We start from the raw sequence: 57671 nt of genomic DNA on the forward strand, positions 1-57671 counted from the left end.
CGTCGCGCGCCTGTGCGGCCGTCGCCCCGGCAGCACCGTCACCTACCGCGACACCGCCGTCCTCGCCCTGCTGACCGCCGACGGGGACCGCGCCCGCCGCTTCGCCGGCGACGTCCTCGGGGCGCTGGCCGACGACAGCGACGGCTCGCGCCGCTTGCTGGCCACGCTCGCGGTCTTCCAGGAGGAGCAGCTGAGCTTCGCCCGCACCGCGCGGCGGCTCGGCGTGCACCAGAACACGATCGCCTACCGGGTGCGCCGCTGCCTCGAGCTCTGCGGGGAGGAGGACGCGGGCTCCCTGCGCCTGCGCGCCGCCGTCGCCCTCGTCGCCACGCTGCGCGACCGCTGACCGTGCCGCGCGCCACGCCCGACCCGCCCGCCGACCTCGTCACGGTGCTCGCCCGCGCCGCGACCGGCGCGGCCGCGGCCACCGACGAGACCGAGGACCGGATCCTCGACGCGGCGCTCGCCGAGCTCGCGCAGCGCGGGACGCGCGCGACGACGATGGACCACGTCGCCGCACGCGCCGGCGTCGCGCGGATGACCGTGTTCCGCCGCTTCGGCTCGAAGGCCGCGCTGGTGGAGCGGCTGCTGGTCCGCGAGGTCACCCGCTTCCTCGCCACGGTGCAGCGGCGGCTCGCCGACCACGACGACCCGGTCGACCGCGTCGCGGAGGCGTTCGTGCTGTGCGTGCGCCTCGCGGCCGGGCATCCGCTCGTCGCGCGCCTGACCCGCGACGAGCCCGGCGGCCTGCTGGAGCAGCTCACCCACGGCGACCCCTCGCCGCTGGAGCTCGGCCGGTCGTTCGTCGCCGCCACGATCCGCGCCGACCACCCGAGCGCCCGCGTGCGCGACGACGCCGACGACGTCGCCGACGTCCTCGTGCGCCTCGCGCTCACCTACGTGCTCGTGCCGGGCGGCTCGGCCGCCGCGGACGACGACGAGGCCGTCCGCGCGTTCGCCCGCCGGGTCCTCGGGCCGCTCGTCACCTGAGCGGGCCGGGCCGGGCGCCGCTCAGGCGCCGGGGCGGGCGGCGGCGAGCGCCCGGACGGTGCCGAGCAGGTCGCCGCTGGGGATGCTGATCATCGTGTCGACGCCCGCATCCGCGTACGCCTGCAGCCGCGCCGGCAGCCCCTCCGGCGTCGTGGCGATCGCGACGCGCTCGAGCAGCTCGCGCGGCACCGCGGCGGACGCACCGGCCTGGTCGCCCTCGAGGTACTTGTCCTGCACCGCCGTGGCGGCGTCCCCGAAGCCGTAGCGGGCGGCGAGGTCGACGTAGAAGTTCTTGCCCTTCGCGCCCATCGCCCCGAGGTAGAACGCGATCCACGGGCGCACGACGTCGAGCGCCTCCTCGACGGTCGGCGCGATCGCGGTCGGCGTCAGCGCCAGCACCTCGAACACCTCGCGCGGCCGGCCGGCCGCCTCCACGGCGTCGAGCACCGGGCGGATCGTCGTCTCGGGCTGTGACGGGTCGACGAACACGCCGATCCAGCCGTCGGCGATCTCGCCGCACTGCTGCAGCCCCTTCGGCGCGGTCGCCCCGAGGTAGATGGGGATGCGCGCCTGCGCCGGCCGCGCGAGCAGTCGCAGCTCCTTGCCCAGACCAGTGCCCTCGACGCCCTCGGGCAGCTGCACGGGCATCCGCTCGCCCGCGAGCGCGGCGCGGATCGTCGCGACGTACGCGCGGGTCCGCGCGAGCGGCCTGGCGAACGGGTCGCCGTACCAGCCCTCCGCGACCTGCGGGCCGCTCGGCCCGAGGCCGAGCATCATCCGCCCGCCGCTGAGCACGTCGATCGAGGCGGCCGCCATCGCCGCCGCGGTCGCCTTGCGGGCCGGGATCTGCATGATCGCCGTGCCGAGCCGCACGTGCTCGGTGCGCGCGGCCAGCAGGCCGAGCATCGACACCGCGTCCTGGCCCCACGCCTCGCTGACCCAGACGGAGTGCAGGCCGAGCTCGTCGGCCAGCACCGCCATCTCGATCTGCTGCTCGGGGGTGAACCAGGGCCAGTAGACGGTCGAGATCCCGATGTTCATGTGCCCGACCCTACGGTCCGGGGACCCTCAGCGCTCTTCGGGCGTCCACTCCGCCGGGAGCGAGCGGATGCCGTTGATGAAGTTCGCGACGAGGAAGTCCGGGTCGGGCGCCTCGATGTCGGGGATGCGCGTGAAGATCTCGCTCATCAGCGACTTCAGCGTCGTGCGCGCGACCGCGGCCCCGAGGCAGTAGTGCGGGCCGCCGCCGCCGAAGCCCTGGTGGCGGTTGGGCGAGCGGAAGATGTCGAAGTCGAACGGGTTGCCCCAGTACTCCTCGTCGCGGTTGCTCGAGCAGTACCAGAGCACGACCTTGTCGCCGCGGCGGATCTGCTGGCCGCGGACCTCGAAGTCGCTGAGCGCGGTGCGGCGCATGTGGATCAGCGGCGAGACCCAGCGGATGACCTCCTCGACCGCGTCCTCGACGCGGCCGGGCACGTCCTCGCACAGCAGCCGGCGCTGGTCCTGGAACCGGGTGAAGGCGTAGAGCATCCCGGCGGACGCGTGACGGGTCGTGTCGTTGGCCGCCACCGCGAGCAGGACGAAGAACGCACCGATCTCGTCGTCGGTCATCTTCTCGCCCTCGAACTCGGCCTGCACGAGCCAGCTCATCAGGTCGTCGCCGGGGCTCTCCCGTCGCTCCTCGGCCAGCTCCGCGGCGGTCAGCCGCAGGGTCATGACGCAGTTGACGAAGTGCTCGAGCGGCTCGACGCCACCGGTGACGACCGGGTCGTTCCAGGACAGGAGGTCCTGCGCGGCACGGATGGTCGCCTCGTGCTGGTCGCCCTCGTGCAGGCCGAAGAAGCTGCCGAAGATCCGTCCGGGCATCGGCTCGGCGACGAGGTCCACGAAGTCCCCGGAGCCGAGGTGCGCCATCTCGTCGATGAGGTCGCGGGCGTGCTCGCGCACCCAGCCCTCGAGCTTGCGCATGTTGCCGGGCTTGAACGCGTCCATCGTGATGCCGCGCAGCTGCGTGTGGCGTGGCGCGTCCATCGCGATGAACGACTGGGCGATCTCGGTCATCTCGGGGGAGAAGTCCTCCATCGTGATGCCCATCGCCGAGGAGAAGACCTTCGGGTTGCGGCTGGCGGCCTGGATGTCCGCGTACTTCGTCAGCGACCAGAAGCCGTGGACGTTCTCCTCCGGGGGCAGCAGGTCGGACTCGGCGGGCCCGCTCCAGAAGACGGGACGCTCGGCGCGGATGCGGGCGAACGCCTCGTCGCGCGCGTCGGGGTGCTGGGCCCAGAACGCCTTGGCGGCGATGTCGTGCGGCTCGACGGTGGGGGTGCTCATGGGGTGGTCCTCTCCTCGGGTGCCGCGAGGCTCGCAGCCGCGTCGCGCTGCGCGCCATCGGGGTTCCGCAGACCGACGCCGCCGCCCTGGTGGAAACCACGAAGCGCGGCGGGTCAGAGGTCGAGCGGCGGGGCGTCGTGCAGCAGCGGCACGAGGTCGACGACCGCGCGCAGCGCCGACGCGTGCTCCGCTCCTGCGAGCTCGAACGCCCGCCGCACCCGGTAGGAGACCGTGTTCTCGTGCACGCCGAGGCGCCGCGCCGTGCGGGCGAAGCTCTCGCCCTCCTGCAGGTAGACGCGCAGCGTCGCCAGCAGCCGGCGGGTCGCGTCGTCGTCCGCCGCCAGCGGGCCGAGCGTCGCCCGCGCGACCCGGCGGGCCTGCGCGACGTCGCGCGTGAGCAGGTCGAGCACCGCGACGTCCGGGTAGCGCACCACCGGGCTGCCCTGGCGCACGAGTCGCGCGACCCGCCGGGCGCGCTGCGCCTCGTCGTGCGAGCTGCGGAAGCCCGCGACGCCGTCCCCGCTGCCCCCGAGCGCGACCCGCGCGCCGCGCGCGCGGGCCAGGACGGCGAGCGGCTCGAGCGCCACGGGCTGCGGTCGCGGCACCCAGGCGGTCAGCGTCCGCGCGTCCTCGCGCAGGAGCAGCGGCCGGCCGCCGTCCGCCGACAGCGCCTCCGCGAGCTCCCCGGCGAGCGCCTCGAGCCCGTCGCGCGCCGCGTCGGACGCCTGCGTCGGCGCCCACGCGACGAGCGCGACGTGCGGGCGCTCGAGGTCGTAGCCCAGCCGCGCGCCCGCGGTCGCGACGTCGAGCGCCTCCCCGGCGAGGAGCGCGGCGACGGTCTCGGCGCGGACGGCGTCGCTGCCGCCCAGGCGCCGCAGGCGCTCGTCCTCGTAGGCCTCCACCAGCGGGGCGCTGATCGCGTCGATCCACGTGAAGATGAACGCGGTGGTCGCGTTCAGCGCCTCCAGCACGACCGCGGCGGGGGCGCCGCTGGCGACGAGCTCCTCGTGCCAGAGCGCGTGGTAGCCGGACTGCCCGATCCGGTAGACACGCAGCAGCGCGTCGATCGGCAGGCCGCGTGCGACGAGCCCGCGCGCCCAGGTCAGCGCGTCCTGCGGCGCCGGGACGATGTGCGGGTCGGTCCACGAGCGGGCCATGACCGTCAGCAGCGCGACGCTCCCGCGGGCCGCGGCGAGCAGGTCCTCGCGCAGGTCCTCGTCCTCGCGCGGCAGGTCCATCTCGGCGACGACCCGGTCGATCAGCCGCTCGGCGATCTCCTCGACCCGCGGCTCCAGGCGCGTGGCGACCGCGGTGACGAGCTCCTCGCACGCCCGCGACCGTGGGGGCACCTCGCCGAGCTGCGGGATCCGCGCCATGCGCGCAGCCTGTCACATGCGGTTGGGGGAATTCACGGAGCAGACGTCGGGTGACCTGCGACGACCCCGAACACCGGCGGCCGTGCGCGCAGCATGCTCGGCCCATGGAGATCTACGACCACATCGTCGTCGGCGCCGGATCGGCCGGGTGCGCGGTCGCGGCCCGGCTCAGCGAGGACCCGGCGCGGCGTGTCCTGCTCGTCGAGGCGGGCGGCGGCGACCGCGTCCTCGCCTCGCGGGCACCGGCCGGGTTCTCCGAGCTGATCGACAGCGCTCGCGACTGGGGCTACATGACCGAGCCCGAGCCCGGACTCGACGGCCGCCGGATCCCCGAGCCGCGCGGCCGGCTGCTGGGTGGGTGCAGCGCGATGAACGCGATGCTGTGGATCCGCGGCAGCCACCTCGACTACGACGGCTGGGACCTGCCGGGCTGGAGCTGGGAGGAGGCGCTCCCGACGTTCCTGCGGATGGAGGACCACCTCCCTGCGCGACGACGCGCACGGCCACGGCGGCCCGATGCGCGTCCGGCGGCTGCGCGACCCGGACCCGGTGGCGCGCGCGTTCGTCGAGAGCGCCGCCGCTGCCGGCATCGCCCGCACCGAGGACCTGTCGGGCCCCGACCTCGACGGGGTCTCCCTCGCTCCCACCACCACCTCGGGCGGCCGGCGCTGGAGCACCGTCCGCGGGTACCTCGACGGCGCCCGACGCCGGCCGAACCTGACCGTGGTGACCGGGGCGCTGGTGCACCGGGTCGTCATCGAGGGCGGCCGCGCGGTCGGCGTGGAGCTCGAGCGCCGCGGCACCGTCCGGCGCGTGGGCGCCCGGCGCGAGGTGATCCTCAGCGCGGGGGCGTTCAACACGCCGCACCTGCTGCAGCTCTCCGGTGTCGGTGACGCCGAGCACCTGCGCGACATCGGGGTCGAGCCGCTGGTCGACAACCCGGCGGTCGGCGCGCACCTGCAGGAGCACCCGTTCACGTTCTGCAACTACGAGCTGCGCGAGCCCTGGCTGGGCCTGTCCGACGCGGCCAGGCCGCAGCACGTGCTGCGCTGGCTGCTCACGGGCCGCGGCAAGCTCGCGAGCAACGTCGCGGAGGCGCTCGCGCACGTCCGCACGCTGCCCGACCTGCCCGCACCCGACATGCAGCTCGTGCACGCTCCCGTGTTCTTCTGGGAGAACGGCAAGGCCGAGCATCCGCGCCCGGCGTTCGCGATCGCCCAGTCGTACTGGACGCCGGCGAGCCGCGGCACGGTGCGCGCGGTCTCCCGCGACCCGCGCCAACTGCCCGCCGTGCAGCTGAACCTCCTGACCGAGCGCGCCGACCTCGAGGCGATGGTCCGCGGGATCCGGCTGACGCGCGAGATCGTCGCCCAGGGACCGCTGGCGGACATGGTGTCCGTCGAGATCACCCCCGGACCGGACGTCCGTACCGGCGAGGAGCTCGAGCGCTGGGTCCGGCGCACCTGTCTGAACACGTACCACCCGGCCGGCACGGCCCGGATGGGCGAGCCCGGGGAGGGCGTGCTCGACGCCCGCCTGCGCGTGCACGGCGTCGCCGGTCTGCGGGTCGCCGACGCGAGCGCTCTGCCCCGGATCACGCGCGCCAACACGAACGCCCCCGCGATCCTCGTGGGCGAGCGCTGTGCCGACTTCGTCCGCGAGGACGAGCGGGCCGGAGCCGCCGTCCGCGCGCCGCAGCTCGTCGCCGGCGCCTGACCCGTCGGCCGCCCGCGCGACGGTGGAGCGTTGCCCCGATCCCGGCGGGCGGGGTAGGCTCGACGGGTCCCACGGGAGAGGAGACGTGATGGCGCAGGTGACGACGGCCGGGGCTTCGCCCGCGTGCCGCGAGGCGGTGCAGGAGATGGCGGAGGCGTTGATCCCCGAGCTCGACGGGGTCGCCGTCCTGCTCGCGGACGCGATCCACGACCAGATCGAGACGCTCGACCGCTCGCTGCACGACGAGACGATCCGCAGCTGCCGCGCGAACATCGGGCTGATCGCGGAGATGCTCCGCGACGACGTCGAGCCGTTCACCGCCACCGCCCCGGCGGAGGCCATGCACTACGCGCGCGAGTTCGTCCGCCACGGCCTGCCGATCGAGACGCTCATGCGCGCCTACCAGGTCGGTCACCAGGTGTACGTCGGCACGATGCTCGAGCGCCTCGCGGTGCGCGTCGCCGACCGCGACCTGCTCGCCGAGACCGTCAGCTACTGCAGCGCCTGGATGTTCCCGTACCTCGACGCGGTGCAGCTCGGCATCACCGAGGCGTTCATGGCCGAGCGTGAGCGCTGGGTGCGCAGCGCGGCGGCGCTGCGCGCCGACGAGGTCCGCGCGATCCTCGACGGCTCCACCGTGGACGAGCAGCGCGCCTCGCAGCGGCTGCGCTACGCGCTCGCCCGCACGCACGTCGCGATCGTCGTGTGGGGCGAGGAGGGCGAGGACGAGGACGGCACGATCGGCATCTTCGAGCGGATCGCGCACGACATCGAGCGGACGCTCGGCGGGACCGACGCGCTCTGCGTGCCGCTCGGGCGGCGTACGCTCGCAGCCTGGATCGGGCTGCGGACCACGCCGGACGTCGGGGTGCTGCGCGCGCTGCGCGACCAGGACGCGCTGGTCGTCGGGGCGCGCGTCGCGGTCGGCGACCCGCACGACGGCATCGACGGCTTCCGCCGCTCCCACGAGGAGGCGCTGCTCGCCCGCCGCGTCGTGCACCTCGGTCGCCGGGCGCCCGGCGCGGTGGCCCGCTACGGCGACGTCGCGCTCACCGGCCTGCTCACCCACGACGTCGGCGAGGCCCGCCGGTTCGCCGAGCGCGAGCTCGGGGCGCTCGGCGCGGAGACCGACGCGGCCCGCCGCATCGCCGCGACGCTCCGCGTCTTCCTCGAGGAGGGATCGAGCTTCGTCCGTGCCGCGCGCCGGCTCGGCGTCCACGAGAACACGGTCGCCTACCGCGTGCGCCGGGCGGGCGAGCTGCTCGGCCACCCGGTCGAGGAGCGCCAGCTCGAGCTGCGCGTCGCGCTGATGCTCGCGGACGTGCTGCGCCGCTCCGCGCCCGACGCGGCGTAGGGCTCCGCGCTACCGCACGACGACCCGCCGGCGCGCGCCGGGCCGGTCGTCGCCGTCCCCGGTGGCCCGCACGAGCACGGGGACCCGTCGGGTGGCGCGCAGCAGCCGCCGACCCTGCGCGGTCAACGGCACCGACACGACCCGCGCCGGTCCGGGACGCAGCACGAGGCGTCGCGCCGCGACGGTGCGGCGCGGACCGCCGCGACGGCCCGCCGCGCTGACGAGGATCCGGACCTCCATCCGGCGCCCGGTCACGCCGACCCGCAGCGCCAGCGCGCCCCGCCGCAGCGCCGCCGCCCGCGAGGCGACGGCGGTCCGGCCAAGGCGCACGGTCGCCGCCCGGCCTGGGGGTCCGGCCGGCGCCGTCGCGGGCGGGCAGGTGCCCAGACGCGCGGCGACCGCGCGGTACAGCGCGTTCCACTCCTCCGCCGCGAACTCGGTTCCGAAGCCGTAGGCGTCGGGGTCGGTCGGCGGCCCGTCGCCGGGCCGCGAGTCGAGGCCGAAGGCGTGCGAGAGCCGCACGCCGGTGAGGCAGTGGGCGGGGGAGACGGAGATCTTCTGGCCCTGGAAGCCCGACGCCTGGTAGCTGTCGGGCGTCGGCCCGGCCCACCACTGCAGCGCGTAGCGCCCGCGGGACAGGTCGGTCATGCGGGTCGAGGTGCGGGTCCACGACTCGGGGACGACCTGCCGGCCCTCCGGCGTGCGGCCGCCGCGGCGGAACAGCTCGCCGAACCGCGCGAGGTCGAACACCCGCGCGTACAGTCCCTGCGACGCGATCGCGTCCCCGGCCCGGTCGGTGAGGATCCGGGCGTCGCCCGCCATCCCCGCCGGACGCCAGAGCTTCTCGCCGAGAACCTCGTTGAACGGCTTGCCGTAGACCTCCTCGGTCATCCACGCGAGCACCTGGGTGTTGCCGCTGTTGTAGGAGAAGCGCGTGCCCTGCGGCGCCACGCGCGGCAGAGAGCGCAGGAACGCGTTGCGGCCCTGCCCGAGTCGCCCGTCGGTGACGAGGTCCAGCGCCGCCTGGATCCACTGCTGCACCTGCGTGTTCAGCGCGAGCACCGGGGTGTCCTCGTCCCAGTGGACGCCGGACTCCATCTGCAGGAGGTTCTCGATCGTCGTGCCCTCCCAGGCGCTCCCGCGCAGCTGCGGGACGTAGCGCTCGATCGGGTCGTCGAGGGACCGCACGCGGCCCTCGTCGAGGGCGATGCCGACGACCGCGCTGATCACCGACTTCGTCGCCGACCACGGCTGGTGGCGGACCTCGGCCGACCAGCCGTTGGCGTAGGCGTCGGTGACGATCCGTCCGCGGTGCACGAACGCGACGATGTCCGTCTCGGTCGTCCGCAGGAAGTCGCGCAGGGACTTGCGCCGACCGCGCCACTCGTAGCGCAGGTCGCCGAGATCGACGGTCTCGCGCGGGAGCGCCCACGGGGTCCCGGAGGCCGCCACGGGCGCGGTCGGCAGGAACGCCTCGGGGCGCACCGCGTCGACCGGGGTGGGGAGGATCAGCGACCCCGACTCCAGGAGGTTCGACACCGTCGCGACCCAGAAGGCCGGGTCGAGCATCACGTCGGCGCGACCGCGCAGGACGTCGGCCACGCCAGGGAGCGCGACGGTCGGGTCGATCGGCCCGCCCGCGGCGCGCAGCCGTGCGCCCGGGACCTGGGCGGCGACGGCGCGGGCCGCGTCAGCGGACGCGGCCGCGGACGCGGCCGCGGACGCGGACGCGGGCGTGGCCGTCGCCGTCCCCGGCCCGACCGCGAGCGCGCAGGCAACGGCGATCGTCACCCCGACCGTCCTGCTGCTCCTCGTCCCCGTCCTGCCGGTCATCCCGCGCCCCCCCCGCTCTGGTGAACGCGAACGTACAGCGGAGCGGCGCGGGTGGCAAGCGCTACGGCGTCGTGGCGAAGTGCTGCTCCTGCTCGTCGGCGACGGGCGGCAGCGCGTCGGGCAGGTCGCCCGCGGGCATCGACTGCCACTCGTGCTTGCCGCGCAGCCGCTTCTGCCAGTAGTCGAGGCGGCCGTGGTTGTTCATCACGTGCCAGGCGGCGATGTGGGTCGAGAGGCTCATCGCCGGGATCCAGAAGCGGTCGGCCAGCTCGTCCAGCGGCGCGACCGAGCCGGGGGTCACCTCGGCCGCGACGTGCCCGGCGCCCTGCGCCTCGGTGCGGCGCGCGAGCACGGTCCCGTCCGCGGCGCAGATCTGGGTCTCGCCGATGCACGTCGTGCGCCACGGCACCACCGGCGCGGCGGGGAACCGCGCCTCGACCGACCCGACGTGCGCGGCGTAGACGACCGGGGCGCCGACGAGCCGCGCGACCTGGGCGGGCAGCTCGCGGTTCTGCCGCACCCACAGCGCGTGCTCGCGCTCGACCCAGCGGTTGAGCGGCGGCACGGTCCAGTTCGCGGGGAACGACGGCCAGCACATGCCGCCGAGCACGAGGTCGACGCCACGCAGCCGCTTCGCGGTGCGGTGGCGTGCCCACTCCCATCCGGACGCGAGCCCGACGTCGAGCCCGAGCGCCCGGCAGTGCACGCGGCCGTCGTCGTCCCCGCCGCGGTAGTAGTGGTTCTCCCACGCCGACGGGATGTCCTTGTCGTGCAGGTGCGCGCCGCCGTCGGGCTCCGCGAGCACGTAGGTCCCGTAGGCGTCCCGGCCGCGCCGGGCGAGGAAGCCGCCGGTCACGACGACGTCGAGCTCGCGCGCCAGCCGCGTCAGCAGCTGGAACGGCGCGCCGTCGACCGGGCGGGTCACGCCGCGCAGCCGCTTGTTGAACACGTTCGGCGAGGTCATCGCCTCGGGCACGACGATGACGTCGGGCGCGTGCTCGCGGTGCGCGTCGCGGATCAGGTCCTCGATCGTCTCGAGGTTCCGCTCGACCGCGGCGAGCTCGAGGTCGGCCTGGACGGCGGCGACGGTGATCGGGCGGCGCGCGCTCATGCGACCACCGCCTCGCGGCCGGCGGGGACCGACGGCGGTGCCGGCACGGGTGCGGCGGCCGCGACGGGCGGGGCGCCGGTCTCCGGGACGGTGGCGGCGGGGCGCCGGGGCGGCGCGGGCCAGGTCCAGCCCGGGTGCTCGGAGCCGCGGATCAGCCGGGTGGAGCGGAACCGCTTCGCGCGCGCCTCCGCCCGCACGAGCAGGTCGGTGCGCAGGTCCTCGACCGCGCCGCGCAGCGTCGCGGGCAGCGCGGCGGGCCGGTGGCGCAGGTCGTGCGCGACCGCGAGCCCGAGCCCCTGCGCGAGCCGCCGCACCGGCAGCACGTCCTGCTGGGTGCGCACGCGCTGGAAGACGTCGCTGAGGTCCGGGTCCGGGTCCACGCGCCGGGCGGCCTTGCGGGCCAGGGCGATCAGCACCGGAGACTGCGGCTGGATCCGCGTCTCCCCGTTGGCGAAGTGGTAGGCCGACAGGCACTCCTCGTCGCGCGCCTGCTCGTAGCGGCGCAGCGTCGCGTCCAGCGCGCCCGGGTCGTCGAGCACGTCCGCCGCCATCGTGCCGAGCGTGTGGCCCATCCACATCGCGTCGCGCTGCCCGTTGCCGATCACGGGGTCCTTGAAGTGCCCGGCGTCCCCGGCCAGCGCCCAGCCCGGCCCGCTCGACGGCCGGAAGTACGCGGGCACGTCCGCGGTCGACCGCAGCTTGCTGAGGTTCGTCGCGCCCTCGATCCGCTTCGCCCAGCCGGGGTGGCGGCGCAGGAACTCCTCCCAGACGCCCTCGGGGTCCTTGCGGGCGCGCGCGACGTCCGAGGCGGGGCCCATCACCAGCGCGACGAGGCGCGGCTTCGGCGCGCTGGGGAACGTCATGCAGAAGCTGTCGCCGTCACGCCACTGGTGCAGGGTCGCGTTGTCGCGCGTGTCGACGCGCGGGTCGTCGAGGTAGCGGAAGACCAGGCCGCGCCCGTTCTTGGAGGCGCGGTAGGGCTGCCAGGCGCCGACGCGCGCGGCGATCGTGGAGCGGCGGCCGTCGGCGCCGACGACGAGCTTCGCGTGCAGCTCGTGGATCGCGCCCTCGGGGTCCTTGGCCCGCACGCCGCGCACGCGACCGCCGCGCCAGAGCACGTCGAGCACCTCCCAGCCCTCGCGCACGTCGGCGCCGTGCTCGCGCGCAGTCTCGACGAGCACGGCGTCCTGCAGCGGCCGCGGGATGCACCAGACGTAGTTGGAGGTCGAGCCGACCGGGCCGCCCCACGGCTCGCGGACGGTGACCTCCTCGTCGAAGCTCAGCTCGAGGTCCTGCATGTAGGAGGGGTCGCGGGCGGCGATCTTCTCGAACGCGCCGATGTCCTTGAGGACGTCGACGCCACCGCCGAACAGCACGTGGGTGGAGAGCTGGTCCGACGGGAAGCTCGACTTGTCGAGGACCACCACGTCCCGCCCGGCGCGGGCGAGGACGGCGGCGGCGACGGATCCGGCGCAGCGGGCGCCGACGACGACGACATCATGCTGGGACATGCGGGCGAGCCTACCCCCGTCCCGGCTATAGTTGCAACCCCATTCAGATATGAACCCGCCTCCAACTGAAATGCCGCTCGCGCCGACGCCGACCCCCGGACCCGCCCGTGGCGCCCGTCGCGCCGCCCGCACCCGCGCCGCCATCCTCGACGCCGCCGAGGCCGCCTTCCGCGTCGACGGCTACCGCGGCACCCGCATGGAGGACGTCGCCGCCGCGGCCGACGTCGCCGTCGGCTCGATCTACAACCACTTCGGCGACAAGGACGGCCTCTACCACGCGCTCGCCGAGCGCTCCGCCGACCTCTTCGGCCGCTACCTCGACGCCGCCTACGCCATCGGCGGCACCCCGCTGGAGCAGGTCATGGCCTGCGGTGACGCCTACCTGCGCTTCCACCTCGAGCACCCCGGCGCGTTCCGCTTCCTCGCCTTCGACGGCGTCGAGGCCGCGTCCTCCGGTGCCGTCGCCGACCCGGAGCTCGCGGCGCGCCTGACGGCGAAGCTCGCGGTCACCCTCGACGGCTTCCGCGCGAAGATCCAGGAGGCGATGGACACCGGCGAGGTCCGCGCCGACCTCGACGCCCACCGCCTCTCCCGCTTCCTCTGGGGTGCCTGGAACGGCGTCGTCGCGCTCGGCCTGCGCGACGACGAGCTCGCGCTCACCGACGCCGACATCGAGGCGACGATCCTCACCGGCCGGCGGCTCGTCGTCGAGGGCCTCGTCGCCCCCGCCGCCCGCGACGGGGGCGGGGACGCGCGCGCCCGCCTCGTCTCGATCGTCTCGCCCGACCAGACCTGACCGGGCCCCGATCCCCCGCGCGGTGGGGGCGATCCCTCTCGCGGGCGATGCGACGCCCCCGCCGGCGGGCGAGCATGCTCCCATGAGCACGCCCGCCGCCAGCCGCCCGACGATCGACTCGCCCGACGCCGACATCTCGGCCCGCGACTTCTGGGCCAAGCCCTACATGGACCGCGACCGCGAGGTCTTCGAGCGCTTCCGCCAGGAGGCGCCCGTCTCGTGGCACCGCCCCTACGAGTCGACGCTGATGCCGCCGGACGAGGACACGCCGGGCTTCTGGTCGCTGTGGAAGCACGAGGACATCCGCGCGGTGTCCCGCAACGCCAAGACCTTCATCTCCAGCCAGGGATTCCTCATGGAGGACTTCCCCGAGGCCGTCGCGACGATGTCGCAGTCGTTCCTCTTCATGGACGACCCCGAGCACCAGCAGATGCGCTCGCTCGTCTCGCAGGCGTTCACCCCGCGGCGCATGCGGCAGATCGAGGGCTGGGTCCACGAGGAGGTCGTGAAGCTCTGCGAGGAGGTCGGCCAGAAGGGCGACATCGACTTCGCCAACGAGTTCGCCAAGGAGCTGCCCGGCCGGATCTTCGCCGACTTCTTCGGCGTGCACGACGGCGAGGTCCGCGCGACGATCATGGACGCCGCCGAGAAGATGCTCGCCTGGGACGACCCGGAGGCCCAGCAGGGCCGCGACGCGCTCGAGACCTACGGCGAGGAGGCGATGCGCCTGCTCGACATCTGCTTCGAGCTCGTCGAGGAGCGGCGCGTGAACCCGGGCGAGGACCTGATCTCCTGGCTCGTCGCCGCCGAGGTCGACGGCCGCACGCTCGAGGACTGGGAGATCGGCGCGTTCTTCAGCCTGCTGGGCTCCGCCGCCAACGACACCACCCGCCACTCGCTCGCGCACGCCCTGAACCTCTTCACCGTGCACGAGGACCAGCGGGCGCTGCTCATGTCCGACTTCGACCGGCGCATCGACGGCGCCGTCGAGGAGGTCCTGCGCTACTCCACGCCGGTCATGCACTTCCGCCGCACCGCCACCCACGACACCGAGATCCGCGGCGTCAAGATCGCCGAGGGCGAGAAGGTCGTCATGTGGTACGTCAGCGGCAACCACGACGAGGAGGCGTTCGCGGACCACACGCGGTTCGACATCACCCGCGAGACCCGCAACGCGCACCTCGGCTTCGGCGGCGGCGGCCCGCACTACTGCATGGGCGCCGCGCTCGGCCGGCAGATGGTCAAGTACGGCCTCACCGAGGTGTTCCGCCGCTTCCCGGACATCGAGGCGCACGAGCCGCACTTCCAGACGAACAACTTCATCAACGGCGTGCACTCGATGCGCACGACGTGGACCGTCCCGTCTGCATGAGCACCGTCGAGCGCACCGGTCCCGCGCGCACCCAGGACCGCACCTGGAACGACGTCTTCCTCCCGGACGACGTCGCCCACGTCCGCGAGCTGGCCCGCGACTCCGTCGCGCGGCACCTCGCGCCCGTCGCCCGGCAGATCGCGCAGACCCCGGAGTCCCGGGACAGCTTCCCGTGGGAGGCGTTCCGCGGCCTGGCCTCCGACGGCTGCTTCGCCGTGCCGTTCCCGGCGCCGCACGGCGCGGGCCTCGACCACCCGATCCTCGCGACGTGCATCGTCACCGAGGAGATCGCCTACGAGTCCTCCTCGATGGCGGGCGTCTACGACGGGCAGTGCATCCTCAACGCGCGCTGCCTGAGCTTCGCCCAGCCGGAGGTGCGCGACCGCGTGCTGCCGAAGCTCATCAGCGGCGAGAGCGCGTTCAGCTTCGCGACGACCGAGCCCGACGCGTCCTCGGACCTCAGCCCGTCGACGCTGAAGACCGTCGCCCGGCGCACCGACTCGGGCTTCGTGCTCAACGGCCGCAAGTGCTGGATCACCAACAGCGTCGTCGCCGACTGGCTGTGCGTGCTGTGCCGCGACGGGGACGAGCAGGCGATGACGATGCTGCTCGTGGACATGCACTCGCCCGGCGTCACCGTCGGCGAGCCCGACCTGAAGATGGGTCACCACGGCCAGATCACCGCAGACATCGTCTTCGAGGACGTCGAGGTCCCCGCCGAGAACGTGCTGGGCGAGCCCGGGCGCGGGCTCGGCGTCGCGCTCGCGTCGCTGGCCGCCGGCCGGGTCGGGATCGGCGCCGCGGGCGTCGGCGTCGCGCAGGCGGCGATGGACCTCGCGGTGGAGCGCCTGGGCACCCGCCAGCTGTTCGGCAAGAAGCTCGGCGAGATGCAGCACTGGCAGTACCGCCTGGCCGAGCACGCCACCCACCTGGAGGCGGCCCGCTCGATGTACCAGAAGGCCGCGGTGCGGCTCGACCGCGGCGACCGCTCCGGCGAGCCCGAGGCGTCGATGGCCAAGTCGTTCGGCACGAAGCTCGCCAACGACCTGGCGCGCGACGCGCTGCAGGTCTACGGCGGCTACGGCTTCGCGAAGCAGATCGCCGCGACCGGGAGAGACGTTCCGCCTCGAGGAGATCTACCGCGACGCGAAGATCCTCGAGATCTTCGAGGGCGCCAACGAGGTGCTCCTGTGGGTCATCGCGCGGGCGCTGATCGGTCGCGACCTCACCGGGTAGGACGGCCGGCATGACCCCGGTCCCCGCCTTCCCCAGCACCGTCGGCCAGATCCTCTCCCGCAGCGCGCGCCGCGTCCCGGCGCGCGTCGCGCTGCGCGTCGGTGCGCGCGAGTGGACCTACGCGCAGCTCGACGCCGCGGTCGGCCGCGTCGCCGCGCAGCTGCTCGCCGACGGCGCGCGACCCGGCGACCGGATCGCCGCCTACGGCAAAAACTCCGACGCGTACCTGGCGCTGTACCTCGCGTGCGCCCGCGCCGGCCTCGTGCACGTGCCGGTGAACTTCAACGCCACCGGCGACGAGCTCGCCTACCTGCTCACCCAGTCCGGGGCCGCGGCCGTGTTCGTCGACCCCGCGCTGGCGGCGAACGTCGACGCGATCGCCGATCGCCTGGACGCCGGCGTGCGGCGCGGCACGCTGCGCGACGGCGCCGGTCCGGCCCGCGACGTGCTCGCGTGGATGGCCGATCCCGCCGCCCCGGTGCACGAGGAGGACGGCGTCGGCGACGACGACCTCGTCCAGCTGCTCTACACGTCGGGCACGACGTCGCTGCCGAAGGGCGCGATGATGACCCACCGGGCGTTCGTGCACGAGTACGTCAGCTGCATCGTCGGGCTCGGCCTGCACGAGGACGACGCGCCGCTGCACGCGCTGCCGCTCTACCACTCCGCGCAGATGCACGTGTTCCTGCTGCCCTACCTCGCGGTCGGGGCGACGAACACGCTCGTCGAGGCGCCCGACCCCGCGGACATCCTGCGGCGCGTCGAGGAGGACGGCATCGACTCCGTGTTCGTGCCGCCGACCGTGTGGGTCGCGATCGCCGGGCACCCGGACCTCGCGACGCGCGACCTCGCCGGGCTGCGCAAGGCGTTCTACGGCGCGTCGATCATGCCGGTGCCGGTGCTCGAGAAGCTGATCGAGCGGCTGCCGGACGTCGCCTTCTACAACTGCTTCGGCCAGTCGGAGATCGGGCCGCTCGCCACGATCCTGCAGCCGCACGAGCACGCCGCTCGCCCCGACTCGGTCGGCCGGGCGGCGCTGTTCGTCGAGACCCGCGTCGTCGACGACGCCATGAACGACGTGCAGCCCGGCGAGCTCGGCGAGGTCGTCTACCGCTCCCCGCAGCTCTGCCGGGGCTACTGGGAGAAGCCGCAGGAGACCGCGGAGGCGTTCGCGGGCGGCTGGTTCCACTCCGGGGACCTCGTCCGGGTCGACGAGGAGGGGTACCTGTTCGTCGTCGACCGGATCAAGGACGTCATCAACACCGGCGGCGTGCTCGTCGCCAGCCGCGAGGTGGAGGACGCGCTCTTCCGCCACGACGCGGTCGCCGAGGTCGCGGTCATCGGCCTGCCGCACGAGCGCTGGATCGAGGCGATCGCGGCGGTCGTCGTGCTCGCCGACGGCGCGACCGTCACCGAGGACGAGCTGATCGCCCACGCGCGCGGCGGTCTCGCCGCGCACAAGGTCCCGAAGTCCGTGCACGTCGTGCCGGAGATCCCCAAGAACGCCTCGGGGAAGATCCTCAAGCGCGAGCTGCGCGAGCAGCTCGGCGGCGCCGGCAGCGCGATCGGGCGCTGACGCGCACCCGAAGGTTCAGCGCTTGAGGGTGACGGTCGCCCGGGCCCCGCCGGTGCTCACGCTGAGCCGGACGCTCCGTCGCCCGCCGAGCTGCCGGCGGGCGGTGGCGGTGAACCGCAGCGTGCCGCTCCCCTTCCCGCTGCTCGCGACGGTCAGGCGGCCGGTCGCCACCGTCGTCCGGCCGACCGTCGCCCTCACGGTGACCTTGCCCGGGATCAGGCCGGTCAGCGTGACCGGGAGTCCGCGACGCAGGGCGGTCCGCAGACCGATCCTCCGAACGGCGAGCTTCGGCTTCGTCACCGTGCTGCCGGAGGGCCGCTCCTCGACCCCGGGTCCCGGGGTGATGCCGGGCACCGGGCCGGGAGCGGGCGACGGCCCGGGGGCGTTGCCCGGCTGCTTCACCGGCGGGTTCGGACGGGCGGGCGGGACGTCGGCCGGTCCCCAGTCGGGGTGCTGGGCGCCGGGGATCACGAGCCTCGCGGCCTCGGTCGGGGTGCCGCAGTCCTTGCTCATGTCCGGGATCGGAAGGACGTGGATGCCCTGGTCGTCGGCGAACGCCAGGCGGGTCGAGTCCGGGGACCAGCTGGGCTGCTGATAGCGCCCGACGTCGCCGGTCAGTGCGTAGCACGGCTCGGGCAGCGTCGGATACCCGCCCTTGGCCCGGTAGAAGTTGATCTGCTCGTTCTGCGCGCCGGACACCGCGGCGAGCTTCTGGGTGTCACGGCTCTGCTCGACGTCGCGCAGGCCGTTGGCGGAGTTGTCGGAGAACCAGCGGCCGATGCCGCCGGAGCTGCCGTCGCCGTTGCCGGGGGTGTGGACGACGACCTGCTCGTTGCCGACCTGCGCGGGGTCGGAGATGATCGTGCCCCCGTCGGTGGTCCAGGACGGGCCGACCCAGCCGCTCTGGCTGCGGTATCCGTCCTCGTCGAACGCGGTGATGCGGTCGGGGTGGGTGTAGCCGGTGCCCTGACGTCCGTACACCGTCTGGCACCCCGTGGAGGGGTTGCAGCTCGGAGAGGACGACACCTCGGTGTAGTACCAGGTGTAGGCGATCGAGACCCCGTTCGGGCTGACCACGGGGTCGAACGGACCGCGGAACTGCGTTCCGGGGAAGCTCGAGGAGGCGGGCGTGCGGATGTCGTACCGCACGGTGCCCTGCTGGTCGAGGGTGTGGATGCGGTCGCCGTGGAGCGCGACGAGGTTCCCGCCGTCGCTCTGGGACACCGTGGAGTACCCGCCGGTCGTGGTGACGCGGTACTGCCGGGCGCCGTCGGGGGTGGAGAGCCAGAGGTCGCCGTCCTTCACGTAGGCGATCGAGTCGGCGAGGGCGGGCGCGGCGGGCATCGCGGCGAAAGCGGCGAGCGTGATGGCGGCGGCGGCGAGGCGGCGCGGTCTGGGGGAGGACATGGACGGCAGCCTGGCCGTCGGCCGACGCGACGGCAGCGGAGACCCACCCTGCTCCTGACCCTGGACCTCGGGTGCCCGGCCCCGGGGCAGGGTGGTCCCTGGGGTGGCCCCCGTCGCGCGTCCGCACGGGGACGTCGATCCTGCGGTCATGCTCGACGGGAACGGATCGGCGCCGGTGCAGCGCTGGGCGACCTTCACCCAGGACCCGGCCACCGGCCGACACGTCGGCGTCGTCCTGGACGCCGAGGGCGCGACCGACGCGCGACGGCGCGCCACGGCGGCGGACGCCGCGGTCGACGCGGTCGTGTTCCTCGGGCCGCTCCGCCGGGGCCGGGTCGCCGTCCGCTGCTTCGACGGCGACGGCGAGGTGGCGTTCTCCAGCCCGCTCGTCGTGGGTGCCGGGGCCGCCTGGGGAGCGGTCCACGGGTCCGGTCCGGTCACGTTCGCCTCCCAGGGCGAGCCGGTCGCGGTCGGGGTGGACTCGGGCGTCGCCCTCTCCGTGTCCCTGCGCAGCGCGCCGGTGCGGTGCGCCGTCCCAGCCGCGCACGACCTCGCCGAGGCGCTGCAGGCCCTGGGCTGGCAGGACCGCGAGTTGGACCCGCGCGTCCCGCCGGGCCTGGCGTGGGCCGGCGCCTGGCACCTGGTCCTCGCCACCGGGTCCCCCTCGCGCCTGGGCCATCTGGACCACGACGCCGCGCGCCTGCGCCGGTTGCTGCTCGCGCGGACCTGGGAGTCGGTCCAGCTGGTCCACCGCGCCGGCCCGCGGCGCGTCGAGGGGCGGGCGCCGGCCACGTCCGCCGGCGGTGTCGAGCAGCCGCCTGCGGGCGAGGCGGCGGCCGCCGTGGCCGGGTACCTGCGGGAGCTCGGGGCGGTCGAGCCGGGAGGCCGGGTGCAGCTGCGCCACCGGGCGGGGCAGGTCGACCTCGGCCTCCCCGACGGCGACCCCGAGCGCGTCACGATCGTCGGCGGCGCGGTTCGCGCGACGGCCTCGGCGCCATCCCCTCGCGCGGCCGCCGAGACCCCCGTGCTCGGCGCCTCCTAGCTGTCATCATCGCCGTGATGCCGACGACCCTTCTCGGCCGCGAGGGCGAGCTGGACGTCCTCACGGGGTATCTGGACGAGCTGCAGGCCGGGCGGGGGTCGGTGCTGCTCGTCGAGGGCCCCGCCGGGATCGGCAAGACCGCGCTGGCGGATGCGGCCCGCCGGCGTCTGGAGGGCTCCGAGGTCCTCGTGCTCCGCGCCCGGGCCAGCGAGCTGGACCGCGAGTTCGCGCACGGGGTGGTCAACCAGCTGCTCGTCCCGCCGCTGATGGCCGCGGGACCCGACGATCGCGCGCAACTCCTCGCCGGTGCCGCCGCCGGTGCCGCGTTCCTGGTCGCCGGTGCCACGACGGCGCCGGTCGAGCCGTTCGCGGTGCTGCACGGCCTGCACTGGCTGGTCCTGAACCTCGCGGTCGAGCGCCCGGTGCTGCTCGTCGTGGACGACCTGCACTGGGCCGACCGACCCTCGCTGCGGTTCCTGGAGCATCTCGGCCGACGGCTCGAGGACACGCAGGTCGGCATTCTCGCGACGATGCGACGCGACGAGCCCGGGGCGGTGCAGGCACTGCTCGACGAGCTCGCCGAGGGGCCGGTCGCCCGGACGATGCGACCGGCGCCGCTCACCGACGAGCAGGTCGGTGCGGTCGTGGCCCGCGCGCTGGGCCAGGACCCGGACGAGGCGTTCGTCCGGACCGCGCTGGAGGCGACGGGCGGCAACCCGCTGCTGACCACGGTCCTCGCCCGCGAGGCCGTGGCCGACGGACTCCGGGGACGCGCTGACGAGGCGGAACGGCTGCGGGCTTCCGGGGCCCGGGGCGTCGCCCCGGCGGTCCGACGGCGGCTGCGCACCCTGGGCGCGCCCGCAGAGCGACTCGCGCGGGCGGCAGCCGTGGCGGGCCCGCGGTCGACGCCGACCGAGCTGGCCGCCCTCGCCGGGCTCTCCTCGCACGACGCCCTCCAGGCGCGCGCCCAGCTACAGCGGACCGAGGTGCTGGACGCCGAGGACGTCTTCGTCCACCCGCTCGTCCGCGACGCGGTGATCGACGAGTGCCCGGCCGATGAGCGGGCCCGCCTGCATGTCGAGGTCGCGCGGCAGCTCCGGGAGCGGGGCGCGCTGCCGCAGGTGATCGCCGTGCACCGGATGGCCGCGCCGCCCGCCGGGGACGCCGACGCGGTCCGCGACCTGCGCGCGGCGGCGGACGCCGCGGCCGCCGAGGGCGCTTCCGAGGTCGCGGCGGACCTCCTCGCCCGGGCGCTCGTCGAGCCGCCGCCGGCGGACGCGCGGGACGACATCGCGCTCGAGCTCGCGGAGGCCGAGGTCCGTGCGGGCCAGGCGGCCGGTCCCGCGCGGCTGCGCGCGCTGCTGGCCGACGGCCTCGCCGGGGATCGTGCGGCGCGGGCCCACGCGGCGCTCGCCAACCATCTCGTCCACCTCGAGCCGGACGCCGCGGTGGCGGAGCTCGAGGCGGCGCTGGCCGATGCGCAGGACCCCCGGCTGGCGCACCCGCTGGAGGCCCACCTCCTCGAGGCGCTTCTCTACACCGACGCGGCGATGCCGGCCTTCGCGGCCCGGATGGACGCCGCCGCGGCCGATCCGCAGGCGTCGCCCGCCGCGCTGGCCCACCTGGCGGTGGACCGCGCGTGTCGGGGTGCGACCGGTCCGGAGATCGTCGAGCTCGCCCGGCGCGCCGAGGCGGGCGGGCGCCTGACGGTCGAGGTCGGCCCGGCGTCCTCGACGTGGAACCTGCTGACCCATGCGCTGCGGTTCGCCGAACGGGCGGGCGAGGCGCAGGCGGTGCTCGTCGAGGGGGAGCGCCTCGCGCAGGCACGGGGGCTGCGGCAGGCCACGCTGTTCGTCGAGCACGCGTGGGGCTACTGGCACCGCGACTTCGGTTCGGTGGCAACGGGCGCCGCCCGTGCCGAGCTCGGCCTGCAGGTCATCCGCGAGATGGGGCTCGCGCTGACCGTCCCGGCGCTGGCCGCGATCCTCGCCGAGGACCTCGTCCACCTCGATCGGCTCGACGAGGCGCTCACCCACATCGACGTCCCGCTGACCGAGGTCGAGGGCACCTACGTCGAGCCGTTCGCCCTCAGCTCGCGCGCGCTCGTGCGGCTGGTCGCGCGCCGCTGGGACGAGGCCGAGCGCGACCTGCGGCGGCTGGTCGATCTCGCCGACGCGCGGGGCTGGCGCGCGCCGCTCGCGGTCCGTGGACGGCTGCGCCTGACGAGCCTGCTCGCGCAGTCCGATCGCAAGGACGAGGCACTGGCCGTCAGCGACGTGGACCTCGCCGCCGCGGACGCGACCGGGCTGGCGGGGGCCCGTGGCTCGGTGCTGCGCGTCCGCGCCCAGGCTCTGCCCGCGGACGACGGGATCGAGGTGCTCCGGCAGGCCGTCGCGCTGCTGCAGACCACGGAGATGCGGCTCGAGCTGGGCTGGGCACTGCACGACCTCGGCGCCCGGCTGCGCATCCGCGGGGACCGCCGCGACGCCCGGGAGCCGCTACGCCTCGCCCACGAGCTCTCGCGCAAGACCGGCTCCGTCCGGCTCGCCCGACACGTGGTCGCCGAGCTGGAGTCCACGGGCGCCCGCCCACAGCGGGAGCCGGTCGACGGTGTCGACGGTCTCACCCCGGCGGAGCGACGCGTCGCCGACCTGGCCGCCGAGGGCCTCACGAACCGCGAGATCGCCCAGACCCTCTGGGTCTCCCAGAAGACCGTCGAGATGCACCTCGGTCGTAGCTTCTCGAAGCTCGGCATCCGCTCCCGGCGCGCGCTCGGCGAGGCGCTCGGGCTCGCGGACGCCGACGCCTGAGGGACGGACCCGGGTCAGACCCAGGGTCTCTCCCGCTGCCGTCCGGGACCCGCAGGCGCAGCATGGAGGCATGACCTCCACCCGTCCCTCCCGCCGGCCGTCGCCGGCCACCCTCATGTCCTGCGCCGCGCTGTTCGTCGCGCTCGGCGGCACGAGCTACGCCGCCGTGGCGCTGCCCGCCCGGAGCGTGGGCGCCAAGCAGCTGAAGACCGCGGCCGTCACCTCCGCGAAGGTCAAGGACGGCACCCTGCTCGCCCGGGACTTCCGCCGCGGGCAGCTGCCCGCGGGCAGGCCCGGCGCCACCGGCTCGCAGGGCCCCGTCGGCCCACAGGGGGGCCCCGGGGCGCCTGGCGCCCAGGGCCCCGCCGGCCCCCGGGGGAGGCCGGTCCCCAGGGCCCCGCCGGCACGCCTGACGGCTACACGCGCACGGAGGCCGACGGACGCTTCGAGGCCCGCCGGACGTTCGGCTACGGCATGACGTCCGACCCGCCGAGCACGTCGCTGAAGGTCGGTACGCTCGAGGTCATCTGGCGCTGCCAGGACGACAGCATCGCGGTGGGCTTCGAGAATGGCCTGGACGCCACCGACGACGCCGTCATCACGAGCCGCAGCGTCATCGACGAGCGGAACGGCGCGGGCGCCAGGACCTTCGCGTCCTCGATCACCTACGGGCCGGGCAGCGGCTCCAGCGGAACCTTCCGGGGCGTGGGGACCTACGACGTCGAGATCGCCGTCGGCGACCGCACCGCACGGCTGCAGCTGACGGCCGTCGCCCGGCGGGGCGACGAGCCGTGCCGCCTGGCGGCGCGCGGGACGAACGACGCGCCGTGAGCGCCTAGGAGCCGCCGAAGGTGGGCCGCTCCTTGCGGCCCACCGCCTGGATCGCGTTCCACGCGTCGTCGGTGCGCCCCGCCCGGACCATCGCGCGGGCCTCCTGCTCGAGCTGCGCCTCCAGCGGCGTGTCCCAGGTCGCGCGCAGGAGGTTCTTCACCTCGCCGAACGCGCGCGTCGGGCCGGCGGCCAGCTCGGCCGCGAGGGCGTGCGCGGCGTCCGCGAGCTCCCCGTCGGGAACGACCTCGGTGACCAGGCCGTACGCGTGCGCCTGCTCGGCGGTCCAGGTCTCGTTGCGCAGGTAGAACGACAGCGCGCGTGCCGCGCCGACCTTCCGCGGCACGCTGTGGCTGCCTCCGCCGTCGATCGCCAGGCCGATCCCCTGGTAGGCGGCGTAGAACCGCGCGCTCGCCGCGGCGAGCACGAAGTCCGCCCCGGCGGCGAGCGACACGCCGCCGCCGGCGGCGAGCGCGTGGACCGCGCAGACGACCGGGGCGTCCATCCGCGCGAACCGCGACATCGCCGAGTGGAACCCGGTGGTCGCGTTCTGCACGAACCGCGGCAGCTCCTCGTGCGAGGCGCCGAGCGCGCCGAGGTCGCCGCCGACGCTGAAGAACCGGCCCTCGGCCCGGATCAGGACCGCGCGGACGGCCGGGTCCTCCGCGCACTCGGTGGCGACGAGCGCGAGCTCGGCGCACAGCGTCGCGTCGAACGGATTGCCACGGTCGCCCTGCGCGAGTGTGACCGTCGCGACGCCGTCGGCGACCGCGAGGGTGAGCGAGCTGAGGTCGTCGGGCACGCGGACAGCCTCGCGGCTCCGCGTGCCCGGCGCATCATCCGGGCGGATGGTCCCTGCCCGTCGGCAGGGTCACGGCAGGAGCCGGTTGAGCCGCTCGCCCCGGGTGCGGGTCGGGAGGTGTCCGGTGAACTCGACGACGAGCTGTCCGGTCCTGACGGTGACGCCCTGCGGCATCCGCTGCTGAAGGGACCAGCGCCCGTCGACGATCGGGGCGCGGTAGTTCAGGACGTACGGCGTGCCGGCCGGCGTCGTGTACGTCAGGCTGATCCGCACGACGCCACGGGCGCGGGTGGCCACGGTGCCGGCGACGGTGAGGACGTCGCCGACGAGCGTGCTGGTGGTCGCGGCCAGGCGCGCCGGGCCTGCGGCGGCGCGCAGGCGTGCGGCGTCGGGAGCCACGACCCCTGAGCCGGCGTAGGCGATGTCGATGATGGCGGTGCGCGCGCGGCGCATCGTCGTCGGCAGGGCGCGGTCGAGGCGCAGGATCCCGGTCCGGGGGACGTCCACGCTGAAGCGATACGTCCTCCCGAGAGCCGTGACGGTGAACCGGACGGAACCGGTGGCCTCGCGGGTGATGTCGGCCAGGAGGTCCAGGCGGCCGTCGCGGACGGCGGCGCGCCGGACGTTGAGCTTCGCCGGGAGCAGACCGGCCAGCTCGGGCTGGGCGACCGGGGCGGGAGCGGTCGTCGGCGCGGGGCCCGTCGTCGGGGCGGGCGGTGCCTGGCCGGTGCTGGGGGACGTCCCCGTCCCCCCGGTGCCGGTGTCGCCGCCGCCACCGCCGGGGCTGGGGCGGGGTCCGTCGACGGTGATCGTGGCGGTCGCCGCCGCGCTGTCGGCGGCGCCGTCGTTCGCGACGAACGTCACGCTGTCCGATCCGGTGTAGCCCGCGTCGGGGGTGTAGCGGACCCGGGAGCCGTCGACGACCGCCGTGCCGTGCGTCGGCGCCGCGGTGATCCTGAGGTCCAGGGTGTCGCCGGGATCGGCGTCCGAGCAGGACCCGACCTCGACCCCGGTCGCGTCGCGCGCGACGGTCGCCGCGCCGGCGGTGCAGACCGGGACCGTGTTCACCGGGGTCGGCGAGATGGCCGAGCGGACGGCGACGTACGCCGCGTTGGTCTTGCCGTCGCCACGCTGCCCGGCCTCGCCGCCGCCCCAGCACGCCGCGGTGCCGTCGTCGAGCGTCGCGCATGTGTGGACGGCACCGGCGGAGAGGGTGGTCGCACGCCGGCCGGCGGCGAGCCGGACGGCGACGGGGGTCGGAGACGTGGTGGTGGTGCCGTCTCCGAGCGCGCCGACGAAGTTCGCGCCCCAGCAGGTGGCGGTGTCGTCGTCGAGCGTCGCGCACGTGTGATATAGCCCGGCGGTGATGGCGGTGGCGGTCCGGCCGGCGGGCAGCAGGACGGAGACCGGGGTCGTCGCGCCGGGTTCGAAGAACTCGCCGGTGGTGCCGTTGCCGAGCTGGCCGTAGGGGTTCTCCCCCCAGCACGCGGCGGAGCCGTCGTCGAGGATCGCGCACGACCAGTACTCACCGGCGGTGATGGCGGTGGCGGTGCGCCCGGCCGGGAGCTGCACGGCGACGGGGACGGTGGAGAAGGTCGTGCCGCCGTTGCCCAGCTGACCGTAGTCGCCGTCGCCCCAGCAGGCCGCGCTGCCGTCGTCGAGGACCGCGCAGGTGTGGTAGCCGCCGGCGGCGATGGATGTGGCCCTGCGGCCGGCGGGAAGCTGGACCGCGACCGGGCCCGGCGTCTGGGTCTCCCCGGTGGTGCCGTTCCCGAGCGCACCTCGGGTGTTGTAGCCCCAGCACGCGGCCGAGCCGTCGTCAAGCACCGCGCAGGCGTGGTAGGCCCCGGCCGAGATGGCGGTCGCGGTGCGACCGGTGCCCAGGGGGACGGCGATGGGCGTGCTCGCCGCCGTCCGGGTGCCGCTCCCGAGCTGTCCGTACTGGTTGTCGCCCCAGCACCGGGCCGCGCCGTCGTCGAGGATCGCGCAGGAGAAGCCGCGGTTCGCGGTGAGCGCGGTGACGGTGCGGCCGGTCGGGAGCCGGACGTCGACCGGGACCGCGGAGTTGCGCGTGGTGCCGTCGCCCAGCTCGCCGGAGAGGTTCCGACCCCAGCAGCGGGCGGTGCCGTCGGCGAGCGCGGCGCACGAGTGGCCGGCACCGGCGGCCACGGACTCGGCGGAGCGTCCGACGGGCAGCAGGACGCCGACCGGGACCGGGGCCGGGCGGGCGTTGGGGATCCCGAGCTGCCCGCTGGCGTTGTTGCCCCAGCACGCGGTGCCGTCGTCGTCCAGCTGCGCGCACGTGTGGGACCCACCGGCCGTGAGGGCGGTCGCGGTCCGCCCGGACGGCAGCTCGGCAAGGACGGGCGTCGACGTGCGTTCCGTGGATCCGGCGCCGAGCTGGCCGAAGGACCCGAGGCCCCAGCAGGTCACGGTCCGGTCGTCGAGGACGGCGCACGAGTGGTTCGCGCCGTTGGCGATCGCCGTGGCAGACCGTCCGGCCGGCAGTTGGACGGCGACGGGGGTCGACTTGGCGATCGTCGTGCCATCGCCGAGCTCCCCGAAGGAGCTGCTGCCCCAGCAGACCACACGGTCGTCGTCGAGGATCGCGCACGAGTGGCTGTTCCCGACAGAGATGGCGGTGGCGGTGCGGCCCGCCGGGAGCGCCACCGGGACCGGGACCGGGACGGGGGACCGGCTCGTGGTCCCGTTGCCCAGCTGTCCGACGACGTTGGCCCCCCAGCAGACGGCCCCGCCGTCGTCGAGGATGGCGCACGAGTGGGAGAACCCCGCGGTGATGGCGGTGGCGGTGCGCCCGGCCGGCAGCTGGACGGTGACGGGGACGGACGAGCTGTTCGTGGTTCCGTTGCCCAGGCGTCCGGATTCGCCTTCGCCCCAGCAGACGGCAGCGCCGTCGTCGAGGATCGCGCACGTGTGCTCGGCGCCCGCAGCGACGGCACGGGCGGTACGCCCGGCGGGAAGCTGGACGGCCACGGAGGTCGGGGAGCCGCTGCGGGCGCCGGCGCCGAGCTGCCCGGAACCGCCCGCCCCCCAGCATCGCGCGGAGCCGTCGTCGAGGATCGCGCAGGAGTGCTGGCCGCCGGCGCTGACCGCGGTGGCGGTGCGGCCGGCCGGCAGCCTGACGCTCACCGGCTCCGAGGAGCTGGTGAGCGACCCGTCTCCGAGCTGCCCGGCGTCGTTCGCCCCCAGGCAGACCACGCCTCCGTCGCGGACGGCGCAGGTGTGACTCGCGCCCGCGTCGAGCTGCGCGGCGCTCGCGATCGGGACGTAGGCGGCGACGACGAGCAGCGACGCGACGGACGCGAGGGCAACACGGGCTCGGGACATGGGGCTCCTGAGGGACGAAGCGAGACTGGACCTGGAGACCGCTCCGCGTCGAGGAGCACTCGCGCGGCGCGACCCGCGGTGGCCCGGTTGCGCCGCCACCGCGAGTCGCGCAGCTTAGGGCACCGCAACGGCGCCCCGTCGAATTTGGCGCTGCGGTGCTCAGACCGCGGCGGACGCGCCGACTTCGGCGTACACGGTGCCCTCGAACGCCAGTGCCCCCATGACGATCTTCTCGTCGAAGAACGGCAGGGCCTGGGTGAGCACGGCACCGCAGAGCCCGGCGGCTCGGTCGACCCAGAAGTAGCAGTTGGTCAGGCCCGCCCAGTCGCCGGTCCCGGCGTGCCGCATGCCCGGCAGGTCGGCGAGCATCAGGTGCAGGCCCAGGCCCCAGTCCTGCGGCAGCGGCGCCGAGGGCACGTCGTTGCAGAGCAGCGGGTCGGAGCTCCTGATGACGTCGGGGAGCGCGATGTCGCCCAGCGACGGGGTGAACATCAGCTCGACGCTCTCCGCCGAGAGGATCCGCGTGCCGTCGAGCTCGCCGCCGCCGAGCAGCATGCGCATGAAGCGCCCGTAGTCGCCGACGGTGGAGTACGACCCGCCGCCACCGCTGTGGATCTCCGGCGGGGTGGGCAGCTCGATCCCGTTGGGCTGCAGCGTGCCGTCGGGCATCCGCGACTGCATCGGGATCAGCCGGTCCTCGGAGCCGGACGCGTCGAACGTCGTGCTCGTCATGCCGAGCGGACCCCAGACGTGCTCGCCGAGGTACTCGCCGAGCGTCTGGCCGCTGACGGCCTCGACGACCTGGCCGGCCCAGTCGGTGCTGATCCCGTACTCCCAGGTCGTGCCGGGGTCGTTCACCAGCGGCAGCGTGAGCATGCTCCGGTGGAAGGCCAGGACGCTCGGCGTCCCGGTGACCTCGTGGTACTTCACGAGCTTCTCGTTCAGGAACGCGTATCCGTGGCCGCTGGTGTGGTTGAGCAGCTGGCGGACGGTCGACTGCGTCTTCGGCGCGCGCAGGATCGGGGTGTCGCCGTCGAAGCCGTCGAGCACCTGCAGCTCGCCGTAGGCGGGGATGTACTCGCGGACCTCGGCGTCCAGCGACACCTTCCCGGCGTCGACGAGGTGCAGCACCGCGGCGGTCGTCATCGCCTTGGTCATCGAGGCGATCCGGAACAGGGTGTCCGCCGTCGCGGTCCCGAAGCCGCTCTCGTAGAGCACCCCGTCGGCGTTCGCGGCGATCGCCGCCCCGCCCACGTAGCTGCTCTGCTCCACCGCGCTTCCGAAGAGCGCGTCGATCTTCCCGCCGTCGATCTGGGTCATGCGACCGACCCTATCCGCGCGAGGCCACCCCGCAGGGTCGGACTTCGCCTGCCGAACGGGGGAGGCGCACCTCTCGCGCGGCCGCGAGCACATAGCCTTCGGACGTGCCGTCCGAAGGCCCAGCGCCATACCACCGGGGAGGGCAGGGCTCCCCGCTCGTCCTCCTGCACGGATTCACCGGGACGTGGCGCATGTGGCGGCCGGTCCTCGCGCCGCTCGAGAGCTGCCACGACGTCATCGCGCTGACGCTGCCGTGCCACCACGGCGGCCCGGACATCGCGCCCGGGGCGACGGTGGGGATCGCGGCGCTGGCCGATGCGTTGGAGCGCTCGCTCGACGACCTCGGCCTCGACACCGTGCACCTCAGCGGCAACTCGCTCGGCGGCTGGCTCTCGCTGGAGCTCGCCCGGCGTGGCCGCGCGCGGTCCGTCGTCGCCCTCTCGCCCGCCGGTGGCTGGGAGGAGATGCGCGACCTGCAGCGGACCGCGAGGATCATCGGCAGCAGCGTGCGCCTCGGCATCCGCGCCGCGCCGTTCCTGCGGGCCGAGCTGCTGCCGGGCCCGGTCCGCAAGTTCGCGCTGCGCGCGACGATGGAGCGCGGGGACCGCGTCCCGCCGGACGCCCTGCTGGAGATGCTGGAGGATCTCGGCGGCTGCACGATCCTCGACTCGTTCATGGAGGCGACGGTCCGCGACGGCCCGTTCTCGCAGGACATGTCGCACGTGACCTGCCCGATCCGGGTGGCGTGGTCGCAGAACGACCGCACGATCCCGGCCGACCGGCACGGCCGCCCGCTGCTGGAGCACCTGCCACAGGCCGAGTTCCTGGCGATGCACGGCGTCGGCCACGTGCCGATGTACGACGACCCGGCGCAGGTCGCGGCGACGATCCTCGAGGTCACGACCGCGGTGGACGAGGCGCTGGTCGGATGACCGCGGCCCCGGTGAACCCCTACGACCGCCTGCAGGTCCGCTGGGGTCAGGGCACGGAGATGAACGCGCTCGAGGCCGCGCTCTGGCGCGCGAGCGCGAACCCGGGCTTCCGCGCGGCGAGCGTCGTGGTCGAGGTGCTCGACACCGTGCCGGACTGGCAGCGGCTCGTCGACGGTCACCGCTTCGGCCTCGCGCGGATCCCGCGCCTCCGCCAGCGGGTGGTGGACGACCCGCTGCGGATCGGCCCGCCGGCCTGGTGCGACACGCGGGTCGACCTCGCCCACCACGTCCGGCGCGTCGCGCTGCGCCCGGGCTCCTCGGTGCAGGACGCCCTGGAGGTCGCGGCCGACCTCCACATGACCGTGTTCGATCCGGACCGGCCGCTGTGGCAGGGCGTGCTGGTCGAAGGCCTGGCGGACGGGAAGGCCGTCTACCTCCTCAAGGTCCACCACGCGCTCGCGGACGGCGCGGGGATCATCGAGCTGTTCGACCTCGTCCACAGCGACCGGCGCGAGCCGACCTCGGGCAAGCCGCTGCTCCCCGACACCGCGCACGACGACCGCTGGCCGCTCGGCCTCAGCGTGCAGCACGCCGCGCGCCTGGCCGCCCGCGCGCCGCTGGCCGCCGCGAAGCTCGCGTTCGGCGGCGCGACGGCGGTGAGCCGTCCGGCGCGCACCGTCGGCGGCGTGCGCACCACCGCGACCGCCGTCGACCGCCTGGTGTCCGGCGCGCCCGGCCGCCCCTCCACCCTCCTGCGCGGTCGCGGCGCCGCCCGGCAGTTCCGCTTCCTCGAGCTCGCGACCGCCGACCTGCGCGCGGCGGCGGACCGCCACGGCGCCTCGCTGGGGGACGTCTTCCTCGCGGGCGCGCTGGGCGGCGTCGCCCGCTACGCCGCCGACCGTGGCGAGCAGCTCGGGGACATCCCGGTCGCCGTGCCGACCGGCGTCCACCTCGCGGGCGCGACGATGAACCGCCTCGCCCGTGCCCGCATCGCGGGTCCCGCGGGCGTGCTCGACCCGACCGAGCGGATCCGGGTCGCGGGCCTCCGCGCGCGCGAGGTCTGGGAGGCGCCGCCGGTCGACCTCCTGCGCGCCACCGCCGCCGTCCTCAGCCGCGCGCCGACGCCGCTGCTCGAGCGCATCGCCGGCGGCTTCACGCGCGCGTGCGACCTGCAGTGCTTCACGTTCCGCGGGCTGGACCGCGAGGCGTACGTCGCGGGCGCGAAGGTCGAGTCGATGGCGGTCTTCGGCCCGACCGCGGGCGCGGCGGTCACGATGACGATCACCTCGCACGGCGAACGCTGCGGCATCGGCCTCACCTCGGACTCCGCGGCGGTGACGGATCCCGACGGGCTGCGCGATGCGACCGCCGACGCGTTCGACGAGCTGCTCACGGCCCACCGGTGAGGGAGGCGCAGTACCCCTCGGGGGGAGGACACGCCCCGACCGTCCTGATCTGCTGGCCCCATGGCCACAGCACGTGTCGAGCACGACATCTCCAGCTTCGGGTTCTGGCGGGACCTGACCTTCGACCAGCGCGAGGAGACCTTCGCGAAGCTCCGCGCCGAGTCGCCGATCTCCCGGCACCGTCCGCTGGAGTCGCACCTCCTGGAGCCGGAGGAGGGCGCCCGCGACTTCTGGGGCATCAACACCCACGAGCTGATCCAGAAGGCCTCGCGCGACACGAAGACGTTCAGCTCCGCGAGCGGCATCTTCATGGAGGACTTCCCCGACGTCGTCATCCAGGGGTCGCTGTCGTTCATCGTCACCGACGCGCCGCGCCACAAGGAGCTCCGCGGGATCGTCTGGTCGGCGTTCACCCCGGGCAACATGCGCAAGCTCGAGCACGACATCGCCGCGCAGGCGAAGCAGATCGTCGACGAGATCGCGCCCCTCGGCGAGGCGGACCTGGCGACGACGCTGTGCAAGCAGCTCCCCGGCCGCCTGTTCGCGAACCTGTTCGGCATCCCGCCCGGGGACCTGCGCGAGGAGGTCATGCAGTGCGCCGAGGACATGGCGTCCTGGTCCGACGAGGAGCTGCGCGACGGCAAGGAGGCGATCGAGCTGTTCGGCGACGCCGCGTTCCGCCTCAACGACATCGCGCTCGACGCGATCGCCGCGCGGCGCGAGAACCCGCAGGACGACCTGCTCACCTGGGTCTGCCAGGCGCAGACCGAGGACGGCACGCTCGAGGACTGGGAGGTCGGCTCGTTCTTCGCGCTGCTCTCCGCGGCGGCGAACGACACGACCCGCCACACGATCGCCCACACGATCTGGAACTTCGAGCGGTTCCCGGAGCAGAAGAAGCTGTGGCAGGCGAACATCACCGACGCGACGCTCGGCGAGCAGCTCGCCGAGGAGGCGGTCCGCTACGCCACGCCGCTGCTGCACTTCCGCCGCACGGTCACGCAGGACGTCGAGTTCGGCGGCGTGGAGATGAAGGCCGGTGACAAGGTCGCGCTCTGGTACTGCTCGGGCAACCGCGACGAGCAGGTCTTCGACCGGCCGATGGAGTTCGACATCACCCGTGAGGTCAACCGCCACGTCGGCTTCGGCGGCGGCGGCCCGCACTACTGCATGGGCGCGGCGCTGGCCCGCCTGACGCTGCGCTCGATCTTCCGCGAGATCTACTCGCGGATGCCGGACATCCGCGTGGTGGGGACGCCGCGGTTCCTCGACGCGAACGTCGTGCACGGCGTCAAGGAGCTGCGCGCGGAGTGGACCCCGGAGCGCTGACGCGCCGGTCGCCGGGCGTCTGAGCGCGACGCCCGGCGGGTAGCCTGGGAGCGGTGAACGCCCCGTCCCTGCGCCTCGGTTCGCGCGCGCTGCCCTGGACCGACGTCGTGCCGGTGGTGGCCGCGATCGCGGCCGCCGTCACGTTCGGCAGCAAGCCGGGGACGCTCGTGCTCGTCCTCGCCGGCCTGCTGCTCGGCGCCGCGGTGCTCTCCGCCGTGCACCACGCGGAGGTCGTCGCGCACCGCGTCGGCGAGCCGTTCGGGTCGCTGGTCCTGGCCGTCGCGGTCACCGTCATCGAGGTCGCGCTGATCGTCACGCTGATGATCAGCGGCGGTGACGAGACGTCCACGCTCGCCCGCGACACCGTGTTCGCCGCGGCGATGATCACGATCAACGGGATCCTCGGCCTGTCCGTCCTCGTGGGGGCGCTGAAGCACCGCACCGCGGCGTTCAACGCGGAGGGGACGGCGACCGCGCTCGCCACCGTCGCGACGCTCGCGACGCTCTGCCTGGTGCTGCCGACCTTCACCGAGGCGGAGTCCGGGCCGGAGTTCTCGTCCTCGCAGCTGGCGTTCGCCGCGGTCGCGAGCCTGGCCGTCTACGGGCTGTTCGTGTTCGTGCAGACCGTGCGCCACCGCGACTACTTCCTGCCCGGGGACGGGGACGGCGTCGTCGCGGACGACGACGGCGACCACGCCGCCCCGCCGTCGGACCGCGAGGCGCTGCGCAGCCTGGGCCTGCTCGTCCTCGCCCTGGTGGCGGTCGTCGGACTCGCGAAGCTCGAGTCGTCGGCGATCGAGGACCTCGTGTCGAGCATCGGCGCGCCGCAGTCGGCGGTCGGCGTCGTGATCGCGCTCGTGGTGCTGCTGCCCGAGACGCTCGCCGCCTACCGCAACGCCGCGCGGGGTCGGGTGCAGACGTCGCTGAACCTCGCGCTCGGCTCGGCGATGGCGAGCATCGGCCTGACGATCCCGGCGATCGCGATCGCATCGATCTGGCTCGACGGGCCGCTGCTGCTCGGGCTCGGCTCGACCGAGATCGTGCTGCTGACGATCTCGGTCGTCGTCGGCGCCCTGACCGTGCTGCCCGGGCGCGCGACCGTGCAGGAGGGCGCCCTGCACCTCGTGCTGTTCAGCGTCTTCCTGTTCCTGGCCCTGGTGCCGTAGCGGGGGCGGCCCGCCGTCGGGCGCTGCGCCGGTCAGGCGACGCGGCCGGCCTGCGCCCACTCGGCGGCGCGGGACCGCGGCCGGCCGATCTGCGCGCGCTCGCCGTCGTCGAGGATCGGGCGCTGCAGCAGCGACGGGTGCTCCACGAGCGTGGCGACGACCTGCTCGACGTCCCAGCCGTCGGCCTCCAGGCCGAGCTTCTTGTAGGTCGCGTCGCGCCGGATCAGCGCGTCGACCGGGTCGCCGACGAGCCGCGTCGCGAGGGAGCGCAGCTCGTCCTCGTCCAGGCGCTCCTTGACGAGGAGGTACTTGCGGACGGTCACCTCGTGCCCGGCGTCCTCGAGCGCGTCGAGCGCGTGGACCGAGGTGGAGCAGTGCGGGTTGTGCAGGAGCGTCAGAGCCATGCCCCGCAGTCTTCCACGGGCCGCGTGGACGGGAGATCCTTCCGGGAGGGATCAGCGGTCCACACGACCGCCGTCGAGCACCTCGACGATCCCGTCCGTCCCGTGCACGCGGACCCGCGCGCCGTCGGGGATCCGCCGCGTCGCGCCGGCGACGCCGACGACCGCGGGCAGCCCGTACTCGCGCGCCACGACCGCGCCGTGGGTCATCGCGCCGCCGACCTCGGTGACGAGCCCGGCGATCCCGACGAACACCGGCGACCAGCTCGGATCGGTGTGCGCGGTGACGAGCACGTCGCCCGGCCCGAGCGCGATGCCGGTCGGGTCGAGCACCACGCGCGCCCGGCCCTCGACCGTGCCGCGCGAGACCGCCAGGCCCACGAGCGCCCCGGCGGGCACGCCGTCGCGGTGCAGCCGGCCGTGGAGCGCCTCGCCGGTGCTGAGGAGCACCCGCGGCGGTTCGAGCCGACGGTCGGCACGGTGCTGCCGCGCGCGCTCCTGCAGCAGCAGGTCGTCGACCGGTGCGCCGGTCCGCGCGGCGGTCTCGAGCTCGTCGAGCGTCAGCAGGGCGGCGTCGTCGGGCGCGCGCAGCACGCCGGCGTCCGTCAGCCGTGCCGCCTCGGCGAGCAGCAGCTCCCGGTAGCGGCCGAGCCGCCGGACGATCGCGTACTTCGGGTACTCGCGATACCCGGCGAACGTCCGCACCCGGTCGATCCGCAACGCGGTCTCGCGCGCGAGCCGCTCGCCGTCCGGTCGCTCGCGCAGCCGGGCGAGCACCTCGTCCCGGTAGGTGAGCGCGGTCAGCCGGCCCTCCTCGAAGCGGCGGTTGCCCGCCCCGTCCTCGGCGTGGCGCACGTGGGCCAGCAGCGTCGGCGCGAGGGTCCACGGCCGCTCGCGCACGCGGGTGCGCGTCACGTCGATCTCCCCGCTGCAGCGCATGCCGTAGCGGTCGAGCCACTCCTCCAGCGCCCGCCGGACCTCCGGCCCGCCCGGCACCGCGTCGAGCCGCCCCAGGAACGTCCGGTCGGTCGCGGCGTCGAGGACCGCGCACGCCGCCGGGGACCGGCGGGCGACGTCGGCGACGTCGAGCAGCGCGAGGCCCATCTCGGAGGAGACGTTGCCGGCCACGGACCGGTTGAGGACGTCCCCGGCACCCCGCTCGCCCAGCCACCGCGCGAGGTGCTCGTCCAGCCACGCGGTGGCGTCCATCCCGGTCATGATCGCCCGGTGGGAGCGGGGGTCGAACAGCGACGCCTTGAGCTGCGCGACGTCCTCGCGGATCGCGGCGACCACGGTCGGCCCGCCCGCCGCGCGCAGGCGCTCCGCGGACGCGGCCTCATCCGCGTCGATCGCGTCGATCAGCTCCTGCACGATCGCCGGGTCGGCGGGGAGCGGCTCCGCGGCGGCCGGCAGCGGGACGGCGTCCTCGGGGTCACCGGGGAGGTCGGGGACCAAGCCGCTCGCGAGCACGGTGTCGAGCGCGTCGCCGAGCAGCGGGTCGTGCTCGGCGAGCGTCCGGTGGACGGAGCGTCCGGCCGGTGAGGCGAGGAGCGGCGCGACGTCGACGAACAGGCGGCCGCCCGCCTCGTGCATCACCGGCCGGGCCACGAGGCGCCACAGCGACCGGCCGAGCGGCGCCATCGCGTCGGTCATCATCTGCTGGTGCCCGACGGACACGTAGACGTGCGGGTCGCCGTCGTCCGCACCGGCGGGCAGCGGGAACAGGGTCGTGATCGGCCGGGCCTGCACGAACGCGAACCCGTCCTCGTCCAGGCACCACTCGAGGTCCTGGGGGCGCCGAGCGCGGCCTCGACGCGACGACCGAGCGCGACGAGCTCCGCGACCTGCGTCGCGGGCAGGACGCCCTCGCCGCTGACGCTGCCGCCCCGCACCGTGTAGCCGTCCGGGGTGACCGTGCCGTCGACGAGCGCCTGGCCGAGCCCGGCGGTCGCCTCGACGCGCGCGACCCGCCGGTCACCGGTCACGGGGTCGGCGGTGAAGAGGACCCCGGAGACGCGCGCGTCGACCATGCGCTGCACGACGACGGCCATCGCGACCGGGGCGTCCGCGGCGACGTGTGCGGCGTACCTGGCCGCGTGGTCGTCGAGGCGGGACGCCCGCACGCGGTCGACGGCGGCGAGCACCGCGTCGACCCCGACCACCCCGAGGACCGAGGTGAACTGGCCGGCGAACGAGGCGTCCGGCGCGTCCTCGACGGTCGCGCTGGACCGCACCGCGTACGCGGCGTCCGGGTCGACCGCCGCGGCGATCGCCGCGACCGCGGCGGGCGGCAGCCCGTCGGTGCCGTGGGTCGCCGCGGTCGTCACCACGAACCCGTCCGGCACCCGCACGCCGGCGATCCGGGCGAGCGCGCCGAGCTGCGCCGCCTTCCCTCCCACGGTCGCCCGCAGCGCCCCGTCGACCTCGTCCAGTGCCATGACCATGTCGTCCACGGCGAGGCAGTATGGGACACACCCGGGGCCTTGAATCAAGGCCCCGGGGTGGCCATACTCTGGGTACGGAAGGGGTCCTGCGGGGCCCGTTCGTCGTTCAGGGCACGGTCAGGACGAGCTTGCCGACGTGCTCGCGGCGCGCCATCCGCTCGTGCATCGCGGCGATCTCGTCGAGCGGTGCGACCGCGTCGATCGCCGGGCGCCAGTCCGGAGCCTGCGCGACGAGGGCGAGCAGCCCGTCGGCGTCGCGCGGCGATCCCATCGTCGTGCCGAGGATCGTCTGCTGGGCGAAGTAGAGGCGGCGCACGTCGACGTGCGCGTCGGCGGAGCCCGTGGCGCCGAACGTCACCAGCCGCCCGCCGTCGGCGAGCGCGGTGAGCGCGTCCGGCCACGTGGAGCCGACCGAGTCGACGACGACGTCGACCCCGACCCCGCCGGCCATCTCGCGGACCGCGGCACCCCAGTGGGCCGACGTGTAGAGCACGCCGCCGTCGGCGCCCAGGCCGATCGCGCGCTCGAGCTTCTCCTCGGTCGAGGTCGTGACGAGCACGCGCGCCCCGGCCATCCGCGCGAGCGCGATCGCCATCGTCGCGACCCCGCCGCCGGCGCCGAGGACGAGGACGGTCTCGCCGGCGACGAGCCCGGCGCGCGCGAACAGGGCTCGGTACGCGGTCAGCCCGGCGAGCGGCAGGGCCGCCGCCTCGACGAACGACCAGCCGGCGGGCAGCGGGCGCACGTTCTCGGCGGGGAGCGCGACGAGCTCGGCGTGGGTGCCGTCGGTGCGGTCGCCGAGGATCTGGAACCCGGGTCCGGGGGCGCGCTCCGCCCCGCCCCAGAACAGGGACGGCAGGACGAGGACCTGCTCGCCGGTGTCGGCCCGCACGCCCGCGCCGTCGGAGCCGGGCACGCGCGGGAGCGGCACGTCGTAGACGCCCTGGCGCAGCAGCACGTCGTGCCAGTTCAGCGCGCAGGCGTGGAGCCGCACGAGCACCCAGCCGTCGGGGACGACCGGGTCCGGGACGCCGTCGTGGACCCGCAGGACCGCGGGCTCGCCGAACTCCTGCAGGACGACCGCGCGCACGGCCGGGAGCCTACGCGCGCGGCAGGCGCAGGACGCGCTCGGCGACGATGTTCTTCTGGATGAACGTCGTGCCGCCCGCGATCGCGGTGCCGCGCGCCTGGTAGGCGAGCTTCAGCCAGCGCGCGGCCTGCGCGTCGTCGGCGTCGTAGGGGTCGAGCTGCCCGGCGAGCCCGTGCCGCGCGGTGGCGAAGTCGGCCATGTCCTCCAGCAGCGGCCCGCTGAGCAGCTTGCCGAGCGAGGACGCGGGGCCGGGCGTGCCGGAGGCCATGGCGCTGAGCGCGCGCAGCCCGTTGAGGCGGTAGACCCGGGTGCGGACGTGCAGGTCGGCCATGGTGCGGCGCACGAACGGGTCGTCCCCGGTGCCGGAGGCGCGGATCTCGGCGACGAGGTCGTCGAACAGCCGCTGCATGTTCACGCGGCCGGTGGCGAGGATCACGCGCTCGTACCCGAGGGTCGCCATCGCGATCTTCCAGCCGCCGTCGACGGGGCCGAGGACGAGGTCGTCGGGGACGAACGCGTCGTCGAGGAACACCTCGTTGAACTCGGGCTCGCCGAGGATGTGGCGCAGGCCGCGGACGGTGACGCCGTCCTGACGCATGGGCAGCAGGAAGTAGGTGATGCCGCCGTGGCGGGACCCGGGCGGTCCGGTGCGCGCGAGCAGCATGCCGTGGTCGGCGATCTGGGCGCGGCTGGTCCACACCTTCTGGCCGCTGATCCGCCAGCCGCCGGCGGCCTCGTCGCGCACGGCGCGGGCCTCCAGCGCGGCGAGGTCGGAGCCGGCGCCGGGCTCGCTGAAGAGCTGGCACCAGACGGAGTCGCCGCGCAGGATCGGGCGCAGGAAGCGCTCGCGCTGCGCGTCGGTGCCGAAGTCGATGAGCGTCGGGCCGCAGAGGTTCTCGCCGAGGATGTTCAGCCGGTCGGGCGCGCCGGCGCGGTCGTACTCCTCGAGGAAGATCGCCTGCTGCACGAGCGTGGCCTCCTGGCCGCCGTGTGCCGCCGACCACGACAGGCCCGCGTAGCCGCCGTCGGCGAGCGTCCGCTGCCAGCCCTGCCAGTACGGGAGGCGCTCCTCCATCGTGGCCGGCTCGGGGCCGGGGAGGGCGGCGACGGCCTGCTCGAGGAACGCGCGGACGGTGGCGCGGTACGCGGCGTCCTGTGGGCTGTCGCGGAAGTCCATGGCCCGACCATAGCGGATCTCCCTAACGATCGTTAAGGCGCGAGAACGTGGCGTGTCAGCGTTCGTCGGCCGTGTCGATCGGGCAGGACGTCGATCGTCGTCCCGTGTAGAACGACCCCTTCCACCGAGAGGAACCACATGCCCCGCTACACGATGTTCATGATCCCCGGCCCCCACGCCTACAACCCCGACGTGCCGCTCGACCCGGCGCTCTTCGAGGAGATGGGCGCCTACAACGAGCAGCTCGAGAAGGCCGGCGTCCTGCTCTCCGGCGAGGGCCTCCACGGCCCCGACGAGGCGGTCCAGGTGAAGTTCGACGCCGACCGCAAGGGCACGATCTTCGACGGCCCGTTCGCGGAGGCCAAGGAGCTCGTCGGCGGCTTCTGGATGCTGGAGGTCAAGGACCACGCCGAGGCGCTCGAGTGGGCCAGCCGCGTCCCCGGCAGCCCCGGCGACATCGTCGAGCTGCGCCGCGTGCAGGAGATGGAGGACTTCCCGCAGGACGTCCAGGCGGTCCTGCGGGACGCCGACGCTTGACCCGCGCCCCCGGGACGACGGGCGACGCGCCGGCGGCCCCGCCGGCGGCGTCGCGGCCCGCGTCGAGGCGGTCTGGCGGATCGAGGCGGCCGGGATCATCGCCCGCGTCGCCCGCATCGTGCACGACGTCGCGCTCGCCGAGGACCTCGCGCAGGACGCCCTCGTGGCCGCGCTCACCGCGTGGCCGCAGAGCGGCGTGCCGGACAACCCGGCCGCCTGGCTGACGTCGACCGCGACGAACCGGGCGATCGACCAGCTGCGCCGCCGTCAGAACCTCGACCGCAAGCACGAGCTCGTCCGCACCGAGCTCGAGCGCGCCGACCCCCGGGGACCCACGACCTCGTGGCCGCCATGGACGACATCGACGACGACATCCTGCGCCTCGTCTTCACCTGCTGCCACCCGGTCCTCGGCCCGGAGGCGCAGGCGGCGCTGACCCTGCGGATGGTCGGCGGCCTCACGACCGCCGAGATCGCCCGCGCCTTCCTCACCAGCACCACCACCGTGCAGCAGCGGATCGTGCGGGCCAAGCGGACGCTCACCGAGCACGACGTCCGCTTCGAGCAGCCCGAGCCGCACGAGCGGCCCGCGCGCCTGGCCGCCGTCCTGCGCGTCATCTACCTCCTGTTCAACGAGGGCTACGCCGCCACCTCCGGCGCCGACTGGACGCGGCCCGCGCTGTGCGAGGACGCGCTGCGCCTGGCCCGCATCCTCGCCGGGCTCGCGCCCACGGAGCCCGAGGTGCACGGCCTCGCCGCCCTGCTGGAGCTGCAGGCCTCGCGGCTGGCCGCGCGGATCGGCCCGGGCGGGGAGCCGGTCCTGCTGCTCGACCAGGACCGCTCGCGCTGGGACCGCCTGCTGATCCGCCGCGGCCTCGACGCGCTCGCCCGCGCCGAGGAGCAGGGGACCCCGGCCGGCCCGTACGCGCTGCAGGCGGCGATCGCCGCGTGCCACGCGCGGGCGGCGCGTCCGCAGGACACCGACTGGGGGCGGATCGCCGCGCTCTACGACACGCTCGCCGAGCGCGCCCCGTCCCCGGTCGTCGAGCTGAACCGCGCGGTCGCGCTCGGCATGGCGCGGGGGCCGCAGGTCGGCCTCGCGCTCGTCGACCAGCTCGTCGCGATGGACGCGCTCCCCGGCTACCACCTGCTCCCCGCGGTCCGCGGCGACCTGCTCGAGCGGCTCGGACGCCACGACGAGGCACGCGCGGCGTTCGCGCAGGCGGCCGAGCTGACCGACAACGAGCGCGAGCGCGCGCTGCTGCGCCGGCGCGCCGCCGGCGCGGACGCCTGAGCGCGGGCCGCACCCGCGCGGGAGGTTCTCGTCCCCCGGGCGAGGGGTTTTCCCGGCACGCCCGCGGGCGGGTGACTAGCGTCGCGCCATGTCCGAGCACAAGATCTGGTGCGGGGTCTGCGAGGCCACGTGCGGCCTGGTGGCCACCGTCGAGGACGACCGCGTCGTGAAGGTCCGGCCCGACGACAGCCACCCCAACTCCGAGGGGTTCGCCTGCCCCAAGGGGATCCTCTACCCGAAGATCCTCGAGGACCCCGACCGGGTGCTCGCCCCGCAGCGCCGCCGCGCCGACGGCACGTTCGAGCCGGTCTCCTGGGACGAGGCGCTCGACGACGTCGGCCGCCGGCTGAACGCGGTCATCGCCGAGCACGGACGGGAGTCCGTCGGCGTCACGCTCGGCAACCCGACCGGCTGGAACTACGGCGCGTTCTTCCTGACGTTCGGCATGGCCGCCGCGCTCGGGACGAAGCACTTCTTCAGCGCGGGCTCGGTCGACATCAACAACTACTGGGTCGTCGGCCAGCTCCTCTACGGCCACAACCTCACGAACCCGGTCCCGGACTTCGACCGCACGGACTTCCTGCTCGTGCTCGGCGCCAACCCGGTGGTCTCGCACGGCTCGATGGTCACGGTCGGCAACGTCCGCCGGCGGATGAACGACATCGTCGGCCGCGGCGGTCGCATCGTCGTCGTCGACCCGCGGCGCACCGAGACCGCGGAGCTCTACGAGCACGTCCCGGTCCGCCCGGACTCCGACGCCTGGCTGCTGGCGGGCATGCTCCGCACGATCTTCGACGAGGGCCTCGAGCACCGGGCGATGCTCGCCCACCAGGCCACCGGCGTGGACGCGCTGCGCGCGATGGTCGCGGACCTCGACCTCGACCACGCGGCCGCCGAGACCGGCATCCCCCGCGCGACGATCGAGCAGCTCGCGCGCGACCTCGCCGCCGCGCCCTCGGCGTGCGTGTACGGCCGCTGCGGCGCGTCCCTGAGCCGCTTCTCGACGCTCACGAAGTACCTCATCGACGCGCTGAACATCGTCACCGGCAACCTCGACCGGCCCGGCGGCATGGTCTTCCCGATGCCGTTCCTGGACGCGGAGGCGTTCACGAAGCTCTTCCGGATCAACGGCTACGACCGCTGGCGCACGCGCGTCGACGGGATCCCCGAGGTGCTGGGCACCTCGCCGCTGGCGTGCCTGCCGCGCGAGGCCGAGACCCCCGGGCCCGGGCAGCTGCGCGCGATGATCGCGGTGTCGACGAACATGGCGACGACCTCGCCCGCGTCCAACGACATGGAGCGCGCGCTCGCCGGCCTCGACCTGTTCGTCTCGCTGGACCCGTACATCACCGAGACCAACCGGCACGCCGACTACGTGCTGCCGCCGAAGATGCTGCTCGAGCGCGAGGGCTTCCCGCTGTTCGGCCAGCTCCACTACACGATCCCCAACGCGTCGTGGACCGAGGCGATCGTCCCGCCGCGCGGCGACGTGCGCGACGACTGGTGGGTCATCGACCAGATCTGCAAGCGGATCGGGATCGTCCCGTCGCCCGCACCGGGCGCCCAGCTCCTCGGTCGCCTCGGGGTGCGCGTGCCGCCGTCGCTGGCCGTCGACCTGTTCATGCGGATCGGCCGCTACGGCGACCTGTTCGGGCTGCGCCGGCGCGGCCTCAGCCGCCGCAAGCTGCTGCGCCACGACGGGGCGATCAAGCTCGAGGACGGCCTCGAGACCGGGGTGCTGCGCCGCAAGCTCCACACGAAGGACAAGCGCGTGCACCTCGGCGATCCCCTCTTCGCGCGCGAGATGGAGCGGATGCGCACGACGCCGACCGCGGACGCCGAGCACCCCCTGCGGCTGTTCACGATCCGCGAGCTGCGCTCCCAGAACTCGTGGCTCCACAACGTCCCGAAGCTGATGGCGGGAGGCCGCGGCTGCCGCCTGCGGATCCATCCCGACGACGCCCGCGAGCGGGGGATCGAGGACGGCTCGACCGTCGCGGTCGCCTCGCGCTGGGGCCGGATCGAGGTCGAGGCCCGCGTCACCGACGAGGTGATGCCGGGGTCGGTCGGCCTCAACCAGCACTGGGGGCACAAGGGTGGCTGGCGGACCGCGGTCGCCGCCGGTGGCGCCCGCTACAACGACCTCGTGCCCGGGGACGCGGCGACGATCGACGTCGCCTCGGGCAACGCGTGGATGAACGGCATCGGGGTCGAGGTCGTGCCGGTCGCGGCACCCGCGCCCGCGGACGCTGCGGCCCTCACCGCCTGACGCGGCGCTCGCCGCGCGCGGCCCGCCTCGAGGCGGCCGTCGCGCGGGGGGCGTCGAGCATCGCCGACCACACCGGCGTCAGCACGGGTCGGCGGTCGCGGTCGCGGCGCAGGGCGGAGTCGACCGCCGTCGCGTTGTGCTGCTGCAGCGGCGTGCAGAGCAGCAGCGAGCAGCCGCTCGTGATCGTCCGGTTCGTCACGCCCGCCGCGTCCCAGGCGGCGTCGCAGCCGTCGCACAGCATCCCCTCCTGCTGGTTGCGCAGCGCGAACAGCGCTCCGGTCGGGGTGGTGCCGGGACCGCGCAGCCAGGAGGCGGGCGTCCTGTTCGCGGTGCGGTCACGCGGGCCGGAGAGCATCACCGCGCGTGCGACGGGCAGCCGTCGCGCGAGGAACAGCGCGTGTCCCGCGCCCTGCGAGTGCCCGGCGACGACGATGCGCCGCCAGTCCGGGCGGGCGCGTCGGGGCGCGCCGTACGGGGAGCCGGCGTCGGCGACGAGGTAGCGCTCCCAGCCCAGCCGGGTGAGCAGGCTCACGAGCCGTCCGCTGACCGCGTCGGCCGGCCGGACCCCGGCGGTCGCGGGCCAGCCCCGGCGGGGGCGCCGCCGACGGTGGTGCCGGTCCCGAAGAGGGTGCCGCCGCGGACGTCGGCCAGGCAGCGGTCCTGCGCGGCGAGCGCGGCGGTGCCGGCCGGTCGCGGGTCGGGGCAGCGTCGCGCGACGGGCGCGTTGGGGTAGCGCAGGTCGACGACGTCGTGCCCGAGGCGGGCGGCGAGCGCCCCGAACTCCTCGTAGACGCCGGGCAGGCTGTTCGAGCCGCCGAGGAACAGGACGAGCGTCCCGCGCGGCGTGCCCTGCGCCCGCCAGACGTGATGGGCAGCGAGCCCGGTGGCGCGGGCGAGCGTCGGGTCGGTGGTGCGCGGGTCGATCCGCTCGACGGCCGCCCCCGCGGTGGCGGGCATGGCCAGCAGCGCGACGAGCAGGCCGAGGACGCGGACGGGAAGGCGCATGCGGGCGAGCGTAGCGCGCCCGGCGGGCTCAGGCCAGGCCCAGCTGGCGCATCAGCCCGAGCGCGTCGTAGTACGCCCGGACGACGGTCGCGCGGCCGTCCTCGTCGACGGTGAAGACGTCGGTGCCGGTGACGTCGAACGGCTTGCCGGTGACGGGCAGCGGCGGGAACTCGCCGCTGTGCGTGCCGAGCATGCGCCACTCCTGCGCGACGCGGGCGGCGGCCTCGTCGACCAGCGGCTCGCCGATGAGCTCGAAGCGCAGGTCGGGGAACGCGCCCCAGCTGCCGGTGAAGAACCCGTGCGCGGCGTCGAGGTGCTCGAGCGGCGCGGGCAGCAGCGGGTCGGTCCAGTGGAAGGCGTCGGCGAGGATCGGGGCGACGGCGTCGAGGTCGCGGCCGTTCCAGGCGGCGAAGTAGCGGCCCGGGTAGGCGGCGAGCAGGGTGGTGGTCGTCATGTGGCCGACGCTCGCAGCGGCACGGGGCGGTGGCGACTCCCCGCCGGGACGCCCGGATCCCCCAGCGGGGTCACGCGCGGCTCCCAGGGAACGCCCAGGGTCGTCCGGTGCAATGGCCGCCATGAGCGACGAGCACGAGCACGACCTGGGCCTCTCCCACGACCTCCCGATCATGGTCAGCCGCCGCCGCGCGCTGGGGATCTTCGGCGCCGGGATCGGCGCCGTCCTCGCGGGCTGCGGCTCCTCCGACGAGGGGGCGTCCACGGGCACGACCACGAGCAGCTCCGCGACGAGCACGACGGCGACGACGACCGGGTCCGCCGCTTCCAGCACGTCGGCGGTGCCCGAGGAGACCGGCGGCCCGTTCCCCGGCGACGGGACCAACGGGCCGAACGTCCTGACCGAGTCCGGCGTCGTGCGCCAGGACATCCGCACGAGCATCGGCGACGCGTCGGGAACGGCGGCCGGCGCGGAGGCGACCGTCGCGCTGAAGCTCATCGACGTGCAGGGCGGCGGTGGCCCGCTGGCGGGTGCGGCGATCTACATCTGGCACTGCACGGCCGACGGCAAGTACTCCCTGTACGAGGACGACGTCGCGGGCGAGAACTTCCTGCGCGGCGTGCAGGAGTCCGACGCGGACGGCAACGTGACCTTCACGACGATCTACCCGGGCACCTACGCGGGCCGCTGGCCGCACATCCACTTCGAGGTCTACGAGTCGCTGGAGGCGGCGACGACCGCGAGCCAGAAGCTGCGCACCTCGCAGATCGCACTGCCGCAGGAGGCCTGCGAGAAGGTCTACGCGGCCGGCGGCTACGGCGACAGCGCCGCGAACCTCGCGCAGCTCTCGATCGACACGGACATGGTGTTCAGCGACGGCTACGGCACGCAGCTGGCGACGGTCACCGGCGCGCCCGGTGACGGCCTGACGATGCGCCTGAACATCGGCGTCTGAGCCGCTCGCGGTCGAGCGACCGCGAACTGGCCGGAATCGTCCGTGCGGTGGCCTTGCGGCCATCGCGAGCGGGCGGCAGCATGGGCCCATGCCGTCCGCCCGCCGCATCGTCGTCGTCGCCTTCGAGGGGGCGCAGGCGCTCGACTTCACCGGTCCGCACGAGGTGTTCGCGATCGCCGACCGCCTCGGCGGCGGCGGGCGGTACGCGCTGCGGCTCGTCTCGCCCGACGGCGCGCCGCTGCGGTGCAGCAGCGGACTGCGCGTCGTCCCCGACGGGGCGGCCCGCGACGTCCGCGGACCGCTCGACACGCTCGTCGTCGCGGGCGGCGACGGCACGCGCGCGGCGCTGCGCGACGGGCCCTTCGTCGCCACCCTGGGCCGCCTGTCGGCCCGGGCGCGACGGACCTGCTCGGTCTGCTCCGGCGCGTTCCTCCTGGCCGCCGCCGGACTGCTCGACGGCCGCCGGGCGGCGACGCACTGGAGCCGCGCCGGGGAGCTCCAGCGCCGCCACCCCGCGGTCCGCGTGGACCCGGACCCGCTCTACGTGCGCGACGGCGACGTCTGGACGAGCGCCGGGATCACGGCGGGGATGGACCTCGCGCTCGCGCTGGTCGAGGACGATCACGGCCGCGAGGCGGCGCTCGACGTCGCGCGCTGGCTGGTGCTCCACACGGCGCGCGCGGGCGGCCAGGCGCAGTTCTCGGTGCCGCTGGCCTTCCAGGCGGCCGAGCACGCGCCGGTGCGCGACGCGCAGGAGGCGGTCCGCGCGGACCCGGGCGCGCCGCACACGGTCGAGGCGCTGGCGGCGCGGGCGGGCATGCCGGCCCGGAGCTTCTCGCGGGCGTTCAAGCGCGAGACCGGCATGACGCCCGCCGCGTTCGTGGAGCAGGTCCGCGTCGAGCGCGCCCGCGAGCTGCTGCAGGCCGGCCGGGCGACGACCGAGGAGGTCGCGGCCGCCTGTGGCTTCGGCACCGTCGAGACCTTCCGGCGGGCCTTCCGCCGGCGCCTGGGCACGAGCCCCGGCGCGTACCGCGACCGCTTCCGCGCGACGCTGCGGTCGGCCGCCTGACCCCGAGGAGCAACGGCCATGGACGTCGTCATCCCGCTGTACGACCGCTTCACGATGCTCGACGCGGTCGGGCCCTACCAGGTGCTCGCCGCCGTGCCGGGCACGCGCATCCACTGGCTGGCCGAGCAGGCCGGGCCGGTCAAGGACGAGAGCGGCACCGCGGCGCTGGTCGCCGACGGGGCGTGGGAGGACGTCCCGCGCCCGGACGTGGTCGTCGTCCCCGGCGGGTTCGGGACCCGCGCGCTGCTGCGCGACGAGCGGGCCCTGTCGTGGCTGCGTGGCGTCCACGAGCACACGCGGTTCACGACGTCGGTGTGCACCGGCTCGCTGTGGCTGGCGGCCGCCGGGATCCTCGACGGGCTCGAGGCGACCGGGCACTGGGCGGCGATGGACCAGCTCGCCGAGCTCGGGGCGCGCCCGACCGGCCGGCGCGTGGTCGAGCAGGGGAAGGTCATCACCGCCGCGGGGGTCTCCTCGGGGATCGACATGGCCCTGACGCTCGTCGCGCGGCTCGTCGCGCCCGAGGCGGCGCAGGCGGTCCAGCTGGCGATCGAGTACGACCCGCAGCCGCCGTTCGACGCGGGCTCCCCGGAGAAGGCACCGCCGGAGATCGTCGCGCTCGTGCGCAGCGTGATGGACGCGCAGGGCTGACGCCGCCCGCGCCGCGGTCAGCGCGCGCCCGGGCCGCGGCGCGCCTCGTCGTCGACCCAGGTGAGCACGGCGGTCGTGAGGGCGCGCGGCGACGGGGCCGCCTCGCGCACGCGCGCGACGAGCTCCAGCGAGGCGGGGATCACGCGCCGGTCGGCGCGCAGCCCGGGTGCCAGCGCGGCGGCCTCACGGGCGCCGGGCGCGCGCCGGAGGGCGTGGAGCGCGCCGGCGGCGAGCCGGCGGACGCCGTCGGGGCCCGCGATCCCCTGCACCACCGCCGCCGAGGCGACGAGCAGCAGTGCGCGCACGGCGCGGCGGGCCGCGTCGTCGAACGGGACCGCCCCGAGGACGCCCGGACCCAGCGCGCCGAGCGCGAGCGCCACGCCGAGGCCGGCGCCCAGCCGCATCGACCGCCGACCCTCCCCGCCCGCGGCCGCGGTCCCGGCGGCGACCCCGGCGGCGACGGCGGCGAGGACCGGCCAGGTCGGCGCGGCCAGCATCACGCACCAGGCCACGACGACGACCCACACCAGCGCGACGAGCCGCCGCGCCGACCGCGCAGGGGTGGCGACCACCGACGGGATCCGCCCGGCCGCGCCGTCCCCGGGGGCGGCATCGGCCAGCGCGCGACGGTAGACCGCGACCTGCACGACGGAGAAGACGACCGCTCCGGCGAGGTTCGACAGCAGGCCGAGCACGAGGGCCGCGGTCGCCCCGGACGGCAGGAGCCCGCCGGTCAGCTCGACGACGCGGTCGTACGAGTCCACGTACGCGTCGATGCCGCCGACGATGACCGCGATGAAGAACGCGGTGAGGACCGCGTAGTGCGCCAGGCGGATCGCGAAGCACGCGGCGAGCAGCGCGGCGGTCCCCCGTCCGCGGGCGGCCATGGCCCCGAGCAACGGGGCGCTCAGCGCCTGCGTCACGGGCCCGCTGATCCGCGCGGGCCCCATCACGGCGACGGTCTCGGTCATCACCGCCAGGGACGCGCCGTACCCGCCGCGCGCCCCGACCCGCGAGCCGATCCGGGCGAGCGCCACACCGCCGGCGAGCGAGACCCAGAACGCGCCGACCGGCGTGATCCGCCCGGCGAGGAACGAGACGGTCCCGACGTGCGCGAGGCCCGCGACGTCGGGCGTCTCGGCGGCTGGGCGGGCGGTCGCGGACACGGTCACCTCCACGCTACGGACACGGACCGCTGCGCGCGCGCCGAGTGGACGCCAGGTCCTTCCGCGAAGGATGTCGTGTCCACGCGGTCGGTGGATCGGGCAGGCGTCGCGGGTCAGGCGGTTGCTCCCTGCCGCCGTGACGTCCGCGGGACTGCGGGCAGGCCAGGGTACGCCTCGGCCGGACCGCCGGGGAGCCCGCCGCTGGCGGCGACCGGGCGCAGGTGGACGAAGCAGCGTCGGCGGTGCCAGGTGTTCGCCTGCGATCCGCGCATCGCGTCGGCGTGACCGCCGGGTCGGTAGGCGTACTCGCGCATGGCGCCGGCGGTCGACCAGCAGGACAGCGACGTGGCCTCGAGCAGCGAGCCGCGCATGAGCGCGGTCGTCGCGACCAGCGCCTCGCGGTCACGCGCGTGCGCGACCGCGCGCCTGTTTGCCTGCGAGAAGGGGACGACGGCGCTCGGGCGCAGGAGCGCGTGGACGAGCGCGATCGCCGGCTCGTCGTCGCGGGCCGGCGCTCCGGCGGCCACGGGCCGCCACCCGTGCCAGTCCTGCTCGCGGACGCGCCGGACCTCGGCGTCCGCGCTGAAGCGCCGCTCCGGCGCGACGGCCAGCCCCGCCCCGTGGCGCTGCCACGCCTCTGCAGCCGCGGCGGGGTCGTCCCATCCGAGGACGACGCCGCGACCTCCTGGCACGAGGGTGGCAACCCGCTGCCCCGCGTGCCGCGGTTGCAGCGGACGACGACGCCGCCCCGCAGTCCCGGTGGTCGGGCGGCGAGCAGTGCACGGGCCGCGGCGTGCCACCGGCGGGCGGCGAGCGGTGCGAGATGGACGATGTCGAGCGTGACGTGCTCTGGGACGTCACCAGATTGAAATACCATTGGTATTACGATACCAACGGTAGGTAAAGCCGTCCACGTCGAGGTCGAGCGGTGCGCGCGCGGACGCTCGTGCTTGGTGGAACGCGCCCACGACGGGGGATCCGGTTGGCCCGTCGGTGGGACGTCGCCCCACCGGCCCCGGGGTAGCGTCGACGCCATGCCCGACGCCCCGCTGTGGTCCCCTGCCGACGACCTCCTGCGCGACAGCGAGATGGCCCGCCTGCGCGACGAGCTCGGGCTCGCCGACGCGGCCGCGCTGCACGCCTGGTCGGTCGCGGACGTCGGGCGGTTCTGGCGCACCGCCGTGTGGGACCGGTTCGACGTCCTGCACGACGGTCCGGCCGAGCCGGCGCTCGCCGACGCCCGGATGCCCGGCGCGGCCTGGTTCCCGCACGCGCGGCTGTCGTTCCCCGAGCACGTGTTCCGCGGCAAGGACGACGAGGCGCTCGCGCTCCAGGCGGCGGGCGAGGTGCGCGACGGGATCGACGTCTGGACGTGGGGTCGGCTGCGCGCCGAGACCGCCCGCATCCGCGCCGGCCTACGCGCCATGGGCGTCACGCAGGGCGACCGCGTCGTCGGCTACCTGCCGCACGTCCCCGAGACGGTCGCCGCGTTCCTGGCCACCGCCTCGCTCGGCGCGACCTGGTCGTGCTGCTCACCGGACTTCGGCAGCCGCACGGTCGTCGACCGCTTCGCGCAGATCGAGCCGACGGTCCTGCTCGCCGTCGACGGCTACGCGTACGGCGGCCGACGGTTCGACCGTCGCGGGGTCGTCGCCGAGCTCGAGGCGGCGCTCCCGTCGCTGCGCCGCACGGTGCGGCTCGGCTACCTCGACCCGGCCGCCGGGGACTGGTCCTCCGCGTTCCCCGAGACCGACGAGCCGCTCGCGTTCGCCCGCGTGCCGTTCGACCACCCGCTGTGGATCCTCTACTCCTCCGGGACGACCGGCCTGCCGAAGGCGATCGTGCACGGCCACGGCGGGATCGTGCTCGAGCACCTGAAGACCTGGCGACTGCAGCACGACACCCGCCCCGACGACCGGGTCCTGTGGTTCACCACGACCGGCTGGGTGATGTGGAACTACCTCGTCGCGGGGCTGATGACCGACGCGTCGATCGTGCTGTTCGACGGCAACCCCGGCTACCCGTCGATGGACGTGCTGTGGCAGCTGTGCGCGGACGCCGGCGTGACCGTGTTCGGCACCGGCGCCGCCTACCTGCACGGCTGCCTGAAGGCGGGGACGAAGCCGCGGGACGGTCGCGCCCTGCGGATCCGCGCGGTCGGCTCGACCGGCTCGCCGCTCTCGCCCGAGGGCTTCCGCTGGGTCTACGACGAGGTCGGGCCGGACACGTGGCTGTTCAGCGCCAGCGGCGGCACCGACATCGCGGGCGCGTTCGTCGGCGCGAATCCGCTGGTGCCCGTGTACGAGGGGGAGCTGCAGGCTCCGGGGCTCGGGGTCGACCTGCAGGCGTGGGACGACGACGGCCGGCCGGTCGCCACGGGGGAGGTCGGCGAGCTCGTCGTCACGCAGCCGATGCCGTCGATGCCGGTCGGCTTCTGGAACGACCCGGACGGCGCGCGCTACCGCGACGCGTACTTCGCCCACTACGACGTCGAGGAGGACCGCGGACCGGTCTGGCGCCACGGCGACTGGATCTCGCTGACCGCGCACGGCGGCGCGGTGATCCACGGCCGCAGCGACTCGACGATCAACCGCGGCGGGATCCGGATGGGCACCGCGGAGATCTACGCGGCGGTCCTGGCGCTGGACGAGATCGTCGACGCGATGGTCGTGGACGTGCCGCCGACCGACGGGTCCGGCGAGGCGTGGATGCCGCTGTTCGTCGTGCTCGCCGAGGGGGCGCAGCTGACCGACGAGCTGCGCGACGCGCTCGTGCGCCGCGTCCGCGCCGACTGCTCCCCGCGCCACGTGCCCGACGAGGTGCACGTCGTCGCGCAGGTGCCGCGCACGCTCACCGGCAAGGTGCTCGAGGTCCCGGTCAAGCGGCTGCTGATGGGCCACGACCCGGAGCGGGCGGCGAGCCGCGACGCGCTGGCCAACCCGGACGCGTTCCAGTGGTTCGTGGACTTCGCGCGCGAGCGGGCGAGGGTGCCGAGCGCCTGAACGATCGCTCAGGCGGCGAGTGGCACGAAGCGTCGGACCTTGCCCGTCACGGGGTGCCGCGCGATCGTCTCGACCGACCGGATCTCCGCGGTCCGCGCGGGCGCCCCGGCCCCGGCAAGGGCGGCGGAGAGTCGGTCCGCCAGCGCGTCCCCGTCGATGTCGCCCGAGGGGGGCGACGACGTCGACCACGACCCCGTCGGGGTGCTGGTGCACCTGGTACTCGACGATGCCGGGCTCGGTCACCAGGACGGAGCGAAAGGTCAGCGGGTGGATCTCGACGTCGCCCCAGCGCAGATGCTCGTCGTCCCGACCATGCACCGCGACACGGAGGTGGCCGTGGTCCGGGGCGGCGGGCAGCGCGAGCAGTCTGTCGGTCAGCTCGTAGCGGATCAGCGGCTGCGCCCGGTTGCGCAAGGTCGTGACCAGGACCCGCGCGCTCGGGGTCCCGGGTTCGACCGGTGTGCCGTCGGCGCCGACGAGCTCGACGATGCAACCGTCCTCGGCGAGCACGATCGCCTCGTCGTCGGGCGCCGACATCCCCTGGAGGCCCTCGGTCGTGGCGTACCCGTTGACCAGCGGCACGCCGAAGCCCGCGGAGATGCGGGTGCGGGCATCCGGTCCGAGCGGCTCGCTCGTCGCGGTGACCGCGAGCGGGGTGATCTCCAGCCGGCCGGCGGCCCGCTCGTCGGCGAGCCGGGCGAGGATGCTCGGGTACCCGGCGAGCAGCGGCGGAGCGAGGGCGTTCAGGCGGGCGACGATGTCGGCGATCGGCGCGGTCGCCGGGACGACGGTGTAGCGCAGGCCGAGCCGCCCGCCCTCCGAGAGCGGCTCGGTGACCCCGGTCATGTGCACGGCGCTGCCCGCCCCGACGTACGCGACCGCCACGCCGTCGGGCGGCAGGTCGCCGAAGCTCAGCAGGCGGGCGAGCAGGTTGCGGGAGAAGGCGCCGACGAACTGCGCGAGCGCCGGGAGGTCGTAGACGAACATGCCGCGCACGCCGGAGCTGCCGCCGGAGGTGAAGGCGAGGTGGTCACCGGTGAGGGGAACCGGCGTGCCGTTCGTCGCGGCAAGGGCGGCCTCGACGCGGGCACGGTCGATCCCGGGGACGGTGAGGACGTCGTCGAAGTGCTCCATGAGGTCCGTCTTCGTCATGACGGGCAGGTCGCGCAGGTCGGTCGGGTCGAGCGTCGTCAGGTCGATTCCGGCGAGCCGCCGGGCGTGGAACGCGGAGTGCTCGACGGCATGGGCGACCAGGTCCGCGAGCGCGGCGCGCTGGTGGGCGATCAGACGGTCGCGGGACCAGGTGCGGCGCTCGAGGTGCTCCGGACGCTCGGCCAGGACGAGGTCCTCCAGTCGCGAGCGAAACGCGCCGAACGGGGCGTGCGGGGTGGTGCTCACGGGGTGCTCTCCGGGGCCAGGAGGTGGTCGAGGATGGTCAGCACGTCACGGTCGGGCAGGGCGCCCGCGTCGGCCGCGCGCTCGAGCGTCATGCCCAGGTCCAGGGCGAAGAGGAAGGTCGCGAAGGTCCGTGCGCCGACGGGCAGGAGATCGGGACCCGCGGCGTCCTCCACGGCGCTCGTGAGGGCGTCGAGGGCGCGCTCGTGCACGCGCGCGTAGCGCGCGGCGACGTCCGGCTCGCGGGCGGCGGCCAGCCGGAACTCGATCGTCAGCCGCATCCACGCGGTGTCCTGCGCGCTCCGCCGCCGGTTGGCGCGTACGAGGGCGCGCAGCGCGTCCGGCCCCGGGCCGGTGCGACGGGTGGATCGGGCGTTGTCGCGCGCGCGGTCCTCGATCCGGCGCTCCAGGAGCGTGAGCAGCAGGTCGGCCTTGCTCGCGAACTGGGAGTAGACGACGCCCTTGGAGAAGCCGGCCTCGCGGGCGATGGCGTCGAGCGTGGCGCCGGCGTAGCCGCGCTCGACGAACACCGTTCGGGCGGTCTCCAGGAGGGCCTCGCGGTTGCGGTCGGTCTGCTCGGCGCGGGTCAGTCGGGTCGGCACGCCCGCATTGATATACCGTTGGTATTTGAAAGTCAATGGTATCCGGCGCGACCGGAGAGCCTCCGCTATGCTCCCTAACGATCGTTAAGGAGCGGAGGAGCGAGAGCCGTGGACTTCACCCCCACGCAGGACCAGCAGACGATTCGCCGTGCCGTGGCCGACCTGGCCGCGCAGTTCGACGACGAGTACTGGCTCGAGAAGGACAGCCGGCACGAGTTCCCGCACGAGTTCTACGACGCGTTCGCGCGTGACGGGTGGCTGGGGATCTGCGTGCCGGAGGAGCACGGCGGCAGTGGCCTGGGGATCACCGAGGCGTCGATCATGCTCGAGGAGATCGCGGCGTCCGGTGGCGGGATGAACGCGGCCTCGTCGCTGCACGGGATGATCTTCGGGATGCATCCCGTGATCAAGCACGGGTCGCCGGAGATGAAGGCGCGGCTGCTGCCGAAGATCGTCAGCGGCGAGATGCACGTCTGCTTCGGCGTGACCGAGCCGGACGCCGGGCTGGACACGACCGCGACGAAGACGTTCGCGAAGCGCGACGAGGCCGGCACGCACTACACGTGCAACGGGCGCAAGGTCTGGATCTCCAAGGCGCTGCACTCCGAGAAGGTGCTGCTGCTGACGCGCACGACGAAGCTCGAGGACTGCGCGAAGAAGACCGACGGCATGTCGCTGTTCCTCACCGACGTGCAGTCGCCGAACATCGAGATCCGACCGATCCCGAAGATGGGCCGTGAGGCGGTCGACTCCAACGAGCTGTACATCGACGACCTGCAGATCCCCGTCGAGGACCTCGTCGGCGAGGAGGGCAAGGGGTTCACGTACCTGCTCGACGGGCTGAACCCGGAGCGGATCCTGATCGCCGCGGAGGCGCTCGGGCTGGGGCGCGCGGCGCTGCGCCGGGCGGTGCAGTACGCCAACGAGCGCGTGGTGTTCGGCCGCCCGATCGGCAGGAACCAGGGCATCCAGTTCCCGCTCGCCGACAGCCGCATGCGGCTGGACGCCGCCGAGCTCGTGCTGCGCAAGGCCTCCTGGAAGTACGACGCGGGGGAGAGCGCGGGTCTCGAGGCCAACGCGGCGAAGTACCTGTGCAGCGAGGCGGGGACGGAGGCGTGCGACCGCGCGATCCAGACGCACGGCGGCTTCGGCTACGCCCGTGAGTACCACGTGGAGCGGTACTACAAGGAGGCGCGGCTGCTGAAGCTCGCGCCGCTGCCGCAGGAGATGGTCCTCAACTACGTGGCCGAGCACGTGCTCGGCCTGCCGCGAAGCTACTAGGGAGCGCTGGACGTGCGTGGACTGGACGGGCGGATCGCCCTGGTGACGGGTGCGGGTGCGGGTGTGGGCGAGGCCGTCGCCCGCCGGCTCGCGGAAGAGGGCGCGCGCGTCGTGCTCGCCGACCGCGACGGGGAGGCCGCGGCGCGCGTCGCCGCGACGCTCCCGGGCGACGCGATCGGCGTCGCCTGTGACGTGGCGTCGCCCGACGACGTCACGCGGGCGGTGGAGACCGCGGCGGGCCTCACGGGCACGATCAACGTCGTCGTCTGCATTGCGGGCAACTCGCGCCCGGCGATGCTGAAGAACCTCGACGAGGAGACCTTCGGGTCGGTCCTCGACGTGCACCTCGGCGGCACCTACCGCACGGTCCGCACCGCGCTGGCGTACCTGCCCGACGACGGCACCGGCCGGATCATCACGACGACGAGCGCCGCGGGCCAGACCGGCACGATCGGCCAGGCCAACTACGCGGCGGCGAAGGCCGGGATCATCGGCTTCACGAAGTCCTGCGCCAAGGAGCTCGCGCGCCGGTCGATCACCGCCAACGCCGTCGCGCCCCTGGCGGCGACCGCGATGACCGAGAAGGTCCGCACCGACGAGAAGCTGGCCAAGCTCACGCTCGCCCGGATCCCGCTCGGGCGGTTCGCCGAGCCGTCCGAGGTGGCGGGGACGTTCGCGTTCCTGGCCTCCGACGACGCCGCGTACATGACCGGCCAGGTGCTGGCGGTCGACGGCGGGACGGTGATCTGACGATGGCCGCCACCACCGTCCGCTCCCCGCTCCTGGACGCCTCGCGCGAGGTCGTCGTCGTCGACGCGGTCCGCACCGCGATCGGCCGGTCGCACCCCGAGAAGGGCGCCTTCCGCGACACGCACGCCGCCGACCTGCTCGAGGCCTGCCTCGTCGCGCTGGTCGACCGCAACGGCCTCGACCCCGCCGCGGTCGACGACGTGATCGCGGGCTGCACCGCCCCGTTCGGCGAGCAGTCGCGCAACATCGCGCGCAACGCCTGGCTGCAGGCCGGCTATCCGCCGAGCGTGCCCGGCATCCAGATCGACCGGCGCTGCGGCAGCGCGCAGTCGGCGGTCTCCTACGCCACCGCGATGGTCGCCTCCGGCACCCACGAGCTGGTCATCGCGTCCGGCGTCGAGCACATGCAGCACGTGCCGATGCCGTCGGTCGCCGAGACCGAGAGGCTCTACGGCGCCGCGTGGACCGAGAAGCTCACGTCGCGCTACGACGTGCAGGGCCAGGGCTGGAGCGCCGAGGAGATCGCGGTGCGGTGGGACATCTCCCGCGAGGAGATGGACGCGCTCGCGGTCGAGTCCCACGCGCGCGCGGTCCGCGCGACCGACGAGGGACGGTTCGCGGGCGAGATCGTCCCGCTGACCACGCCGCACGGCGTCGTCGACGTCGACCAGGGGATGCGCCCGGGGACGTCGATGGAGTCCCTCGCCGGGCTGAAGACGCCCTTCCGCCCCGAGGGCGGGCGCGTCACCGCGGGCACCTCGTCGCAGATCTCCGACGGGGCCGCGGCGGTGCTGCTGGCCTCGCGGGCGACCGCGGAGCGCCTCGGCCTGCGCGTGCGCGCCCGCGTGGTCGACCACGTGACCGTCGGCGTCGACCCGGTGCTCATGCTCACCGGCCCGATCCCGGCGACGCAGAAGCTCCTGGCGCGCACCGGGCTCACCGTCGACGACATCGACCTGTTCGAGTGCAACGAGGCGTTCGCCTCGGTCGTCCTCGCGTGGGCGCGCGAGCTGCAGCCCGACATGTCGCGGGTGAACGTCAACGGCGGGGCGATGGCGCTCGGCCACCCGGTCGGCACCACCGGTGCCCGGCTGTTCGCCACGATCCTCAACGAGCTCGAGCGCACCGGCGGCGAGCTCGGGCTCACCACGATGTGCTGCGGGGGCGGGCAGGGCGTCGGCTCGATCATCCAGCGACTGCCCTGATGGCCGTGGACCTCGACCTCACCCGCTGGCTGCGGCCCGGCGACGGGGTCGTGGTCGGCAACCTGTCCGCGGAGCCCTTGCCGCTGGTGCGCGCGCTCTGGCGCTCCGGTGTCCCGGACCTCGAGGTGTTCCTCGGCATGTCCCTGCACGACCACGCGGCCGACGTCCCGGACGGGATCCGCGTGCGCTCCTACGGGGGCCTCGGGCGCACCGGCCGGATCCCGGGGCTCGAGGTCGTCCCCACGAACTACTCGGCGCTCCCGCGCGCGTTCGCCGAGGGCCTGGTCCGCGCCGACGTCGTGCTCCTGCAGGTCACCCCGCCCGACGCCGACGGGCGCTGCGCGCTCGGGGTCGCGGCCGACTACCTGCCGGACGCGATCGCGCACGCCCGCGTGGTGATCGCGCAGGTCAACGCCCGCCTGCCGCGCGTCGGCGGCGCCACGATCCCCTTCGACGCGATCACCCACGCGATCGAGCTCGACGAGCCCGTGCACGAGCTGCACGTCCCGGCGCCCGGCGAGGTCGAGCGCGCGATCGCCGCGCACGTCGCCCCGCTCGTGCGCGACGGCGACACGCTCCAGATGGGGATCGGCGCGCTCCCCGACGCGATCCTCGCCGCACTCCACGACCGCGCGGACCTCGGCGTGCACAGCGGCATGATCACCGACGGGGTGCTCGACCTGATCGAGGCCGGCGTCGTCACGGGTGCGCGCAAGCCGACGGACACCGGCCTCACGGTGACCGGCGCGCTCGTCGGCACCCGGCGGCTGTTCGACGCGGTCGACGGGCGCGACGACGTCGTCCTGCGGACCGTCAGCGCGACCCACGCGGCGGCGCGACTGGGCGCGGTCGGCCGGCTCGTCGCGCTCAACGGCGCGCTCGAGGTGGACCTCGACGGCAACGCCGGCTGCGAGTCGATCGACGGCCGGCCGATCGGGGCGATCGGCGGCCAGGGCGACTTCCTCCGCGCCGCCGTCGCCAGCGGCGGCGTCGGCGTCGTCGCACTCCCCGCCGCCCGGATCGTCGAGCGGCTCCACGGCCCCGTGAGCACCGCGCGGGCGGACCTCGACGTCGTCGTGACCGAACACGGTGTCGCGCACCTGCGCGGCCACACCCCGACCGCGCGCCGACGCGCGCTGCAGGAGATCAGCGGATGACGAACACCGACGCGACCCGCCCACCCTGGGCCGGGATCGGCCTGGCCCTGCCCACCATCGACGCGTTCGGCAACGGCACCCCGGTCGTCGAGGCCGCCCGCGCCGCGGAGGCCGCCGGCCTCGACCACGTCTGGGTGCCCGACCACCTGCTCTTCCACCGGCCGGTGCTCGAGGCG

Annotated in this window: 46 protein-coding genes and 4 pseudogenes (2 of these 50 only partly in view); 30 read left to right on the forward strand and 20 right to left on the reverse strand. The window is 74.9% G+C overall.

Going from position 1 to position 57671, the window contains the following annotated elements; genetic code table 11:
- Positions 1-346, forward strand: partial view of a CdaR family transcriptional regulator gene (locus tag GKE82_RS16330; RefSeq protein WP_196189267.1) — the end only. Its footprint begins 923 nt before the window's first position; only the last 346 of its 1269 coding nucleotides appear in the window; its start codon lies off the left edge, out of view; the stop codon is at positions 344-346.
- A 2-nt stretch (positions 347-348) separates the two neighbouring features.
- Positions 349-990: a TetR/AcrR family transcriptional regulator gene (locus GKE82_RS16335; protein WP_158276706.1), complete on the forward strand. Its 642-nt coding sequence runs from the start codon at positions 349-351 to the stop codon at positions 988-990.
- Positions 991-1011: 21 nt separating this feature from the next.
- Here GKE82_RS16335 and GKE82_RS16340 read toward each other — a convergent pair whose 3' ends face one another.
- From GKE82_RS16340 to GKE82_RS16350, 3 genes are all read right to left on the reverse strand, one after another.
- Entirely contained in the window at positions 1012-2031 is a 1020-nt protein-coding gene (locus tag GKE82_RS16340; RefSeq protein WP_154734014.1) for an LLM class flavin-dependent oxidoreductase, read from the reverse strand.
- Between the two features lie 27 nt (positions 2032-2058).
- Positions 2059-3321, reverse strand: coding sequence for a cytochrome P450 (locus GKE82_RS16345; protein ID WP_154734015.1), 1263 nt, complete (start codon positions 3319-3321; stop codon positions 2059-2061).
- A 113-nt stretch (positions 3322-3434) separates the two neighbouring features.
- On the reverse strand, positions 3435-4697 hold the full coding sequence (locus tag GKE82_RS16350; protein WP_154734016.1) for a CdaR family transcriptional regulator: 1263 nt from the start codon (positions 4695-4697) through the stop codon (positions 3435-3437).
- Positions 4698-4801: 104 nt separating this feature from the next.
- Here GKE82_RS16350 and GKE82_RS31525 point away from each other — a divergent pair.
- The 3 genes and pseudogenes from GKE82_RS31525 to GKE82_RS16360 all read left to right on the forward strand — a co-directional run.
- Positions 4802-4939, forward strand: a pseudogene (locus GKE82_RS31525) (lycopene cyclase family protein); the annotation flags it as partial.
- 274 nt (positions 4940-5213) lie between these two features.
- Positions 5214-6413, forward strand: coding sequence for a GMC family oxidoreductase (locus GKE82_RS31530; RefSeq protein ID WP_375337005.1), 1200 nt, complete (start codon positions 5214-5216; stop codon positions 6411-6413).
- Between the two features lie 88 nt (positions 6414-6501).
- Positions 6502-7767 carry a CdaR family transcriptional regulator gene (locus tag GKE82_RS16360; protein ID WP_107568122.1) on the forward strand — a complete coding sequence of 422 codons (1266 nt, stop codon included), beginning with the start codon at positions 6502-6504 and terminating at the stop codon, positions 7765-7767.
- Between the two features lie 9 nt (positions 7768-7776).
- Here the strand turns inward: GKE82_RS16360 and GKE82_RS16365 are convergent, their stop codons facing one another.
- The 3 genes from GKE82_RS16365 to GKE82_RS16375 all read right to left on the reverse strand — a co-directional run bounded on the left by GKE82_RS16365 (position 7777) and on the right by GKE82_RS16375 (position 12222).
- Positions 7777-9558, reverse strand: coding sequence for a serine hydrolase (locus tag GKE82_RS16365; RefSeq protein WP_154734017.1), 1782 nt, complete (start codon positions 9556-9558; stop codon positions 7777-7779).
- A 103-nt stretch (positions 9559-9661) separates the two neighbouring features.
- Positions 9662-10711 (reverse strand): carbon-nitrogen hydrolase family protein, encoded by a 1050-nt coding sequence (locus GKE82_RS16370; protein WP_154734018.1) that lies wholly within the window; start codon positions 10709-10711, stop codon positions 9662-9664.
- Positions 10708-12222 (reverse strand): NAD(P)/FAD-dependent oxidoreductase, encoded by a 1515-nt coding sequence (locus GKE82_RS16375; protein ID WP_196189268.1) that lies wholly within the window; start codon positions 12220-12222, stop codon positions 10708-10710. Before GKE82_RS16375 ends, GKE82_RS16370 begins: the two co-directional genes overlap by 4 nt.
- Before the next feature lie 70 nt (positions 12223-12292).
- Here GKE82_RS16375 and GKE82_RS16380 point away from each other — a divergent pair, with 70 nt between their 5' ends.
- From GKE82_RS16380 to GKE82_RS16395, 5 genes and pseudogenes are all read left to right on the forward strand, one after another.
- Positions 12293-13018: a TetR/AcrR family transcriptional regulator gene (locus GKE82_RS16380; RefSeq protein ID WP_230316189.1), complete on the forward strand. Its 726-nt coding sequence runs from the start codon at positions 12293-12295 to the stop codon at positions 13016-13018.
- Between the two features lie 82 nt (positions 13019-13100).
- Complete coding sequence (locus GKE82_RS16385; protein WP_154734021.1) at positions 13101-14390, forward strand: cytochrome P450; 1290 nt, start codon at positions 13101-13103, stop codon at positions 14388-14390.
- Positions 14387-15427, forward strand: a pseudogene (locus GKE82_RS16390) (acyl-CoA dehydrogenase family protein); the annotation flags it as partial. The gene GKE82_RS16385 and the pseudogene GKE82_RS16390, both read left to right, overlap by 4 nt.
- 124 nt (positions 15428-15551) lie before the next feature.
- Positions 15552-15626, forward strand: coding sequence for a hypothetical protein (locus GKE82_RS31535; protein ID WP_375337047.1), 75 nt, complete (start codon positions 15552-15554; stop codon positions 15624-15626).
- 10 nt (positions 15627-15636) lie between these two features.
- Positions 15637-17202, forward strand: a complete 1566-nt coding sequence (locus GKE82_RS16395; protein ID WP_154734022.1) for a fatty acyl-CoA synthetase — start codon at positions 15637-15639, stop codon at positions 17200-17202.
- A gap of 15 nt (positions 17203-17217) precedes the next feature.
- Here the strand turns inward: GKE82_RS16395 and GKE82_RS16400 are convergent, their stop codons facing one another.
- Positions 17218-18609, reverse strand: a complete 1392-nt coding sequence (locus GKE82_RS16400; protein WP_154734023.1) for a PD40 domain-containing protein — start codon at positions 18607-18609, stop codon at positions 17218-17220.
- A gap of 148 nt (positions 18610-18757) precedes the next feature.
- Between GKE82_RS16400 and GKE82_RS16405 the strand changes: the two genes are divergently transcribed.
- The 4 genes from GKE82_RS16405 to GKE82_RS16420 all read left to right on the forward strand — a co-directional run bounded on the left by GKE82_RS16405 (position 18758) and on the right by GKE82_RS16420 (position 23292).
- Positions 18758-19651: a PhzF family phenazine biosynthesis protein gene (locus GKE82_RS16405; RefSeq protein WP_154734024.1), complete on the forward strand. Its 894-nt coding sequence runs from the start codon at positions 18758-18760 to the stop codon at positions 19649-19651.
- A 17-nt stretch (positions 19652-19668) separates the two neighbouring features.
- Positions 19669-22461, forward strand: coding sequence for an AAA family ATPase (locus GKE82_RS16410; RefSeq protein ID WP_154734025.1), 2793 nt, complete (start codon positions 19669-19671; stop codon positions 22459-22461).
- Between the two features lie 70 nt (positions 22462-22531).
- Positions 22532-22939, forward strand: coding sequence for a hypothetical protein (locus tag GKE82_RS16415; protein ID WP_154734026.1), 408 nt, complete (start codon positions 22532-22534; stop codon positions 22937-22939).
- Complete coding sequence (locus GKE82_RS16420) at positions 22936-23292, forward strand: hypothetical protein (RefSeq protein WP_154734027.1); 357 nt, start codon at positions 22936-22938, stop codon at positions 23290-23292. The genes GKE82_RS16415 and GKE82_RS16420 overlap by 4 nt, the downstream gene beginning before the upstream one ends.
- Positions 23293-23296: 4 nt before the next feature.
- Here GKE82_RS16420 and GKE82_RS16425 read toward each other — a convergent pair whose 3' ends face one another.
- The 3 genes from GKE82_RS16425 to GKE82_RS16435 all read right to left on the reverse strand — a co-directional run bounded on the left by GKE82_RS16425 (position 23297) and on the right by GKE82_RS16435 (position 28759).
- Positions 23297-24091: an enoyl-CoA hydratase-related protein gene (locus GKE82_RS16425; RefSeq protein ID WP_309233649.1), complete on the reverse strand. Its 795-nt coding sequence runs from the start codon at positions 24089-24091 to the stop codon at positions 23297-23299.
- Between the two features lie 69 nt (positions 24092-24160).
- Positions 24161-27439 (reverse strand): Ig-like domain-containing protein, encoded by a 3279-nt coding sequence (locus tag GKE82_RS16430; RefSeq protein WP_154734028.1) that lies wholly within the window; start codon positions 27437-27439, stop codon positions 24161-24163.
- A gap of 159 nt (positions 27440-27598) precedes the next feature.
- Positions 27599-28759, reverse strand: coding sequence for a serine hydrolase (locus GKE82_RS16435; protein WP_154734029.1), 1161 nt, complete (start codon positions 28757-28759; stop codon positions 27599-27601).
- A 104-nt stretch (positions 28760-28863) separates the two neighbouring features.
- Here GKE82_RS16435 and GKE82_RS16440 point away from each other — a divergent pair, with 104 nt between their 5' ends.
- From GKE82_RS16440 to GKE82_RS16455, 4 genes are read left to right on the forward strand one after another with little or no spacing between them, the layout of a single operon-like run.
- Complete coding sequence (locus GKE82_RS16440) at positions 28864-29691, forward strand: alpha/beta fold hydrolase (RefSeq protein WP_309233650.1); 828 nt, start codon at positions 28864-28866, stop codon at positions 29689-29691.
- Positions 29688-31097: a wax ester/triacylglycerol synthase domain-containing protein gene (locus tag GKE82_RS16445; RefSeq protein ID WP_154734030.1), complete on the forward strand. Its 1410-nt coding sequence runs from the start codon at positions 29688-29690 to the stop codon at positions 31095-31097. Before GKE82_RS16440 ends, GKE82_RS16445 begins: the two co-directional genes overlap by 4 nt.
- A gap of 60 nt (positions 31098-31157) precedes the next feature.
- Positions 31158-32426: a cytochrome P450 gene (locus GKE82_RS16450; RefSeq protein WP_154734031.1), complete on the forward strand. Its 1269-nt coding sequence runs from the start codon at positions 31158-31160 to the stop codon at positions 32424-32426.
- A 53-nt stretch (positions 32427-32479) separates the two neighbouring features.
- The gene (locus GKE82_RS16455) at positions 32480-33592 is read left to right on the forward strand and encodes a hypothetical protein (RefSeq protein ID WP_309233651.1); all 1113 of its coding nucleotides are present in this window, start codon (positions 32480-32482) and stop codon (positions 33590-33592) included.
- A gap of 32 nt (positions 33593-33624) precedes the next feature.
- Here the strand turns inward: GKE82_RS16455 and GKE82_RS16460 are convergent, their stop codons facing one another.
- From GKE82_RS16460 to GKE82_RS16475, 4 genes and pseudogenes are all read right to left on the reverse strand, one after another.
- Positions 33625-33996: an arsenate reductase family protein gene (locus tag GKE82_RS16460; protein ID WP_154734032.1), complete on the reverse strand. Its 372-nt coding sequence runs from the start codon at positions 33994-33996 to the stop codon at positions 33625-33627.
- A gap of 51 nt (positions 33997-34047) precedes the next feature.
- Positions 34048-36437 (reverse strand): annotated as a pseudogene (locus tag GKE82_RS30880) (phosphoenolpyruvate synthase).
- A 106-nt stretch (positions 36438-36543) separates the two neighbouring features.
- On the reverse strand, positions 36544-37527 hold the full coding sequence (locus GKE82_RS30885; protein WP_309233653.1) for a zinc-binding dehydrogenase: 984 nt from the start codon (positions 37525-37527) through the stop codon (positions 36544-36546).
- Positions 37528-37537: 10 nt separating this feature from the next.
- A complete protein-coding gene (locus GKE82_RS16475; RefSeq protein WP_107568135.1) occupies positions 37538-38704 on the reverse strand; it encodes an acyl-CoA dehydrogenase family protein in 1167 nt (388 codons plus the stop codon).
- 138 nt (positions 38705-38842) lie between these two features.
- Here GKE82_RS16475 and GKE82_RS16480 point away from each other — a divergent pair, with 138 nt between their 5' ends.
- From GKE82_RS16480 to GKE82_RS16490, 3 genes and pseudogenes are all read left to right on the forward strand, one after another.
- Complete coding sequence (locus tag GKE82_RS16480) at positions 38843-39241, forward strand: YciI family protein (RefSeq protein WP_107568136.1); 399 nt, start codon at positions 38843-38845, stop codon at positions 39239-39241.
- 79 nt (positions 39242-39320) lie between these two features.
- Positions 39321-40534: pseudogene (locus GKE82_RS16485) on the forward strand (RNA polymerase sigma factor).
- Between the two features lie 88 nt (positions 40535-40622).
- Positions 40623-42803, forward strand: coding sequence for a molybdopterin-dependent oxidoreductase (locus tag GKE82_RS16490; protein WP_154734033.1), 2181 nt, complete (start codon positions 40623-40625; stop codon positions 42801-42803).
- Here the strand turns inward: GKE82_RS16490 and GKE82_RS16495 are convergent.
- The 3 genes from GKE82_RS16495 to GKE82_RS16505 are packed head-to-tail and all read right to left on the reverse strand — an operon-like array spanning position 42793 to position 44262.
- Complete coding sequence (locus GKE82_RS16495) at positions 42793-43335, reverse strand: hypothetical protein (protein WP_154734034.1); 543 nt, start codon at positions 43333-43335, stop codon at positions 42793-42795. The two genes, GKE82_RS16490 and GKE82_RS16495, sit on opposite strands and share 11 nt — an antisense overlap.
- A complete protein-coding gene (locus GKE82_RS16500; RefSeq protein ID WP_154734035.1) occupies positions 43332-43808 on the reverse strand; it encodes a hypothetical protein in 477 nt (158 codons plus the stop codon). The genes GKE82_RS16495 and GKE82_RS16500 overlap by 4 nt, the downstream gene beginning before the upstream one ends.
- Before the next feature lie 28 nt (positions 43809-43836).
- Positions 43837-44262, reverse strand: a complete 426-nt coding sequence (locus GKE82_RS16505; RefSeq protein ID WP_107568140.1) for an ester cyclase — start codon at positions 44260-44262, stop codon at positions 43837-43839.
- 121 nt (positions 44263-44383) lie between these two features.
- Between GKE82_RS16505 and GKE82_RS16510 the strand changes: the two genes are divergently transcribed.
- The 3 genes from GKE82_RS16510 to GKE82_RS16520 all read left to right on the forward strand — a co-directional run bounded on the left by GKE82_RS16510 (position 44384) and on the right by GKE82_RS16520 (position 46937).
- Positions 44384-45217: a hypothetical protein gene (locus tag GKE82_RS16510; protein WP_230316192.1), complete on the forward strand. Its 834-nt coding sequence runs from the start codon at positions 44384-44386 to the stop codon at positions 45215-45217.
- An 88-nt stretch (positions 45218-45305) separates the two neighbouring features.
- Positions 45306-46286: a GlxA family transcriptional regulator gene (locus tag GKE82_RS16515; protein WP_154734037.1), complete on the forward strand. Its 981-nt coding sequence runs from the start codon at positions 45306-45308 to the stop codon at positions 46284-46286.
- Positions 46287-46304: 18 nt separating this feature from the next.
- Positions 46305-46937, forward strand: a complete 633-nt coding sequence (locus GKE82_RS16520; RefSeq protein WP_107568143.1) for a DJ-1/PfpI family protein — start codon at positions 46305-46307, stop codon at positions 46935-46937.
- 17 nt (positions 46938-46954) lie between these two features.
- On the opposite strand, the gene GKE82_RS16525 is transcribed toward GKE82_RS16520, so the two are convergent.
- Together GKE82_RS16525 and GKE82_RS16530 are read right to left on the reverse strand one after the other, a co-directional pair.
- Entirely contained in the window at positions 46955-48103 is a 1149-nt protein-coding gene (locus GKE82_RS16525; RefSeq protein WP_154734038.1) for a hypothetical protein, read from the reverse strand.
- A gap of 113 nt (positions 48104-48216) precedes the next feature.
- Positions 48217-48795 (reverse strand): hypothetical protein, encoded by a 579-nt coding sequence (locus GKE82_RS16530; RefSeq protein WP_154734039.1) that lies wholly within the window; start codon positions 48793-48795, stop codon positions 48217-48219.
- Positions 48796-49137: 342 nt separating this feature from the next.
- Between GKE82_RS16530 and GKE82_RS16535 the strand changes: the two genes are divergently transcribed.
- Positions 49138-51105, forward strand: a complete 1968-nt coding sequence (locus GKE82_RS16535; RefSeq protein ID WP_154734040.1) for an acetoacetate--CoA ligase — start codon at positions 49138-49140, stop codon at positions 51103-51105.
- 1394 nt (positions 51106-52499) lie between these two features.
- Here the strand turns inward: GKE82_RS16535 and GKE82_RS16540 are convergent.
- Positions 52500-53102 carry a TetR/AcrR family transcriptional regulator gene (locus tag GKE82_RS16540; protein WP_146175292.1) on the reverse strand — a complete coding sequence of 201 codons (603 nt, stop codon included), beginning with the start codon at positions 53100-53102 and terminating at the stop codon, positions 52500-52502.
- Between the two features lie 108 nt (positions 53103-53210).
- On the opposite strand from GKE82_RS16540, the gene GKE82_RS16545 reads away from it, so the two are divergent.
- The 5 genes in view from GKE82_RS16545 to GKE82_RS16565 are tightly spaced (at most 12 nt apart) and all read left to right on the forward strand, a layout consistent with a single transcriptional unit that may run on beyond the window.
- Positions 53211-54383 carry an acyl-CoA dehydrogenase family protein gene (locus tag GKE82_RS16545; RefSeq protein WP_309233655.1) on the forward strand — a complete coding sequence of 391 codons (1173 nt, stop codon included), beginning with the start codon at positions 53211-53213 and terminating at the stop codon, positions 54381-54383.
- Positions 54384-54395: 12 nt separating this feature from the next.
- Positions 54396-55133 (forward strand): SDR family oxidoreductase, encoded by a 738-nt coding sequence (locus tag GKE82_RS16550; RefSeq protein ID WP_309233656.1) that lies wholly within the window; start codon positions 54396-54398, stop codon positions 55131-55133.
- A gap of 2 nt (positions 55134-55135) precedes the next feature.
- On the forward strand, positions 55136-56338 hold the full coding sequence (locus GKE82_RS16555; RefSeq protein WP_154734043.1) for a thiolase family protein: 1203 nt from the start codon (positions 55136-55138) through the stop codon (positions 56336-56338).
- Positions 56338-57495, forward strand: a complete 1158-nt coding sequence (locus tag GKE82_RS16560; RefSeq protein ID WP_154734044.1) for an acetyl-CoA hydrolase/transferase family protein — start codon at positions 56338-56340, stop codon at positions 57493-57495. The genes GKE82_RS16555 and GKE82_RS16560 overlap by 1 nt, the downstream gene beginning before the upstream one ends.
- A protein-coding gene (locus GKE82_RS16565; protein ID WP_154734045.1) for an LLM class flavin-dependent oxidoreductase crosses the window boundary here: on the forward strand, positions 57492-57671 show its beginning. 753 nt of this gene lie beyond the right edge of the window; 180 of the gene's 933 nt are visible here — the first part of the coding sequence; its start codon is at positions 57492-57494; its stop codon lies off the right edge, out of view. Before GKE82_RS16560 ends, GKE82_RS16565 begins: the two co-directional genes overlap by 4 nt.

Source organism: Conexibacter sp. W3-3-2 (assembly GCF_009707605.1).
Lineage (GTDB): Bacteria > Actinomycetota > Thermoleophilia > Solirubrobacterales > Solirubrobacteraceae > Paraconexibacter > Paraconexibacter algicola.

Excerpts from the sequence above, each read along its gene's own strand:
- GKE82_RS16510 (WP_230316192.1), top strand. The coding sequence starts at position 44,384 with ATGAGCGACGAGCACGAGCACGACCTGGGCCTCTCCCACGACCTCCCG.
- GKE82_RS16445 (WP_154734030.1), top strand. The coding sequence starts at position 29,688 with ATGACCGCGGCCCCGGTGAACCCCTACGACCGCCTGCAGGTCCGCTGG.
- GKE82_RS16380 (WP_230316189.1), top strand. The coding sequence starts at position 12,293 with ATGCCGCTCGCGCCGACGCCGACCCCCGGACCCGCCCGTGGCGCCCGT.
- GKE82_RS16410 (WP_154734025.1), top strand. The coding sequence starts at position 19,669 with ATGCCGACGACCCTTCTCGGCCGCGAGGGCGAGCTGGACGTCCTCACG.
- GKE82_RS16370 (WP_154734018.1), bottom strand. The coding sequence starts at position 10,711 with ATGAGCGCGCGCCGCCCGATCACCGTCGCCGCCGTCCAGGCCGACCTC.
- GKE82_RS16340 (WP_154734014.1), bottom strand. The coding sequence starts at position 2,031 with ATGAACATCGGGATCTCGACCGTCTACTGGCCCTGGTTCACCCCCGAG.
- GKE82_RS16415 (WP_154734026.1), top strand. The coding sequence starts at position 22,532 with ATGACCTCCACCCGTCCCTCCCGCCGGCCGTCGCCGGCCACCCTCATG.
- GKE82_RS16475 (WP_107568135.1), bottom strand. The coding sequence starts at position 38,704 with ATGGACTTCCGCGACAGCCCACAGGACGCCGCGTACCGCGCCACCGTC.
- GKE82_RS16400 (WP_154734023.1), bottom strand. The coding sequence starts at position 18,609 with ATGTCCTCCCCCAGACCGCGCCGCCTCGCCGCCGCCGCCATCACGCTC.
- GKE82_RS16420 (WP_154734027.1), top strand. The coding sequence starts at position 22,936 with ATGACGTCCGACCCGCCGAGCACGTCGCTGAAGGTCGGTACGCTCGAG.
- GKE82_RS16560 (WP_154734044.1), top strand. The coding sequence starts at position 56,338 with ATGGCCGTGGACCTCGACCTCACCCGCTGGCTGCGGCCCGGCGACGGG.
- GKE82_RS16515 (WP_154734037.1), top strand. The coding sequence starts at position 45,306 with ATGCCGTCCGCCCGCCGCATCGTCGTCGTCGCCTTCGAGGGGGCGCAG.
- GKE82_RS16505 (WP_107568140.1), bottom strand. The coding sequence starts at position 44,262 with ATGACGACCACCACCCTGCTCGCCGCCTACCCGGGCCGCTACTTCGCC.
- GKE82_RS31530 (WP_375337005.1), top strand. The coding sequence starts at position 5,214 with ATGCGCGTCCGGCGGCTGCGCGACCCGGACCCGGTGGCGCGCGCGTTC.
- GKE82_RS16375 (WP_196189268.1), bottom strand. The coding sequence starts at position 12,222 with ATGTCCCAGCATGATGTCGTCGTCGTCGGCGCCCGCTGCGCCGGATCC.
- GKE82_RS16345 (WP_154734015.1), bottom strand. The coding sequence starts at position 3,321 with ATGAGCACCCCCACCGTCGAGCCGCACGACATCGCCGCCAAGGCGTTC.
- GKE82_RS16490 (WP_154734033.1), top strand. The coding sequence starts at position 40,623 with ATGTCCGAGCACAAGATCTGGTGCGGGGTCTGCGAGGCCACGTGCGGC.
- GKE82_RS16435 (WP_154734029.1), bottom strand. The coding sequence starts at position 28,759 with ATGACCCAGATCGACGGCGGGAAGATCGACGCGCTCTTCGGAAGCGCG.
- GKE82_RS16360 (WP_107568122.1), top strand. The coding sequence starts at position 6,502 with ATGGCGCAGGTGACGACGGCCGGGGCTTCGCCCGCGTGCCGCGAGGCG.
- GKE82_RS16350 (WP_154734016.1), bottom strand. The coding sequence starts at position 4,697 with ATGGCGCGGATCCCGCAGCTCGGCGAGGTGCCCCCACGGTCGCGGGCG.
- GKE82_RS16555 (WP_154734043.1), top strand. The coding sequence starts at position 55,136 with ATGGCCGCCACCACCGTCCGCTCCCCGCTCCTGGACGCCTCGCGCGAG.
- GKE82_RS16430 (WP_154734028.1), bottom strand. The coding sequence starts at position 27,439 with ATGTCCCGAGCCCGTGTTGCCCTCGCGTCCGTCGCGTCGCTGCTCGTC.
- GKE82_RS16450 (WP_154734031.1), top strand. The coding sequence starts at position 31,158 with ATGGCCACAGCACGTGTCGAGCACGACATCTCCAGCTTCGGGTTCTGG.
- GKE82_RS16405 (WP_154734024.1), top strand. The coding sequence starts at position 18,758 with ATGCTCGACGGGAACGGATCGGCGCCGGTGCAGCGCTGGGCGACCTTC.
- GKE82_RS16480 (WP_107568136.1), top strand. The coding sequence starts at position 38,843 with ATGCCCCGCTACACGATGTTCATGATCCCCGGCCCCCACGCCTACAAC.
- GKE82_RS16535 (WP_154734040.1), top strand. The coding sequence starts at position 49,138 with ATGCCCGACGCCCCGCTGTGGTCCCCTGCCGACGACCTCCTGCGCGAC.
- GKE82_RS16395 (WP_154734022.1), top strand. The coding sequence starts at position 15,637 with ATGACCCCGGTCCCCGCCTTCCCCAGCACCGTCGGCCAGATCCTCTCC.
- GKE82_RS16500 (WP_154734035.1), bottom strand. The coding sequence starts at position 43,808 with ATGCGCCTTCCCGTCCGCGTCCTCGGCCTGCTCGTCGCGCTGCTGGCC.
- GKE82_RS16460 (WP_154734032.1), bottom strand. The coding sequence starts at position 33,996 with ATGGCTCTGACGCTCCTGCACAACCCGCACTGCTCCACCTCGGTCCAC.
- GKE82_RS16385 (WP_154734021.1), top strand. The coding sequence starts at position 13,101 with ATGAGCACGCCCGCCGCCAGCCGCCCGACGATCGACTCGCCCGACGCC.
- GKE82_RS16520 (WP_107568143.1), top strand. The coding sequence starts at position 46,305 with ATGGACGTCGTCATCCCGCTGTACGACCGCTTCACGATGCTCGACGCG.